This window comes from Brachyspira innocens ATCC 29796, assembly GCF_000384655.1.
Classification (GTDB): domain Bacteria; phylum Spirochaetota; class Brachyspiria; order Brachyspirales; family Brachyspiraceae; genus Brachyspira; species Brachyspira innocens.
Window position 1 is genome coordinate 1 of sequence record NZ_ARQI01000120.1, and the last position, 57,671, is coordinate 57,671.

At 27.3% G+C, this 57,671-nt stretch carries 55 protein-coding genes and 1 tRNA gene (1 of these 56 running past the window's edge); 37 read left to right on the forward strand and 19 right to left on the reverse strand.

The genetic code is table 11. The features are described from left to right. Nucleotides 1–300: 300 nt before the first annotated feature. The 3 genes from rbsK to F811_RS0110390 all read left to right on the forward strand — a co-directional run bounded on the left by rbsK (nt 301) and on the right by F811_RS0110390 (nt 3,474). Nucleotides 301–1,173: a ribokinase gene (gene rbsK, locus F811_RS0110380; RefSeq protein ID WP_020005179.1), complete on the forward strand. Its 873-nt coding sequence runs from the start codon at nt 301–303 to the stop codon at nt 1,171–1,173. A gap of 205 nt (nt 1,174–1,378) precedes the next feature. Continuing rightward, a complete protein-coding gene (locus F811_RS0110385) occupies nt 1,379–2,365 on the forward strand; it encodes a vWA domain-containing protein (RefSeq protein WP_020005180.1) in 987 nt (328 codons plus the stop codon). Between the two features lie 89 nt (nt 2,366–2,454). Beyond that, a complete protein-coding gene (locus F811_RS0110390; protein WP_020005181.1) occupies nt 2,455–3,474 on the forward strand; it encodes a DNA cytosine methyltransferase in 1,020 nt (339 codons plus the stop codon). On the opposite strand, the gene F811_RS0110395 is transcribed toward F811_RS0110390, so the two are convergent. Together F811_RS0110395 and F811_RS0110400 are read right to left on the reverse strand one after the other, a co-directional pair. After that, nucleotides 3,464–4,015, reverse strand: coding sequence for a Bsp6I family type II restriction endonuclease (locus F811_RS0110395; RefSeq protein WP_211216977.1), 552 nt, complete (start codon nt 4,013–4,015; stop codon nt 3,464–3,466). The genes F811_RS0110390 and F811_RS0110395 overlap by 11 nt on opposite strands. Before the next feature lie 4 nt (nt 4,016–4,019). After that, nucleotides 4,020–4,247 (reverse strand): helix-turn-helix domain-containing protein, encoded by a 228-nt coding sequence (locus F811_RS0110400; RefSeq protein WP_020005183.1) that lies wholly within the window; start codon nt 4,245–4,247, stop codon nt 4,020–4,022. A gap of 270 nt (nt 4,248–4,517) precedes the next feature. Here F811_RS0110400 and metK point away from each other — a divergent pair, with 270 nt between their 5' ends. Further along, nucleotides 4,518–5,702, forward strand: coding sequence for a methionine adenosyltransferase (gene metK, locus F811_RS0110405; protein ID WP_020005184.1), 1,185 nt, complete (start codon nt 4,518–4,520; stop codon nt 5,700–5,702). Between the two features lie 91 nt (nt 5,703–5,793). Here the strand turns inward: metK and F811_RS0110410 are convergent, their stop codons facing one another. Beyond that, nucleotides 5,794–7,050, reverse strand: a complete 1,257-nt coding sequence (locus F811_RS0110410; RefSeq protein ID WP_020005185.1) for a phospholipase D family protein — start codon at nt 7,048–7,050, stop codon at nt 5,794–5,796. 1,143 nt (nt 7,051–8,193) lie between these two features. On the opposite strand from F811_RS0110410, the gene F811_RS0110415 reads away from it, so the two are divergent. Together F811_RS0110415 and F811_RS0110420 are read left to right on the forward strand one after the other, a co-directional pair. Next, nucleotides 8,194–9,318: a chorismate mutase gene (locus tag F811_RS0110415; RefSeq protein WP_020005186.1), complete on the forward strand. Its 1,125-nt coding sequence runs from the start codon at nt 8,194–8,196 to the stop codon at nt 9,316–9,318. Beyond that, nucleotides 9,311–9,847 (forward strand): shikimate kinase, encoded by a 537-nt coding sequence (locus F811_RS0110420; RefSeq protein ID WP_020005187.1) that lies wholly within the window; start codon nt 9,311–9,313, stop codon nt 9,845–9,847. Before F811_RS0110415 ends, F811_RS0110420 begins: the two co-directional genes overlap by 8 nt. 65 nt (nt 9,848–9,912) lie before the next feature. Here F811_RS0110420 and F811_RS0110425 read toward each other — a convergent pair whose 3' ends face one another. After that, nucleotides 9,913–10,785, reverse strand: coding sequence for a glycine--tRNA ligase subunit alpha (locus tag F811_RS0110425; RefSeq protein ID WP_020005188.1), 873 nt, complete (start codon nt 10,783–10,785; stop codon nt 9,913–9,915). A gap of 101 nt (nt 10,786–10,886) precedes the next feature. After that, nucleotides 10,887–11,414, reverse strand: a complete 528-nt coding sequence (locus tag F811_RS0110430; RefSeq protein ID WP_020005189.1) for a hypothetical protein — start codon at nt 11,412–11,414, stop codon at nt 10,887–10,889. Nucleotides 11,415–11,593: 179 nt separating this feature from the next. On the opposite strand from F811_RS0110430, the gene lepB reads away from it, so the two are divergent. Genes lepB through queA form a run of 3 tightly spaced genes read left to right on the forward strand, consistent with a single transcriptional unit; the run spans nt 11,594 to nt 15,388 of the window. Continuing rightward, the gene (gene lepB / locus F811_RS0110435; RefSeq protein ID WP_020005190.1) at nt 11,594–12,643 is read left to right on the forward strand and encodes a signal peptidase I; all 1,050 of its coding nucleotides are present in this window, start codon (nt 11,594–11,596) and stop codon (nt 12,641–12,643) included. Nucleotides 12,644–12,652: 9 nt separating this feature from the next. Then, nucleotides 12,653–14,287, forward strand: coding sequence for a hypothetical protein (locus F811_RS0110440; protein ID WP_020005191.1), 1,635 nt, complete (start codon nt 12,653–12,655; stop codon nt 14,285–14,287). Between the two features lie 24 nt (nt 14,288–14,311). Continuing rightward, nucleotides 14,312–15,388 carry a tRNA preQ1(34) S-adenosylmethionine ribosyltransferase-isomerase QueA gene (gene queA / locus F811_RS0110445; protein ID WP_020005192.1) on the forward strand — a complete coding sequence of 359 codons (1,077 nt, stop codon included), beginning with the start codon at nt 14,312–14,314 and terminating at the stop codon, nt 15,386–15,388. Between the two features lie 253 nt (nt 15,389–15,641). Here queA and F811_RS0110450 read toward each other — a convergent pair whose 3' ends face one another. The 3 genes from F811_RS0110450 to F811_RS0110460 form a co-directional block, all read right to left on the reverse strand. Continuing rightward, a complete protein-coding gene (locus F811_RS0110450; RefSeq protein WP_020005193.1) occupies nt 15,642–16,598 on the reverse strand; it encodes a dipeptidase in 957 nt (318 codons plus the stop codon). Nucleotides 16,599–16,785: 187 nt separating this feature from the next. Then, entirely contained in the window at nt 16,786–17,337 is a 552-nt protein-coding gene (locus F811_RS0110455; protein ID WP_020005194.1) for an ECF transporter S component, read from the reverse strand. Between the two features lie 200 nt (nt 17,338–17,537). Further along, entirely contained in the window at nt 17,538–18,896 is a 1,359-nt protein-coding gene (locus tag F811_RS0110460) for an FAD-dependent oxidoreductase (RefSeq protein ID WP_020005195.1), read from the reverse strand. 440 nt (nt 18,897–19,336) lie between these two features. Between F811_RS0110460 and mtnK the strand changes: the two genes are divergently transcribed. Then, the gene (gene mtnK, locus F811_RS0110465) at nt 19,337–20,563 is read left to right on the forward strand and encodes an S-methyl-5-thioribose kinase (RefSeq protein ID WP_020005196.1); all 1,227 of its coding nucleotides are present in this window, start codon (nt 19,337–19,339) and stop codon (nt 20,561–20,563) included. Between the two features lie 38 nt (nt 20,564–20,601). Continuing rightward, nucleotides 20,602–21,675, forward strand: coding sequence for an S-methyl-5-thioribose-1-phosphate isomerase (locus F811_RS0110470; protein WP_020005197.1), 1,074 nt, complete (start codon nt 20,602–20,604; stop codon nt 21,673–21,675). 229 nt (nt 21,676–21,904) lie between these two features. Here F811_RS0110470 and F811_RS0110475 read toward each other — a convergent pair whose 3' ends face one another. Further along, on the reverse strand, nt 21,905–23,356 hold the full coding sequence (locus F811_RS0110475) for an HD-GYP domain-containing protein (RefSeq protein ID WP_020005198.1): 1,452 nt from the start codon (nt 23,354–23,356) through the stop codon (nt 21,905–21,907). A gap of 197 nt (nt 23,357–23,553) precedes the next feature. Here F811_RS0110475 and F811_RS0110480 point away from each other — a divergent pair. The 5 genes from F811_RS0110480 to pth (F811_RS15745) all read left to right on the forward strand — a co-directional run bounded on the left by F811_RS0110480 (nt 23,554) and on the right by pth (F811_RS15745) (nt 26,712). Continuing rightward, nucleotides 23,554–23,625, forward strand: a tRNA-Gln gene (locus tag F811_RS0110480). A 25-nt stretch (nt 23,626–23,650) separates the two neighbouring features. After that, nucleotides 23,651–24,604 (forward strand): ribose-phosphate diphosphokinase, encoded by a 954-nt coding sequence (locus F811_RS0110485; protein WP_020005199.1) that lies wholly within the window; start codon nt 23,651–23,653, stop codon nt 24,602–24,604. 20 nt (nt 24,605–24,624) lie between these two features. Further along, a complete protein-coding gene (locus F811_RS0110490; protein WP_020005200.1) occupies nt 24,625–25,203 on the forward strand; it encodes a 50S ribosomal protein L25 in 579 nt (192 codons plus the stop codon). Nucleotides 25,204–25,225: 22 nt separating this feature from the next. After that, the gene (gene pth / locus F811_RS0110495; protein ID WP_020005201.1) at nt 25,226–25,816 is read left to right on the forward strand and encodes an aminoacyl-tRNA hydrolase; all 591 of its coding nucleotides are present in this window, start codon (nt 25,226–25,228) and stop codon (nt 25,814–25,816) included. Next, entirely contained in the window at nt 25,813–26,712 is a 900-nt protein-coding gene (gene pth / locus F811_RS15745) for an aminoacyl-tRNA hydrolase (RefSeq protein WP_020005202.1), read from the forward strand. The genes pth (F811_RS0110495) and pth (F811_RS15745) overlap by 4 nt, the downstream gene beginning before the upstream one ends. Nucleotides 26,713–26,821: 109 nt before the next feature. Here pth (F811_RS15745) and F811_RS0110510 read toward each other — a convergent pair whose 3' ends face one another. Next, a complete protein-coding gene (locus F811_RS0110510; protein ID WP_020005203.1) occupies nt 26,822–27,253 on the reverse strand; it encodes a PepSY-like domain-containing protein in 432 nt (143 codons plus the stop codon). 324 nt (nt 27,254–27,577) lie between these two features. Between F811_RS0110510 and F811_RS0110515 the strand changes: the two genes are divergently transcribed. From F811_RS0110515 to F811_RS0110535, 5 genes are all read left to right on the forward strand, one after another. Next, the gene (locus F811_RS0110515; RefSeq protein WP_020005204.1) at nt 27,578–27,907 is read left to right on the forward strand and encodes a hypothetical protein; all 330 of its coding nucleotides are present in this window, start codon (nt 27,578–27,580) and stop codon (nt 27,905–27,907) included. Continuing rightward, a complete protein-coding gene (locus F811_RS0110520) occupies nt 27,904–28,887 on the forward strand; it encodes a DUF2157 domain-containing protein (RefSeq protein ID WP_020005205.1) in 984 nt (327 codons plus the stop codon). Before F811_RS0110515 ends, F811_RS0110520 begins: the two co-directional genes overlap by 4 nt. Before the next feature lie 90 nt (nt 28,888–28,977). Further along, nucleotides 28,978–29,934 carry a TAXI family TRAP transporter solute-binding subunit gene (locus F811_RS0110525; protein ID WP_020005206.1) on the forward strand — a complete coding sequence of 319 codons (957 nt, stop codon included), beginning with the start codon at nt 28,978–28,980 and terminating at the stop codon, nt 29,932–29,934. A gap of 188 nt (nt 29,935–30,122) precedes the next feature. Beyond that, complete coding sequence (locus F811_RS0110530; protein ID WP_245555857.1) at nt 30,123–30,515, forward strand: DUF1850 domain-containing protein; 393 nt, start codon at nt 30,123–30,125, stop codon at nt 30,513–30,515. An 8-nt stretch (nt 30,516–30,523) separates the two neighbouring features. Beyond that, a complete protein-coding gene (locus F811_RS0110535; protein ID WP_020005208.1) occupies nt 30,524–32,497 on the forward strand; it encodes a TRAP transporter permease in 1,974 nt (657 codons plus the stop codon). A gap of 97 nt (nt 32,498–32,594) precedes the next feature. Here the strand turns inward: F811_RS0110535 and F811_RS16085 are convergent, their stop codons facing one another. The 3 genes from F811_RS16085 to F811_RS16090 are packed head-to-tail and all read right to left on the reverse strand — an operon-like array spanning nt 32,595 to nt 34,088. Then, on the reverse strand, nt 32,595–33,245 hold the full coding sequence (locus F811_RS16085) for a hypothetical protein (RefSeq protein ID WP_020005209.1): 651 nt from the start codon (nt 33,243–33,245) through the stop codon (nt 32,595–32,597). A gap of 29 nt (nt 33,246–33,274) precedes the next feature. Further along, nucleotides 33,275–33,700 (reverse strand): PepSY-like domain-containing protein, encoded by a 426-nt coding sequence (locus F811_RS0110545; RefSeq protein WP_020005210.1) that lies wholly within the window; start codon nt 33,698–33,700, stop codon nt 33,275–33,277. A gap of 31 nt (nt 33,701–33,731) precedes the next feature. Continuing rightward, on the reverse strand, nt 33,732–34,088 hold the full coding sequence (locus tag F811_RS16090) for a PepSY-like domain-containing protein (protein WP_020005211.1): 357 nt from the start codon (nt 34,086–34,088) through the stop codon (nt 33,732–33,734). Nucleotides 34,089–34,256: 168 nt separating this feature from the next. On the opposite strand from F811_RS16090, the gene F811_RS0110555 reads away from it, so the two are divergent. The 5 genes from F811_RS0110555 (at nt 34,257) to ispG (ending at nt 39,369) form a co-directional block, all read left to right on the forward strand. Next, on the forward strand, nt 34,257–35,696 hold the full coding sequence (locus F811_RS0110555; protein ID WP_020005212.1) for a hypothetical protein: 1,440 nt from the start codon (nt 34,257–34,259) through the stop codon (nt 35,694–35,696). A gap of 106 nt (nt 35,697–35,802) precedes the next feature. Continuing rightward, nucleotides 35,803–36,732, forward strand: a complete 930-nt coding sequence (locus F811_RS0110560) for a sigma-70 family RNA polymerase sigma factor (protein ID WP_020005213.1) — start codon at nt 35,803–35,805, stop codon at nt 36,730–36,732. 99 nt (nt 36,733–36,831) lie between these two features. Next, on the forward strand, nt 36,832–37,701 hold the full coding sequence (locus tag F811_RS0110565) for a hypothetical protein (RefSeq protein WP_020005214.1): 870 nt from the start codon (nt 36,832–36,834) through the stop codon (nt 37,699–37,701). A gap of 184 nt (nt 37,702–37,885) precedes the next feature. Next, on the forward strand, nt 37,886–38,041 hold the full coding sequence (locus tag F811_RS16795; RefSeq protein ID WP_008724155.1) for a hypothetical protein: 156 nt from the start codon (nt 37,886–37,888) through the stop codon (nt 38,039–38,041). A 260-nt stretch (nt 38,042–38,301) separates the two neighbouring features. Then, nucleotides 38,302–39,369, forward strand: a complete 1,068-nt coding sequence (gene ispG, locus F811_RS0110575) for a flavodoxin-dependent (E)-4-hydroxy-3-methylbut-2-enyl-diphosphate synthase (protein WP_020005215.1) — start codon at nt 38,302–38,304, stop codon at nt 39,367–39,369. Between the two features lie 372 nt (nt 39,370–39,741). Here the strand turns inward: ispG and htpG are convergent, their stop codons facing one another. After that, a complete protein-coding gene (htpG, locus tag F811_RS0110580; RefSeq protein WP_020005216.1) occupies nt 39,742–41,658 on the reverse strand; it encodes a molecular chaperone HtpG in 1,917 nt (638 codons plus the stop codon). 243 nt (nt 41,659–41,901) lie between these two features. Here htpG and F811_RS0110585 point away from each other — a divergent pair, with 243 nt between their 5' ends. The 3 genes from F811_RS0110585 to F811_RS0110595 all read left to right on the forward strand — a co-directional run bounded on the left by F811_RS0110585 (nt 41,902) and on the right by F811_RS0110595 (nt 43,979). Further along, the gene (locus tag F811_RS0110585) at nt 41,902–42,825 is read left to right on the forward strand and encodes an AEC family transporter (protein WP_020005217.1); all 924 of its coding nucleotides are present in this window, start codon (nt 41,902–41,904) and stop codon (nt 42,823–42,825) included. Between the two features lie 112 nt (nt 42,826–42,937). Beyond that, a complete protein-coding gene (locus F811_RS0110590) occupies nt 42,938–43,504 on the forward strand; it encodes a DUF3793 family protein (protein WP_020005218.1) in 567 nt (188 codons plus the stop codon). A 43-nt stretch (nt 43,505–43,547) separates the two neighbouring features. Then, nucleotides 43,548–43,979: a flavodoxin gene (locus tag F811_RS0110595; RefSeq protein WP_020005219.1), complete on the forward strand. Its 432-nt coding sequence runs from the start codon at nt 43,548–43,550 to the stop codon at nt 43,977–43,979. 469 nt (nt 43,980–44,448) lie between these two features. Here the strand turns inward: F811_RS0110595 and aroB are convergent, their stop codons facing one another. Continuing rightward, nucleotides 44,449–45,510: a 3-dehydroquinate synthase gene (aroB, locus tag F811_RS0110600; RefSeq protein ID WP_020005220.1), complete on the reverse strand. Its 1,062-nt coding sequence runs from the start codon at nt 45,508–45,510 to the stop codon at nt 44,449–44,451. A 204-nt stretch (nt 45,511–45,714) separates the two neighbouring features. Between aroB and F811_RS0110605 the strand changes: the two genes are divergently transcribed. From F811_RS0110605 to F811_RS16800, 7 genes are all read left to right on the forward strand, one after another. Then, nucleotides 45,715–46,725, forward strand: a complete 1,011-nt coding sequence (locus tag F811_RS0110605) for a galactose ABC transporter substrate-binding protein (RefSeq protein ID WP_020005221.1) — start codon at nt 45,715–45,717, stop codon at nt 46,723–46,725. 277 nt (nt 46,726–47,002) lie between these two features. Then, nucleotides 47,003–48,031, forward strand: coding sequence for a galactose ABC transporter substrate-binding protein (locus tag F811_RS0110610; RefSeq protein ID WP_020005222.1), 1,029 nt, complete (start codon nt 47,003–47,005; stop codon nt 48,029–48,031). A gap of 61 nt (nt 48,032–48,092) precedes the next feature. Then, nucleotides 48,093–49,127: a galactose ABC transporter substrate-binding protein gene (locus tag F811_RS0110615; protein ID WP_020005223.1), complete on the forward strand. Its 1,035-nt coding sequence runs from the start codon at nt 48,093–48,095 to the stop codon at nt 49,125–49,127. A gap of 278 nt (nt 49,128–49,405) precedes the next feature. Beyond that, nucleotides 49,406–50,458 (forward strand): galactose ABC transporter substrate-binding protein, encoded by a 1,053-nt coding sequence (locus tag F811_RS0110620; RefSeq protein WP_020005224.1) that lies wholly within the window; start codon nt 49,406–49,408, stop codon nt 50,456–50,458. Between the two features lie 105 nt (nt 50,459–50,563). Beyond that, nucleotides 50,564–52,069: a galactose/methyl galactoside ABC transporter ATP-binding protein MglA gene (mglA, locus tag F811_RS0110625; protein WP_020005225.1), complete on the forward strand. Its 1,506-nt coding sequence runs from the start codon at nt 50,564–50,566 to the stop codon at nt 52,067–52,069. Nucleotides 52,070–52,087: 18 nt separating this feature from the next. Then, nucleotides 52,088–53,110 carry a galactose/methyl galactoside ABC transporter permease MglC gene (mglC, locus tag F811_RS0110630; protein WP_020005226.1) on the forward strand — a complete coding sequence of 341 codons (1,023 nt, stop codon included), beginning with the start codon at nt 52,088–52,090 and terminating at the stop codon, nt 53,108–53,110. An 11-nt stretch (nt 53,111–53,121) separates the two neighbouring features. Beyond that, complete coding sequence (locus F811_RS16800; RefSeq protein WP_020005227.1) at nt 53,122–53,280, forward strand: hypothetical protein; 159 nt, start codon at nt 53,122–53,124, stop codon at nt 53,278–53,280. A gap of 115 nt (nt 53,281–53,395) precedes the next feature. On the opposite strand, the gene F811_RS15760 is transcribed toward F811_RS16800, so the two are convergent. Beyond that, a complete protein-coding gene (locus F811_RS15760) occupies nt 53,396–53,809 on the reverse strand; it encodes an META domain-containing protein (protein WP_020005228.1) in 414 nt (137 codons plus the stop codon). Next, nucleotides 53,809–54,312, reverse strand: coding sequence for a hypothetical protein (locus tag F811_RS0110645; RefSeq protein ID WP_020005229.1), 504 nt, complete (start codon nt 54,310–54,312; stop codon nt 53,809–53,811). The genes F811_RS15760 and F811_RS0110645 overlap by 1 nt, the downstream gene beginning before the upstream one ends. A 135-nt stretch (nt 54,313–54,447) precedes the next feature. Here F811_RS0110645 and F811_RS0110650 point away from each other — a divergent pair, with 135 nt between their 5' ends. After that, nucleotides 54,448–56,451 carry an FUSC family protein gene (locus F811_RS0110650; protein WP_020005230.1) on the forward strand — a complete coding sequence of 668 codons (2,004 nt, stop codon included), beginning with the start codon at nt 54,448–54,450 and terminating at the stop codon, nt 56,449–56,451. A 3-nt stretch (nt 56,452–56,454) separates the two neighbouring features. Here F811_RS0110650 and F811_RS0110655 read toward each other — a convergent pair whose 3' ends face one another. Both F811_RS0110655 and F811_RS0110660 read right to left on the reverse strand, forming a co-directional pair. Next, complete coding sequence (locus tag F811_RS0110655; protein ID WP_020005231.1) at nt 56,455–57,618, reverse strand: DUF6348 family protein; 1,164 nt, start codon at nt 57,616–57,618, stop codon at nt 56,455–56,457. After that, a protein-coding gene (locus F811_RS0110660; protein ID WP_020005232.1) for a phosphoesterase crosses the window boundary here: on the reverse strand, nt 57,611–57,671 show its 3' end. Its footprint extends 458 nt past the window's final position; 61 of the gene's 519 nt are visible here — the last part of the coding sequence; the start codon falls outside the window, past its right edge; the stop codon is at nt 57,611–57,613. The genes F811_RS0110655 and F811_RS0110660 overlap by 8 nt, the downstream gene beginning before the upstream one ends.

Consider the following 57,671-nt stretch of genomic DNA (forward strand, 5'->3'; position numbering starts at 1 on the left):
TATCTTACATGTAACACAACTTTAGTATTATTTAGTACTAATTTTTTACACTTGCACTTTCGCGAAGCGTATCCGAGCTTGTCGAGGATATAAGGTTCTTTGACGAAGTCCGCCTGTGGCGTGCGGCGGGAAAAAGTTGACTAAAAAAATTGACAAACTTAAAAATTTTCAGTATATACAAAAATTATAAAAAATTAATTATTAAACAATTATAATATTTTTTATAATTTTAAAGTTTTTAAATAACATTGTATAATAAAATTATCATTTTAATTTTATAGAAAATTAAGGGGGTGAAATGTGAGTAAAAATATTTTGGTGATAGGAAGCATAAATAAAGATTTGGTTGTTAATACTGAACGTTTTCCTAATGAGGGAGAAACTATACTTGGAAATAGTTTTACTACAGGCAATGGAGGAAAAGGAGCTAATCAGGCATGTGCTATAGGAAAATTAGGCGGTAATGTAAGCATACTTGGAGCAGTTGGAAATGACAGCTTCGGAGAAGATTTATCAAATGCTCTATCTTCAAATAATGTTAATATAGATAATTTAATAATTAAAGATAATGTTTCTACAGGGATAGCCTTGATTACAGTTACTAAAAGTGGTGCAAATAATATAATTGTAGTACAGGGAGCTAATGCCTTAATAACAAAAGATGATATTAAAGAAGAGATTATATCTATGTATGATATAATAGTGATTCAGCTTGAGATACCTTTAGATACAGCAAAATATGCAGCAAAAATGGCTAAAAAGCTAGGAAAAACTGTTGTTTTAAATCCTTCCCCCGCAGTTAAACTTGACAGAGATTTTTTAAGCTGCATTGATATATTAATACCGAATGAGACTGAAATAAATATTATAGGAGGAATAGATTATATTTTTGAATGCGGAGTTAAAAATATTATATTAACTTTAGGAGCTTTAGGCTGTGATTTAATAACTAAAGAAGAGAGAAAACATTTTGATGCATATAATGTTCAGGTAATTGATACTACTGCGGCAGGCGATAGTTTTTTGGGCGGAGTTGTAAGAATGCTTGCCGATGATAAAACTATGGAAGAGGCTATAATTTTTGCTGTAAAGGTATCAAATATCACTGTTACTAGAAAAGGTGCTATAGATTCTATACCAAACTATGATGAAGTTATTAATAAAAAATGGTAATTAATTTTTTAAAGTAAAGTCATATTATTTATAAGAAATAGTATGACTTTTCTTTAATATTATAATTTTTACATGTATGTGATTATTAAGTTTTATTTTCTAAGTTTTGCTTAAAATATAATAGTAAATGGTTAACTTTACTTTTATTTGTATTTTAGTATAATAGTTTTCAAAATAATAAAATTATGATTAGGAAAATGTTTAAATGACTTTTGTATCGCCTAAATTTTTATTTTTACTTTTTATATTACCAATTATAATATTTTTATATATACAAACTAGAAAGAATCATTCATATTCAGTAAAGCACCCAAGAGTAAGCATGTCAAAGGTATTAAAATCAAGATACTACGTTAAAGATATACCATTTGCTCTTATTATTCTTGCTCTTCTTTTTTCTATTATAGGTCTTGCACGTCCTGCTAAAGTGGATCATTTATCAGACATTAACGGAGAGGGTATTTATATTTCACTTGTAGTTGATGTTTCACCTTCTATGATGGCTGAAGATATGATGCCTACAAGACTTGAGGCTTCTAAAAAAACTATGATAGATTTTATAAAAAAAAGAAACTTTGATAAAATTAGTTTGGTAGCGTTTGCATTGCGTGCTTCGGTTCTTTCTCCTTCTACATTTGATTATACTTTACTTGAAGAAGAGATTAAAAATATTAAAATAGATGAAGAAGGTTCCACTTCAATAGGGCTTGGAATAGCTACTGCTGTTGATATGCTTAGAAGTGTTAAAGGCGATAATGAAAAGATTATTATACTTCTTACAGATGGTGAAAATAATTCAGGGGAAATAGATCCTAAATTAGCTTCAGAAATAGCTTCAAACTTCAACATAAAAATATATACTATAGGTATAGGCGATGCTAATGGAAGTCATGCTTGGGTTACATATGATGATCCTAATTACGGAAAAAGGAGAATAAGAGCTGATTTTAGTCTTAATGAAGAGGCATTAATCGATATAGCTTCAACTACAGGCGGTAAATATTTTAATGCACAAAATGCTTCTGCTTTAGATAATGTTTATAATACAATAGACAGAATAGAAAAAAAGCCTATACTTGATGATGATTTAATTCAGTATGATGAACTTTATAAACCATTTATTATATTGGCTTTCATTTTATTATGTATTAGTATCATACTTTCTACTACCAGATTTTTAATAATACCATAATTAATAGATAGCACACATTATATATTAATTATAGTAAAGGAATATAAAATAAATATCGATAAATTTAATTGTATTTTTGGAGATAAAATATGAATTATAAATTTAAAGTTGCAAGTTTATTTGCTGGAATTGGTGGTATTTGTTACGGTTTTAAGCAAGTTGGTGCTGAAATTATTTGGGCTAATGAAATTGATAAATATGCTTGTGAAACGTATAGGCATAATTTTCAAGAAGTTAATTTAATAGAGGGAGACATTAAAAATATTGATGCTAAAGATATTCCTGATATAGATATTTTAAATGCTGGTTTTCCTTGTCAAGCTTTTTCTATTGCAGGCTACCAAAAAGGGTTTAATGATGAAAGGGGAAATTTATTTTTTGAAATTATTAGAATTTTAAAAGTAAAACGACCAAAAGCTATTTTGTTGGAAAATGTAAAAAATTTAGAAAATCATAATAATGGAAATACTTTTAAAGTTATTAAAACTAAATTAGAAGAAATTGGGTATCATATTCATTATAAAATTTTAAATACAATGGAATATGGTAATATTCCTCAAAATAGAGAACGTATATATATAGTTGGTTTTTTATCAGAAAATGCTTATAATAACTTTGAATATCCTAAAAAGATATTATTAAAAAAGAAGATTTCTGATATAGTAGATTTAAATGATAGAAAACCTAATAATTTTTATTATATGAATACAAGATATTATGAAGATTTATCAAAAGTTATGACTAAACAAGATACCATCTACCAATGGAGAAGAATATATTGTAGAGAAAATAAAAATAATGTTTGTCCTACTTTAACAGCTAATATGGGAACTGGGGGACATAATGTACCTTTAGTTTTAGATAATTTTGGAATAAGAAAACTTACACCTGAAGAATGTATTCTTTTTCAAGGTTTTCCTGAAACTTTTTCATTTCCAAATACCATTTCAAATAATAATAAATACAAACAAGCAGGTAATTCTGTATCTGTACCTATTATTAGAAGAATTGCCAAAAATATTATTGAAGCATTAGAGTTAAATAATAAAAATACAACCGCAAACATTAATAAAACATCAGAAAGCGGTCAGTATGTTTTTAAATTTTGATATTTTTAATAGGAGGTATTTGGAATTCTTCTATAATTTCGTGTATACTTAATCTTGGTCTTCTACCCTGATTTTGTTGGTCTCTGAATGTTTCATTTTTTGATTTATTTAGAATTTTATCGTATATTTTTTCACTAGGAATTTCATAAATACTAACTTCATCTTTACTAGAGAAGTCCATAAAAAATAATTTATCCCAAGTACTATTTGGACCAAATGAAGTTAGATCTGGTTTAATTTGACTTGATTTTACCTGCACTCCATCGCCTGTTTCTCTCATAACACAATCATAAGATCCAGCATTAACAACACCATTAGTTCTAACAGCATTACACCAACATGCAAACAATCCTTCTGATATTACATCTGGTATATTAATCATTCTTCCACCATGGGATTTTATATCTTTATTAAGTTCATCTACTTGACGTTTCATTAATAATAACTTTTTTTCATCTGTTTCATCAAATGCATCACCTACTACAACAATATTATTCTTTAATTTAACTTCTTCTTTTTTCATTTTATACCTCCTTAACATTAATTTATTGATTTTTATTTAAAAAATTCATAAATTCTTTTAACTCAATATTTAAAGCATTAGAAATTTTTATTATATTAATAAGTGTTATATTTTTTTCGCCACGTTCAATCATTCCTATATAAGTACGATGTAAACCAGATTTTTCTGCTAATTTTTCTTGAGAAAGATTTGATTTTTTTCTTAATTGAGTTAAATGTTTTCCAAATAAAATAAGTACTTCATTATTCATTTCTAAAGTATAATGAATTTAATATAATATTCTACATACTATAGTTAGCATTTTTATATAATTTATTTAATATTATAGTCTCTACTACCAGATTTTTAATAATACCATAGTTTTATATGTATAATAATATTAATTAATACTATATATAATAATAATTTTTAGATAAGTTAATAGTTATTTATACTAAATTGTAATAATTATCATATATTTCCTTGACTTTTATGTTAAGCAATGTAAAATAGATTGATTATTTTAAAAAGAGGTAAAACTATGGCAGAGATAAAAAATTATTATTTCTCTTCTGAATCGGTAACAGAAGGCCATCCTGATAAGATCTGCGATGCTGTAAGCGATGCAGTCTTAGACGAATGTTTAAAACAAGATCCTAATTCTAGAGTAGCTTGTGAAACTTTAGCAAAAACTGGAATGATTTTAATTGCTGGAGAAATCACTACAAAAGCTAGATTGGATTATCAAAAAATCGCCAGAGATACCGTAAGGCGAATAGGTTACACAAGCAGCGAAATGGGTTTTGACGCTGATACTTGTGCAGTAATGGAGGCTATTGCTGAGCAGTCTCCAGATATAGATATGGGTGTTAGTGCTGGTAAAGGATTATTTAATTCTGAATCATCAAATGTTTCTGAAGGTGCAGGCGATCAAGGTATAATGTTCGGTTATGCTATAAATGAAACTGAAACATTTATGCCTTTAACTATACATTTAGCTCATAGATTGGCTGAACGTTTGGCTAAAGTTAGAAAAGAAAAAATAGTTGACTATTTAAGACCAGACGGTAAAAGTCAGGTTACTGTTGAATATAAAGACGGTAAAGCTGCAAGAATAGAAGCTATCGTTATTTCTACTCAGCATGCAGCAGGTGTTGATCATAAGCAAATAGAAGCTGACATAAAAAAACATGTTATAAATGAAATATGTCCTGCTAATATGCTTGATGAAAACACTAAATACTACATTAACCCAACAGGTTTGTTTGTAGTAGGCGGTCCTATGGGAGACTGCGGATTAACAGGAAGAAAAATTATCGTAGACAGTTACGGCGGACATGGGGCACATGGCGGCGGAGCTTTTTCTGGTAAAGATCCTACAAAAGTAGACAGAAGTGCTTGCTATATGGCTAGATATGTTGCTAAAAATATAGTGGCTTCTGGTATAGCTGACAGAGCTTTAGTACAATTTGCTTATGCTATAGGAGTGCCTGAGCCTTTATCTGTATATGTTAATACTTTCGGTACTGCAAAAGTACATGATGAAGTATTGGCTAATATAGTTTCCAAAGAGCTTGACTTAACTCCAGCTGGTATAATCAAAAAACTAGATTTAAGAAGACCTATTTACGAAAAAACTACAGCTTACGGACACTTCGGCAGAGAGCTTCCAGAGTTTACTTGGGAGAAAACAGATATAAAAGATTTGTTTGCTAATGCTAAATAATTAATTAAAAAAATAAAATATAAAAAGTTTTAAACATTCAGGGCTTGTTAATAAAAAATATTAGCAAGCCTTATTTATTTGTAATCAAAAATTATTTTAAATTACCGAATCCTAAATATTCCATAGCTTCAAATACCCTGTCATTACATAAAGGAATATTTTCATTATCGCTCATAACACCATATAACTCTTTAACACAGCTTTCACCAAAAGCTTGTAATTTAAAATCTTTATTATATATACAGTTAGCCATTTTTATTTCATACGGTTCATTATTATATAATAAATAATAAATTGTTCTTATTATATTTTCTAAACTATTGTTTGTGTCCAAAAATTTTTCTTTCATAGAATTATCTGAAAAAAAACGTCTTCTATCTCTAAAAGCATTAATAAATAATAAAGCTTCATATAATTCATTATAAGATACTGTATTTATATTGTTTTCTTTTAAAGTATTTCGGCATCTGTTATAATTTTTAATATATTCATCTTCAATTTTATAATTATCATAATATTCTTTAATAAGATATTGTAATTTTAGTTCTATTTCATTATCATTAATTTTAATATAACTTTTTTCTTTTATTTTATTTTCTTTGATCCAGTTTAAAAACTGATCCATTTCTATTTTTAATGGTAAATCATTATATTTCCTATTAATTTGAAGTTTCATAAGAGATGATGTATACATTTCAGTTAATTTTTTATAACAATCCAAAAATATTTGATATTTTCTTTTAAAATCTGAAATATATGATAATTTTTTACTTTTTTTAGTATTATCAATAGTTGTAATATTATTAAATTTAAAATCACCTATTTCTTCTTTTAATATTTCATTAAATTTTTTTAATTTATTATCTAGATCATGATATTCTTCTTCTATTTTTGAATATTTTTCTATTATATTATCATTTAGTACTTCAGCACTTTCCCAATAATCATAAAAACAATTTATTAGATCATCAAAAATTATATTATCAGAATCTATTGAAACATTTATCTCTTGATTAGATAATATACCGCTTTTAGTTAAATTTGATGAACCTATAAATGCTTTTGTATTTCCAAATATATATAATTTAGGGTGAAAACTATCTGAAGTAAAAAATCTAATATGTACATTTTTTTTATTATATACATCTTTTAATCTTTCTATAGAAGTTGCTAATGATAATCTTACAATAAGTTTTATATTACAATTTTTTTCTACAGCTTTATTTATTATTTCTGTATCATTAAAAAATGCAGTTGCTATAAATATATCATCATTTTCTTTTATACTAGCAATCAATGCTGTTTTTAAAAAATCATGTTTATCATTAGAATTTGTAAATAAATTCATTTTCTTATCCTGTATTTAAAATTAATTAAATTATACTAAAAATTTTTAAGTTTGTCAATTTTTATGTTGTTCTTTTTCCCGCCGCAAAAGTTGCTTATATCCTCGACAAGCTCGGATACGCTTCGCGAAAGTGCGAGGATAGAATTAGTACTAAATCATACTAAAATTGTCTTACATGTAAAATAATTTATTAAATTAAAGCCCAAGTGCAGCCTTTTTGCTTCTTTGTGGCAACAAAAGAAGTGGGGTCTGGGGCAAAGCCCCAGATATAAAAACAAAAATATCAATTTATTTCTGACAAAATATAGTTGTTTAGGTATATACTATTATTTTTAATAATTAATACCTAGTTGGCAAATAAATTAAAAAATCATTAATATTATAAATTATTTCTTTTTCATTCTTTAATATATAAGCTATGAAGCTATAGTCAGGTTTAAGGTATTCTATATCAAAAATTATATCTTGATAATTTATACTACCATATTCTATTAATTGTAGTAATGTTTTTAATGCTTCAATTGTTTTTTTTATTATCTATTATTATGAATTTAGAATTATCGTTTATTAAAGTTCTACAAGTATATTCCAAATTCATATTTGATATTTTCTCTATACTTGAAAGTATATCTTTATTAGAATTTGGACATACAATAATATGAAGTAAATTATCAGTTTTTTTATTTAATTATATTAATATATACTAAAAATTTTTGAGTTTGTCAATGTTTTTATTGTCTTTTTCCCGCCGCACGCCACAGGCGGACTTCGTCAAAGTTGCAAAAAATTCACATACTATAGCTTAATATTTTAAGAATATATATCAAACATGGTATAACACCTAGCTTTATATAAAAAATGCAGTCTTTCACAAAGCGTATTCAAGCTTGTCGAAGATATAGGTTCTTTTGGTCATACCTACACTTACAGTGGACTTTGTCAAGTACTTCCTTCGTCGCAAAAGAACTGTTGCGTAAGCATGCAGAGCAGTGGACAAACCACCATAAACAATAAAATTAAAAGATTAGTAGTTGACAAACTTAAAAAATTTCAGTATATAAAATAAATTTCTTTACAATTTACGCCTATTTAGTATAATCTTATTACTACAATAAGAAATATTTTATATTTAAGGATATTATTATGTTATCTGAAGAATTACAGGAATTAAGAAAAGAAATTGACAGAATTGATAAGCAAATAGTAAATTTGATAGATGAAAGAATGAAAGTTAGTCTTAAAGTAGGAGAGACAAAAAAGAAATATAATGCCCCTATATTTGACCCGAAAAGAGAAAAAGAAGTTATAGCAAAAAAAATAGAACTGCTTGAAAATAAAGATTTATCATCATTAATAACAACTATGTATAATGATATAATGTACACATCAAAACAGCTTCAGAAACATTTAATTGATGAAGGTAGTGATAACAAAAAAGAAAATGGTAATAATAAAGAAAAAATAAAATATGATAAGAGAGTAGTTTATCAGGGCAGAGAAGGCGGAAACGGACATGAGGCTGCTTTGAAATTTTTTGGTGAAAATGCATGTCTCATAAAAAAGGCATATTTTAATGATGTACTTGAAAGCATAAGAAGCGGTGAGAGTTATTACGGTGTTTTACCTTTAGAAAATTCTTCTACTGGTATGGTTAATGAGGTTTTGGATATACTTGCCGATTATAACTGCAAAATTGTTGGAGAGATATATTTACCTATAGAATACGGTCTTATGGCTAAAAAGGGGATCAGTATAAAAGATATTAAAAAGGTTATATCTCATCATCAGGCTTTGAAACAATGTTCTAATTTTATAAAAGAAAATAGTTTTGAAGAGATAACAGCATCAAATACGGCAGAAGCTGCTTTTATAGTTTCTAATGGAGATGATAAAACCATTGCTTCTATTTCAAATAAAAATGCCTGTAAGATTTATGATTTAGATATGCTTGAAGAAAATATTGAAAATATAAAAGGAAACACTACACGCTTTATAATAGTAGCTAATTATGATAATGCTTTAAATAGCGGAAACAAAATGACTATGAGATTTTTGCTTCCTCATGAAAACGGCAGTTTGGCTAATTCTCTTGATAAATTAAAAAGTTTTAATTTAACTTCTATAGTAAGCCGTCCTCATAGTGACAGAAAATGGCAGTATTATTTTTATATTGATATGACAGGAGACTTTGATAAATATAAAGAAGAGTTTGAAGATTTTAAAAGAAGTGTAGAGAATTTGATAATATTGGGGCAGTATGATGAATAATAAAAATAATATAGACAATAAAGTAATATTTGTAATAGGACTCCCGGGCTCTGGAAAAAGTGCTCTATCAAAACTTCTAGCTGAAAAATTAAATTATACTCTTTATGATATGGATTCATTTATAGAAAAAAAAGAAGAGAAAACAATAACAGATATTTTTGCAGATAATGGAGAAGAATATTTCAGAAAAGTAGAAAGCGAAGTTTTAGAAGAACTTGCCCGCCTTAATAATGCTGTAATATCTACTGGAGGCGGTATAGTACTTGCAGAAAAAAATAGAAATATTATGAAAGAAAAAGGAATTACCATTTTTATAGATAGAAATCCAGAAATTATACTTCAAAATATAGATCCTAGAGAGCGTCCTTTACTTGCGAAAGATAAAAATAAATTATTAGAGCTTTCAAAACAGAGAGATAGTTTATATAGAGATAGTGCTGATATAATATTTACACATAACACTTGGGAAGATGACATCAATAAAACTTTTGAACAATTAAAATATGCTTTAAAAAGTTTTATTAATTAATATAATGTTATAGTTAAATAAAAAAGCCACTGATAAAATAATCAGATGGCTTTTTTAATTAAAAGTTACTTATTTTTTATTAGCGGATATCCCATTTTTTCTCTTGATTCTATATAAGCAGCAGAAACTTTTTTCATAAGCTCTCTAACTCTTGCAATATATCCAGCACGTTCAGTAACACTTATCGCATTTCTAGCATCAAGCATATTAAACACATGCGAACTTTTCATAACCATATCATAAGCAGGAAGTACACAGCCATTAGCTAAACATCTGTCGCATTCTTCTTCATATTCTTTAAAATGTCTGAAATACATGTCAGTATCAGCTACTTCAAAGTTATATTTAGAAAACTCTCTCTCTCCTTGCAAATGTACATCGCCGTATTTTATTCCATGACCCCATTCCAAATCATAAACATTATCAACATTTTGAAGATACATACATATTCTTTCAAGTCCGTAAGTAATTTCACCTGCTATAGGTTTTAAGTTTACACCTCCTACAGCTTGGAAATATGTAAACTGAGTAATTTCCATACCGTCAAGCCAAACTTCCCAGCCAAGTCCCCAAGCTCCGAGTGTAGGTGATTCCCAGTCATCATGAACAAAACGTATATCATGATCTTTAAAACTTATTCCTAATGCTTCTAAACTTTGTATATATAAATCCTGAAGATTTTCAGGAGATGGTTTCATTATAACTTGATATTGATAATAATGCTGAAGTCTGTTAGGGTTTTCTCCATATCTTCCGTCAGTTGGTCTTCTTGAAGGTTCTACATAGGCAACATTAAAAGGTTCGGGTCCTAATACTCTTAATGCAGTTGCTGGGTTAAAAGTACCTGCACCTACTTCTAAGTCATAACCTTGCTGTATTATGCAGCCGTTTTCGCTCCAGAATTTGTTTAAAGTCATAATTAAATCTGTGAAAGTCATAATAAATCTCTCTCTATTTTTAATATAAAAAATAATACAGTAATTATATAATAGTATTAATTAAAATGCTATAACTTTATTAAAAATATTTTGTATATAGCTTATTTTGATAAAAGTTCTTTCATCTCGTTATAAAGTCTTATAATATCATTTGCAGCACTTTCTTTTACTTTGAAATTTTTAAATCCGTCTGCAGTTTCTACGCGTATATCTGTAATTGTCTTCATTTCTGTTACTTTATTTTCTGCCTGTATGCTGTAGCTTCTATCAACATATGCTGTATCCATAAAATATATAGAAGTTCCGTATATTACTTCAGTATCTGTTTTAGGCATTAGAGATGTATAGTATAAATTTAAAAATGTACCGTCAGAAAATTTTAACACTACTTTACTTTTTTCTGTAATATTAAAAGAGCCGTCTGTAATATATTGAGCCTCTAGTATTATATTATCAGTACCGCTTATATTTTTTAATCTGAATTTTATAGTTGCAGACCAAAAAGTTATAGAAATATAATCAGTTTGATAGAATTTTTGCCCGTAAAAAGAGTCTTCTATAAGATTCACTTTAGCAGCACATGATGATAATGTTAGAATAAATATAAAAAGCAGTATTATTTTTTTCAATATTTTCTCCAAACAATTTTTATATATTATATAACCATATACTATTTTGTAAATAAAAATAATTTTTTACTATTTTTCTCTATAACTATTTTTATAATAATAGTTATTATACAATTGCTATTTTAACAGTTTTATTATATACTTTTACATCAATATTTATATTGCAAGGGGTTAAATTAATGGAGAATCCTATAAAAAATATTACAGAAACAATCATAGGCGAATGCCGTAATTTTAAACATACATTAAAAGAAATATTATACGCAATAATTATTGTACTTCTTATAAATACATTTTTAATACAGAATTATCAAATACCAACAGGCTCTATGATACCTATTATAATGCCCGGAGACAGACTCTTTGCAAACAGATTTGTTTATGGGGTTAAATTGCCTTTTACAGACGGGCTTTTAGGATACAGACTTCCAAAGATAAAATCACCTCAAAGAGGAGATTTAGTGGTATTCAGAGCTCCTCCTTCTGCTTCTTTTGGGTGCGAGTCTGCTATGCCTTATTATGAGCCTTCTCCATTGGTTCAATTTTTAAAACTTCCAGTTATGGTGTTTGCTCTCACACCTTTTACTTGGGACCCTAGATTTTTGCTTGCAGACTATATAGGAGAAAAACTTACTGGAGGTACGCATTTAGCACCTGCAAATTTATTTTTGGGGCTTAAAACTGTAGATTTGGATCCTAGAAAAGAATTTGTTAAGCGTGTTATAGCTACTGCTGGAGAAACTGTTGAAATTAGAAATAAAAAAATTATTATTAATGGAAATGAAATAGAAGATAAATGGGGATATTTTTTCTATGGAAATGACAGAGAATTTGTGCCTATTATAGATATTTACGGACCTATTTATGTGCCTAAAAAAGGTGATGTTATGATATTTAAAAAGATAGTTGATAAAACAGATTATTATAATGATTACAGTTCTTTTGAAGTTTATATAAATGATGAAATAGTAAGCGATGATATAAAATTATGGTATTGGATGAATATATATGTTCCTAATGCCAAAGACAGACCAGATGAATATATATATAATGTTCCAGAGGATTATTTCTTTGTAATGGGAGATAATAGGGATCAAAGCTGCGACAGCAGAATGTGGGGGCTTGTTCCATACAGACATATAAAAGGTCAGCCTATGATTGCTTGGATACAGTCTAAAAGACCTGATGACGTAGAACAAGGCTTCTTTAAATACTTTATAATTAAATAAGAATAGCATATGTATGATCAAATTTCTCAAGATACTTTAAAAGAATTATGCAAAATTTGGAAAGCAAAAAATGCAGAGGATTTAGAAATAAAATCTTCTAATGTTTTTATTGTCTCTTTTAAATTTTATGCTTTATCTAAAGAAGCTAAAAATATTATTCTTTATGTTTTGAAAAATGAAAGCAAAGAACTAAACTCTATAGATATAGCATATTCTCTTAAATATACTCAAAAACAAATACCTGCTTTCTTTAATTATATAGATGAAATAAAAAAATCCGGACTTTTATATTTAAAAATAAAAAGAAGAAGATTAAACTCTCATGATGATACCTTATACTTTCTTCCTAATGTTAAACCTATAATAGAAAGTATTATACTCAAAGAAAGTATTAAAATTACTAATTATATAGATTGTACATACACTGCTAATATATATAAAAAATATCTTCAGAAAATAATTAATATATATGAAAATGGAAATATTATCGATTATAATAAATCAAAAATGAATGATGATGAATTATTTGCTTTGTGCAAAGCTAATATTGTATCAGTTTATTTTTTTGGTGATGAGCTTCAAACTTATATAGGTATAAATAATAATAATGTTTTGTCCAATTTGGAAAAGAGCCTTAAAGATAATATTGATAGTTCTATATTTATATATAATCATTTTAATATATTAAATGATATTGATACATTTATATATGAATGCGATGTTCAGAAATTATGTATAGATGATATCAATATTAATTTTCTTACCAACAATATAGAGCCTTCTGTCATAATAAACATATGTTCAAAATTAGATTTGATAAAACTTGATAATAAAGGTTTTATATCATTGGAATATGATAATATAAAAAATTATTTGTCAAATTCTATAGATGATAGAAAAGAACTTATATTAAAAACTATTTATAAAAATTATCATGATTATTATAAAAAAATATTAGATATATTGGAAGAAGGAAGTATTTCAAAATCTACACTGTACGTTAAATTAAAAGAACATAATATTTCGCTTTCTATGGAAATGTATAACAATATAATTTATTCTATGTTTGTATTAGGTATTACTGAGGTTTCTTTTTATGAGAATGCTATTTTGGCTATTAGAAAACCTGTAATTGATGATAATAATAAAAAATGCTTTATAAATGGTAATTTTGAACTTACTTTAATTAATCATTATTTATTTTCTAACAACTTTATATATATGTGCAATTTATATTTTGAACTCGATAAGCAGGAGACTGTTTACACATACACAATGACAGAAGAAAGTGTTTTAAAAGGGAAAACTATAATCAGTGATGAAGTATCAGAATATTCTTTTGATAAGTTTTTAGCCGTATTAAAAAATATACTCATTGATAGTAATGTAGAGATGCCTAAACATGTAGAAACAAGCATAAAAAGATGGTATGACAGAGGAATAATCTCTTATGTGTATGATAATGTTACGCTTGTGATAATTAAAGATGCTAATAAACTTGAAGAGATTATCCATGAGGCAAAAAGAAAAGGTATTATTATAAAAAAAATAAGCGATGAATATGCTATTGTGAAATCATCTTCTACTACTAAAAAAAATCTTACCAAGTTTTTAAGACAGAGAAAGATAATAGTAACATTCTAAATAAAAAATAAGTGATTAAAAATTATGACAGACTATTTAAATAAAGAGACTTACAATTTTTATTTGCCAGAAAATTTAATAGCAACAGAGCCTAATTATGAAAGGGATCATTGCAGATTAATGACTTTAAATAAAAATACTGGAGAATTAGAACATAAAATATTTGCAGATATTATAAATTATTTAAATAAAGATGATGTATTAGTTTTAAATGACAGCAAAGTAATACCTGCAAGAATATACGCAAAAAAATCTACAGGCGGAAATGCTGAAATACTTCTTCTTAATAAAGTTAACAATGATGAAAGCACTTGGGAATGTTTGATAAAGGGTAAAAATATTAAAGAGTCTGATACACTATATTTAGATTATGCTCATTTAGACAATGTAGGAAATATTGAGGCATTTATAGAAAAAGATAATATATCTACTAAATTAATAAAGTTTTCAAAACCATTAACAAATGATATTTTAGATACTATAGGAAAAATCCCTCTTCCTCCATATATAATTCAAAGCAGAAAAAGAAAAGGTGAAGAAGAGTACAACATCAATGATAAAGAGTTTTATCAAAATGTATATGCCAAAAATGAAGGAAGTATCGCTTCTCCTACTTCTGGACTTCATTTTACTAATGAGCTTTTAGACAAAATAAAGTCTATTGGTGTTACAGTATGTTATGTTACTTTGCATGTTGGTTTTTCTACTTTTAATCCTCTAAAAGAAGATGATTTACGTAATCATGTTATGCATGAAGAGAAGTTTATTATTCCAAAAGAAAGTTATGATATTATAATCAATGCTAAAAAAGATGGTAGGAGAATAGTATCATGCGGCACTACAGTTTCAAGAGTATTAGAAAGTGAATATGATAATTATGATTTCAAAAGGCTTGAAGGCTCTACAAATATCTTTATTTATCCGCCTTATAAGTTTAAATGTGTTGACGCTCTTATAACCAATTTTCACACACCGCATTCAACTTTGCTTGCTATGGTTAGTGCTTTTGCTGGCTATGATAATATAATGAATGCTTATAAAACAGCCGTAGATAATAATTATAGATTTTTTTCATATGGCGATGCTATGTTTATATACTGAAAATTTTTAAGTTTGTCAAAAATATCTTTTTAAATTTAAAATATTTGCAGGGCTTTGCCATTACTGAGTAACGCTGTGTGATACTTACCAGTTATTTTATGATGTCTGTCCGAACTGTATTTGATGAAGTCGCGGCAAAAAAGTTGATAATTCTGTATAAACTGCATTAGTTTACAAAATAAAATTGTTTAGGATATACTAAATTATAAAGTTATTAAACTTAATTATAATACAAATGTATGTAATATAAGTTTTAATATTTTACAATCTCTTTTATTATTCTATTGAAATTTTTATATTCTATTTTTTCTATCTCTTCGTTATTAAATCCAGCTTCTTTTAATTTTATTATAATATCATATGATTTTGAAGCATTTTCTAATCCTTTTACAGAAGGCGGTGTAATTTCATCTTCAAAATATTCATTATAATCAAAACCAAGCCCTATATGATCTATTCCTATTTTGTCTGCTATGTATTTTATATGATCTAAAGCCCTTTCAATAGTTTGTTTATCTTTATTTTCGTCTATAAATCCCTTATAAGAATTAAGCCCCACAACACCTTTAGTATCTCTTATAGCTTTTAATTGTTCATCTGTAAGATTTCTTAAGCTTTTGCATAATACTCTTGAATTTGAATGCGAAGCTATAATCGGAGCTGAAGTTATATCTATTACATCAAAGAAGGATTTATCATTAAGATGTGATACATCAACTATCATTCCTTTGTCCTGCATTTTTCTTACAGCCTTTTTACCTAAATCGGTTAGTCCTTTGTTAGGATCTCCTCTTACACCTGATGCAAGTTTATTTTCTTCATTCCAAGTAAGAGAAGCATGTCTTGCCCCATATTCATAATATTCATCTATCAAATCAATATTATCATCTATAGATATAAGTCCTTCAAATCCTATAAAGATATATATTTTATTTTCTTTTTGTGCTTTTATAATATCATCATAGTTTTTTGCTATAAGTATTATATCTTTAATATATTCCAGTTCTTTTTTTATGCATTCTTGTATTTCTCTAACTCTTTCTAAAGCCCTATGATAGTTTTTAGGTTCTGTCCATATAACAAATATAGAGCCGCCTATTTTTCCTTTTACTAGATTATCATAATGGTATTTTTTTATTATATTATTTTCGCCTTTAAGAGTTTTTACAGCAACGTCAGTCCATATATCAGAATGGGCATCAAATATCATATTTATTTTCCTATTTTTATTATTTGAATTATCGTTATTTAATTTTATATATTTCTGAAATCATATTATTTTTTATCATTATATATAATAATACATGATAATACTTTATCAAATATATTGCAATAAGTCTTTCTATACAAATAAAATATAAAAAACAAAATTTATTTTCAATAACTTTTTATTAATTCTATTTATTAATTCTAAAAAAATAAATCTTTTTTATGGCTATTGTAACCAATAAACTTGATACTATTTTATCTATCAGAGTAGCTGATAATGTTCCTATAGTTGTTGATACTGCAAGACTTTTCCCGCTATTAATTAATGCTTTAATATAAGCATCTACTGTACCAGTACTTACTCCATTAGCAAGCACTATAGAAATAGGAGAAGATATTACTCCAGAAACTATTCCTATAACAATACCGCTTATAAAAGATACTGAAATTTTTGTAAAATCATACTTTTTAGCTATTAATCCAGCCATTAATCCTATTAGAACATTTACAATTGCAAAATGCAGATTTATATAATCTATAGTTATGGATGTAATTATATTTGTAATTATACCGACAAAAGCACCGTATATAGGACCTAATATTACAGCTGTTAATATTGTGCCTATAGAATCCATAAAAAGAAAAGGAATTTTTAATAATAATACTAAAAATGTCAAAGCAAAATTGGCTGCTATTCCAATAAACATTATTAATATATTGTATTTTAATCTGCTTACCATCTTATTCAAATCCCGTCATAAAATTATATTTTTTTATTCTAAAATACTATATAAGATATTGTCTGCTATAATAACCTAAAACAAATTTATTTTCAATATGATAAATGGTATTATTTTATTTATGATATTTTTTATAAAAAACCCTAGTAAATTTTAAACTTACTAGGGCTATATTATTAATATAAAATATTGTTTTTTAATTATTTAGCAGTATAAGCAACCATAGTCATCCAAGATAATGGTTTGTTATAGTGAGGCAAGAAGAAGAAGTCAGATAATGCAAACTGATCAACAGTCATACCATTTTGTATAGCAAGAGAGAATGCATGAATAGCTTCAGCATGATTATGATTAGAAGCAATTTGAGCACCTACCATACGTCTAGTATCTTCTTCGTATATAACTTTTACTAATACATCTTCATAAGAAGGCATAAATTCAGGTCTTTCAGCATCTTTGAAGAAATTAGATTTAACTTTTAAACCTTTTTTCTTAGCAGTTTCTTCAGACCAACCAGTAGAAGCCATGTTATATCCGAATACGCATATAGCATTAGAACCTTGAGTACCACAGTATTCAACATGTTTTCCTAAAGCATTGTTAGCAGCAACAATACCCATTCTTACAGCATTAGTAGCTAAAGCGATGTATTCTTCTTTTCCAGAAGCTCTTGAATATACAGTAGCACAGTCTCCTATAGCAAATACATTAGGATCTTTTGTAGTTTTCATAGTAGTGTCTACTTTTATAGCACCATTAGGTAAAGTTTCTAAATAATCTTTATAAAGCTCACTATTAGGTCTGAAACCAACAGACATAACTACCATATCTACATCATAAGAACCTTTGTCAGTAATAACTTTTTTAACTCTGTCATCACCTTCAAATTTTTTAACAGTTTCACCTAAATGCATTTCTATGCCAGCTTCTTTGATTCTTTTTTCAGCTTCATCAGTAATTTCTTTGTCAAAATAGTTGGCCATAACTCTAGGCATAGCTTCCATTAATATAACTTCTTTACCATGATTTTTGAAAGCTTCTATAAGTTCAACACCTATATAACCAGCACCAACTACCATAACTTTTTTTACTTCAGGTTTAGCTATTTCATCAATAATTTCTTGTCCTTGCTGGAATAATTTAGAGAAGAAAATACCTTTTTTAAGTCCGTATTCAGTACCTTCCTGCATTAAACCTTCTATAGGAGGAGTTACAGGCCAAGAACCTGTAGCAAGAATAAGTTTGTCATAATTATCATCAAACTCTTTACCTGTTTTTAATTCTTTAACATGTAATTTTTTATTAGCCCAGTCTATTTTTGTTACATCATGTCCCATATAAACATCTATGCCTTCAGCTTTTAAACTTTCAGGGCTAGCGTAGAATAAACCTTTAGGATCTTTTACAACACCGCCAACCCAAAGTGCGATACCGCAAGCTAAGAAAGATATATTATCATTTCTGTCATAAGTTACAACTTGACAATTAGGATCTGTAGCTTTTAATGTTTTTGCTGCCCATGTACCAGCATGATTACAGCCAATTACAATAACTTTCATAATAATTTAACCCCTTATATAAAATATTTTTATTATAAATTTAGGCATTATTATAGTACAAAATAAATACTTAGTCAAGGTATATTATGTTTATAATGAAGTTTTTTAATATTTTTTATACTAATTTTATATAATAATCTCACTAATTATTACATTTTTTCTCAATATTATTGTAAATTTTAGTATAAATATATATTTATAATTACTTAATCATAGTAGTTTTTTATATTATAACTATTTATGTAAATATATTTTATAAAGTATTTACTGTATTTTGTAATAAAATTAATCGTTTTTTGTTACGGAATATAACTAATATTTCTAAATATCAAAAATAAAAAAATACTATGTATATAATATATTTGTAGGATATCATTATTGATATTTATACTTTTTATGCTATATTTATAATTATCAATTTTATTTATGGATTTTATTTTATGGTTAGATTTAACGAATATTTTCTTATGGAAGAAAAAGATGTACTGCTTTATGTTAAAAATAAATTAAAATATTTCAAGCAGGATGATAATATAAGCTGCAAAGAAATAGGAGACGGAAATATAAATTATGTTTATAGAATAAGTAATGGAAAAGATTCTATAATATTAAAACAAGCAGGAGTTCATACTAGGAGTAATTCTTCTGGAAGGATACTTGATATGAATAGAAATGCCAGAGAGGCTCAGGTTTTATCATATTATGGAGATATACTTCCAGATTTAGCACCTAAGATAATATGTATAGATAAAGTGATGAATTTGTTTGTTATGGAAGATTTGAAGAATTATACAATTCTTAGAGATGCATTAATTAAAGGACAGATATATCATCATTTGCAGGAGCAGTTAACTGATTTTATTGTTGAAAGCACTTTGTCTACTGCTGATTTTTTTACCGATGCATTTTCAAAAAAGGATAATGTAGCCAAATATATAAATAAAGAACTTTGCAAAATAAGCGAAGAGCTTGTTTTTAGAGAACCTTTTTTTAATCTGCTTAATGAAAATTCTTTTTCAGAATCACTAAATAAATTTGTTGAAGAGAAGTTATATAAAAATAAAACTTTACAGCTTGAGGCTGCTAAATTAAAATATGAGTTTATGAATAATGCTCAGGCTTTGATACATGGAGATTTGCATACGGGTTCTATATTCGTTAATGATGATTATGTAAAGGTTATGGACTGTGAATTTGCTTTTTACGGACCTATAGGGTATGACTTGGGTACTATAATAGCTAATTTTATATTTGCTTATGTTTATCATTTTAATGTTACTAATGATAAGAATTACACTTCATTTCTTTTTGTTGTTATAGATGATATTATAAGACTTTTCAAAAACAAATTTATTACCAAATTTATACATGAGACTAATGATATTTCTGTAAAAAATAATGAGGATTTTATAGAGTTTTATTTGCTTGAAGTATTAAAAACTACTTTTGGTATATGCGGTCTTGAAATATTAAGAAGAACTACAGGCTGTGCTAAGGTAAAAGAAATAGAATCTGTAAATGATAAAGAAACTAGAAGAAATATAGAATATATACTTTTGAATATAGGTATTGAATGTATTACGTATAGAGATAAATTAGCTGAAGAAGAGAAATTTATGAAATTTATAGATAATATAATTCAAAAGATTGATTTTGATAATATTTGAAAAATTTAAATAAATTATTTTATTTTGGAGAAACTTTTATGTCTGATGAACTTAATAAACCTAGTAGAATAGATAAAGAACTTGCTTTTATGCTTCAGTTTGAAAATATTGCTTGGTATGATGACGGATGTGTAAAGATATTGGACAGAAGAGTTTATCCTAATAAAGTACATTTTGTTGAATGTAAAACTCATAAAGAAGTATCAAAAGCTATAGCCGATATGGTAACTCAGAGTGCTGGTCCATACCTTGCTGTAGCTATGGGTATGGCATTAGCAGGTTACGAGTCAAAACATTTAGAAGGTAATGACAGAATAGATTTTTTAACTCATGCCTGCAATACTTTGGCTAATTCCAGACCTACAACAAGTGCTAGAATGATGTCTATAACAAAATCATGTTTAGAAGCTGGCAGTGAGGCTATAAAATCAGGCAAAGACCCAATAGAGGCTATGTTTAATAGGGGAATAGAGCTTTCTACAAAAAGATATTCCAAAATAAAAAAAATAGCAGAAAATCTTGTATCAATGTTTCCAGATAAAGGCACTATACTTACTCAATGCTTTGGAGAATCTGTTGTGGGATTTATGATACAGGAGTTTCAGAAAAAGAATAAGGATATAAAGGTTGTATGTGCTGAGACAAGACCATATTTTCAGGGTGCTAGACTTACAGCAACAGTTGCATATGATCAGGGTGCCGATGTAACAGTTATAACTGATAATATGGTAGCATACACTATGCAGGAGAAAAAGATTGATGTATTTACTTCGGCTGCTGACTTAATATGTTTAAATGGTGCAGTAGTAAATAAAATAGGCACTTTTCAGATAGCGATAGTGGCTAAATATTTGGGTATTCCCTATTTTGTAACAGGAGCTCCAGATAAAGGCTATCATGGATTTGAGGATATACATTTTGAGTTCAGAGACGAAAAACTTGTAACTGAGGCTATGGGGATAAAAACTTCTAAAGAGGGCGTTAAGGGATTTTATCCTGCTTTTGACTATACTCCTCCGCATTTGGTAAGTGCTGTCGTAACAGATTTGGGTATTTACAGTCCTTATGATGTGTTTAAATATTATGTAGGCAATGATGAAGGTGAGTATTAACTTTTAGTTTTTTATAGTTTCTGCTTTAACATTCAAATATATAAATTAAACAAATTCATCTTGATAAAATACAGTTATTTAACTATATCTAATTAATTATATGAGATTACAATATTGATATCATCTAAAGTATATTGAGCATCTATAAAACTAGGTATATGCATATTATAAAATCATATTATCAATAGTTATTAAAATAATTTTAAAACAAGTATTCTGAGTTTATATATTAATCAAACGGATTTGAAACATCCTCTTTCATTATATCAGATAAGAAATTTATAAATAACTCAAATATAATTGGATCTATTTGAGTTTCATCTTTTATATAATTATTAAACATAAGTTCTACAGCTTCTTTGGATGTTAGTCCGTTTCTTTCATAATTTTTCTGAGGTGTTACTATTGTGTCATATAAATCTACTATTTCCAAAACTTTAGATGGGAAAAATGCTAATGCTTCAAGAGTTTCTATATCAGATGAATTATTTGATATAAGCCATGAAGGATTTATAGATTTATTTTCTTTAATATTTTTTTGTATTAAAGTTTTTAAAATACTGTATCCGTAACCGTAGTATTCATGATGAGTTCCTACAATCAATGCTATATCATCATTATAATTTCTGAAAAATTTCAGGAATTGAAAACCTTTAATAGCATGCGATGTTGATTGTAATTTATATTCTTTGGATCTATTTATATTTAAATAATCTAATTGTTTAATTTTTACAACATCATGCCAGAATGCTCCTGCTGCGAATGTAGCTAAGTTTTGAATAGCTATTTTTTTAAGTCCGTTTTTAAAAATATCTTCAAATTTTATATCTTCTCTTTCTATGTTATAATGTTTAAAAACCTTTTCATAATATTTTTTGAATTTTTTATTGAAATTTGTTATGGTTTTTAATGAAAATTTATTTTTTATTTGTTTATTGTAGTATAATAAAAACTCTATAAATATTATAAATACTCTGTTCCCATGTCCTATGATGTTTCTGCAGTTAAAAGTATCGCATTCATAAAATAGTTTAATATTTGGATATATTTTGTCTATTAGTTTTACTACTGATAGTATTATACTATTAGCTATAAACTGTGTATCATATGATTCTACATTGTCAAAATATATTTGATTTATACTGTCTTTTGCTGCATTTACTAAATGTATTAAATTTACTCTTTCTATAAATGCAAGTTCTGTCATAATATCTAATATATATTCAACAGATTCTTTATATAATTTTTCATTATAGTATTGATTTAATATATCTAAAGAATTTTTTAATGATATAGTTCTCTCTTTAGGTGTTTTTTTAAGTATTAGTTCTAATATATCATATTCAAGTCTTTTAGTTTTTTCATTATCTGGAAGGCAGTCTTTATAAACTTTAAGAAATTGATCTATATTTTTAATTTGTTTATAGTTTTTTTGGTTTTGCGGTTCAACTACCAAATCTAGTATATATTTAGCTGATTTAGTGATATAGAATTTATTAAAAACATCAATATTAACATAATTTTTATTAAATAATAAATCAATTTTATAATTCGGCACAGAAAAATACATATTATCTTCATTTGTGCATATTATTTCCGTGGCATGAAATTTGATAATATCTTTATTATCTTCTATAAAATCTAAATCTACTAAAACATATTTATCTAAGTTAATATTCATAAAAATTATAACTCTTTTAACTATTATGATAGCTATGATAAACTATTTTGTTTTTTTATCAACTTTTTTGTATATGATTTTCTATTTTATTTTAGAATTATAAAAAAAAAAATATTGTTAAAAAGGTATTGACAAATTTTTGTAATGTAGTAAAATGATGACACTCATAGATTTAATATATTAAATTTATTTGATACTGGGGTGTCGTCAAGCGGTAAGACAATTGGTTTTGGTCCAATTATTCGAGGGTTCGAATCCTTCCACCCCAACTTTTCTACTTTTAATGGTATTTAAATGGGTATAGAAGACGAAATATTGATATTAAGCGGCACAGCAAATCCTCAATTATCAGAAGATGTTGTAAGAAATCTCGGTCTTAAATTAGGTAATATGGAAATACGTAAATTTGCTGACGGAGAGACATTTGTACAAATAGAGGAAACTGTTAGAAATAAAGATACTTATGTGATACAGCCTACAGGCCGTCCATCAAGCAGTGAAAACTGGATGGAACTCTATTGTATTATAGATGCTTTAAAAAGAGCTAGTGCTAAACGTATTACGGCTGTTATACCTTATTATGGTTATTCTAGGCAGGACAGAAAGAATGAGCCTAGAGTACCTATAACTGCTAAATTGGTTGCTAATTTGTTGTCAGAAGCTGGAGCTCATAGAGTTTTAGCTCTTGATTTGCATGCAGCACAAATACAGGGTTTTTTTGATATACCAGTTGACCATATGCTTTCAAAAAATGTGTTCTTGGATAAAATAAAAAAAGACCTTGATATGTCTAATTCTATTATAGTTTCTCCTGATATAGGGGGAGTTGGCAGAGCTAGAGCTATAGCTAAACAGCTTAATCTTGATATCGCTATAATAGATAAAAGAAGAGACAGAGCTAATGAATGCGAAGTTATGAACATTATAGGTGATGTCAATGGTAAAGATGCCATTATTATAGATGATATAATAGATACAGGCGGTACTCTCATAAAAAGTATGCAGGCACTAAAAAAAGCTGGTATGAGAAAGATATATGTGTTTATAACTCATGCCGTATGTTCTGGTGATGTTTATGAGAGAATTAATTCAAGTGATATAGAAAAATTATATATCACAGATAGTTTGAAAGTTATGAAAGACAGATTAGGAAGCAAAATAGAAGTTCTTTCAGTAGCCCCTGTAATTGCTGATGCTATTAGACATATACATATGGAACTTTCTATAAGTGTTCTATTTGATAAGTAAAATATAATAAGGAAAGAAATATGAGCGAGAATTATACTATTAAAGCTTTACAAAGAGATACAAAATTTAAAAGTGTTGGACGCAAATTGAGAAATGAAGGTTATGCATTAGCTACTCTTTATGGAAGAGAAAATCAATATTCTATCGCTGTAGAATTAAAAGAGTTTGTTAAAGTTTTCTCTTTGGCAGGGCAGCATGATATAATTACTTTAGATATAGAAAATGATAAGGCTAGAGAAGTATTGGTAAAAGATTATCAAATAGACGGCATAAAAAGAAGTATCAGACATATAGATTTCTATGAAATAGACAGAAACAAAAAAATCAAAACTTATGTTCCTATTCATATAGAAGGTGTACGTTTAGGCGGCGGTACTCTTGAACAAGTTGAATACGGTTTGCCTATTAGAGCTTTGCCTGGATCTATACCTAGAGAATTAATCGTTGATGTAAGCGAATTAAAAGTAGGCGATAGTTTACATATTAGCGACATAAAATTCCCAGAAGGCGTTGATCCTGTTGGTGATGGTTCTAAAGCTGTTGTTACAGTTGTTACTACTCAAGATGATGAAGCTGCTAATAAAGGTGCTGAAGCATAATTACATCTAGGATTGCTATTTGATGATGAAATTAGTAATGGGACTTGGTAACCCAGGCGAACAATATAAAAATCATAGACATAATGTCGGCTATATGATTTTAGATAGAGTTGCTAAAAAACTTAATGTCGAATTAGATATTAAGAAAAAGAAAACTGTTTTCGGCAGAGGAAAACATGGTAAAATGGAGTATTTACTCCTAAAACCTCTTACTTTTATGAATCTTTCTGGAGAGGCAGCTCTTTATATGGCTAGCTTTATGAAAATTACTGTTGAAAATATTATAGTAATTTATGATGATACTAGTGTTCCAATAGGGGAGTTTAGAGTTATACCTTCAAAAACCGATGATTCACAAGAAGATACTGAAGAATATACAATAGACCACAATGGCATAAAAAGTATAAGAGAATCTTTAAAAAGCTACAATTTCACTAAAATTGGAGTTGGAATAGGAGCTTGTCCTGAAAATGAGGAAAAAGCTGATTTCCTTTTAGCACCTTTCTCCAAAGATGAAAGAAAAAAAATTAGAGATATATCTGATAATGTTGTAGATGCCACTTGTATAGCATTGTTTGATTCTCCTCAGGCTGCAAAAAAGAAATATTCATGACTACTAAATTGATTATAGGGCTTGGAAATCCGGGCGATGAGTATAAAAATAATAGACATAATGTTGGTTTTATTCTTATTGATAAAATAGCAGAAAATTTATCTCTTAATTTTTATACCAATAAAAAGAAATCTTTATATACAAGAGGCAAATCTAAAGATATAGAATATATACTTCTTAAACCTCAGACATTTATGAATCTTTCTGGAGAATCAGCTCTTTATATATCCAAATTTTTTAATGTAAAACTTGATGATATAATAGTAATATATGATGATATGGATATACCATTCGGAACTTTTAAAATAAAAAAAGGCGGAAGTTCGGGCGGGCATAATGGAATAAAGAGTTTAATTGCTCAGCTTCATAGTGATGATTTTACTAGAATTAGAATAGGTATAGGAAGACCTAGTGCTGGTAAAAAAGTTAATGATTATGTACTTTCAAATTTTAGTAAAAAAGAAATGGAAGAATTAAATACCGTTATTGCTGATAATGTTATAGAGGCAGTAAAAACGGCATTATTTGAATCTCCTATAATAGCTCAAAATAAGTATAATAAAAAGATTAATAGTAAAGATAATTCTAATAAATCTAAGGTTAATAAAAACATGATAAAAATAGTGTCAAAAAATCCTGTAAAAGAAGAAAATAAAAAAGAATTTATTGAAACAGCAAAAGAACTTATAGAAAAAAGCAGAAAAGAAGAAGGCTGTATATCATATAGTTTATATGAAAGTTTAGACGGTAAATACTTATCTTTTATAGAAGAATGGAGAGATGAAAAAGCTATAGAAAATCATAATAATTCTGAACATTTCAAATCAATAGTTCCTAAACTTGCTCAATTAACTGAAAACGGTAAAGATGTTGTTTTGTATAAAGAGCTAAAATAATTAATTATTATATATAAAAATATTAATTTTTATTTATTGTTATTTTATAATGTAACAAAAAAGAGAGAGATTTAAAAAACCCTCCCTTTAATTAAAGATATATATACTATTAGTCGTCAAATTTTTGTCCCATTAACTGTCCTTCAGAAGTTATAAATAGTTCCATAAAATTATTTAATTTCACTTTGTAATTGCCCCATTCTTTTTCTATTTCTATTATTACAGCATTAGGATAAGTATTTTTTATAGTGTTTGCTGCAGTTTGAGGTAAAGCACTGAAAGGAATAGTATTGTATTTTCCATCTATGCTATCCCATTCACCATTATACAAAAAGTCTATTTTAGAACCGTTTGATAATTTTACTTCAAATTTTCCGTCATCTCTTTCTGCTTTCCATATCTGAGCATCAGGATAAATTTGATGTATAAAGTTTTTAGCATTCTCTGGAAGTGAAGAAGCTGGAACTATCCAATCAGCAAAGGCACTTGAAGTAGAAATAATAGTCAAAGTTATTAATAAAGCAAATAATTTTTTAGTCATAGTAAAATCTCCTTTTAATTTGTTTTCATATGTTCTTGTAAATTATCTTTACAATTATAAGTATATCCTAAAAGCAGATTTTGTCAATATATTTTACTATAATTTTACATAAAATTTACTTAAATTGTATAAATTTCATAATATCATAATACATTTAATACTTATTATATTTTTATCAGCTAAAAACATATAAAAAAGTAAATATTTTTTTACTTTATTTAAATTAATTTAGTAAAATATTTAAATTATAAACACTAATTCTATTGCAATTATTTAATTATAATATTAAAGTATTAAAAGAAAATCTATATAATTGGATAATTTATGAATAATAAAAATATAAAATTAATAACTGATAAATTAGATGAGCTTATTAACTATTTAGAAAATAATAACTTGGAAGAATTTTTTCAAAATAAAAATGAGTTTTGCTCTATGATAATAAATGAAAACAGTGAAGATTTTAATGATACTATAAAAGAAGATATAAAAATAATTGTTCCAGAAAATTTAATAGAAAGTTTTAAAAACTTTATAAAATATTTAAAAGTATTAAGATCAATGAAATCTGATGGAAATGACTATACACAATATACTTTAGATAATATAAGATATATAAGAAAAGAAATATTTAAAGATTTAAATATATTATGAGCAGTAAAAAAAGATTTATATTAAGAGAATTAAAAAAATGGAATAAAGATAATATCATAACAGATGAGCAGTTTAAAATATTATCAAATAAATATAAAGATGATTATATAGACTTTCAGCCTATAATAAGAGCCATAATGATAACAGGTATTATAATGGTTTCTATAGGTTTTATATCTTTTATAAGTTTTTATATATTTTCTATTTACTTTATAGCATTTTTATTTGCTATTCTTTTTTTATCTGGATTTACAGCAGATGAGATTCTTAAAAGAAAAGAAATATATATGCCTAAAACTTCTTCTGCAATAATAGCAGTATCTTCAATATTTTTATCAGCATTTATTTTTACAGTGTCATATATAATAACTCATAATAAAGATAATTTTATTCTTTTATCTCTTGTAAGCATAATAATATTTTTTATAATAGCATATATAAAGAAAAATTATGCAGTACTTTCAATGGCAATAATAGGATTAATAACTTGGTACGGACTTGAAGGTTTTGATATATCATCAATCGATTTAATGCTTAATAATTATATAAGGTTTATAACAACAAGCATATTTATATTTTTAATAGGCATAACAGATATAAATAAAAAACTTGGAAATAAATATTTAAAATTTTCATCTATTTATTATACAATAGGATTATTATATTTAAATATTATACTTGCTGTAATGTCGGTATTCGCTACATCAAGCGAGCCTATAATATTTCAATCTTCATCAGGAGAATTATTAATATACAGCATTTTATTTTTAATTTCAGATATTATAACTCTTATAATAGGATACAGGTTAAAAATATATTCTATAGTAAAATTTTCAATATTTTTTATCATACTTAATATGTATATAAGATACTTTGAATATTTTTATCTGGAGATGAACACTTGGATATTTTTTATAGTATTAGGGACATCCACTATACTAATAGGTGTAATAATAGAGCGTATTATAAAATATAGATAAAACAATTATATTATTAATAGTAATATTGACTTTTAAGCATATCAAGTGTATTATTCAATAAATAATGTATATATATAAAGGAGTTTTCTTATGAGAAAGATAATAGTGTCTATTATTGCGGTTTCTCTCTTAATTATTAGCTGTCAGAAAAGCAATAATTATAATTATGTTTTTGCTACAGGCGGAACTAGCGGAACTTATTATTCTTTCGGCGGAAGTATAGCAAGTATATGGAATGCCAATATAGAAGGAATGAATGTTACTGCTCAGTCTACAGGAGCTTCTGCTGAAAATTTAAGACTTCTTAACAGACATGAAGCTGATTTAGCATTTGTACAAAATGATGTTATGGACTATGCTTATAATGGTACAGACATATTCGCAGGAGAGGTATTAACTAATTTTTCTGCTATGCTTACACTATACCCAGAGATAGTACAAATAGCTGCTACAAAATCAAGCGGTATAAAAACAATAGCTGATATGAAAGGCAAAAGAGTATCTGTTGGTGATGCAGGAAGCGGCGTTGAGTTTAATGCTAAACAAATATTAGAAGCATACGGATTAACATTTGATGATATAAATAAATCAAATCTTTCATTTAAAGAATCAAGCGACGGACTTCAAAACGGTACATTAGATGCTTGTTTTATAGTGGCAGGTATACCTAATGCAGCATTACAGGAATTATCTTTATCAAGCGATATAGTATTAGTTTCTTTGGATCAGATTCAGTTAGATGAAATGCTTAGAAAATATAAATATTATACAGAAATAACAATACCTGCAAATACTTATAATAAAGTTGATACTGATACTAAAGCCATAGCAGTAAAAGCCACTATTGCTGTTAATAACAATATACCTGAAGATGTTGTTTATAATTTAATGAAAACATTGTTTGATAAAAAATCTGATTTATCTGTAGCTCATGCTAAAGGCGAAGAATTAAATATTGATAATGCATATCAAGGTATATCAATACCATTTCACCCTGGTGCTTTAAAATATTACAAAGAACTAGGATATGATGTAGGAAATAACTAATATCAATTTTTATATTCAAAATAATATATTCATCATCTTTTATTTAAGATGGTGAATATATTAAAATTTTTATTATGTTAAAAAAAATTATTTTATCTATAACAATTATCGTAATACTTATTATTTTATTATTTATACCGCTATTTCCAAGGCTGGTATTAAATAGTGTTAAAAATAATAAAATTAATATGATACTAAAAATTGATAATAAAAAATTTATTATTTCATATACTCATTCTGTAAATAGAGGCAGAGTAAGAGATTTTTATTTTATAGATAGAGACGGAAATATCGTATTAGATAAAACTAGATTTGTTTCATATGGTGCTGGTATTGCCGAGCCTGAAAAAAATGAAAATATTGTTATCACTGATGATTATATAGAAATAAATAATATGAATAGAATTATTAAAAATTTCTATTTATTTATAGGTGTTGTTGCCAATCATACTATGATGATAGATGATAAAGTTATAGAATTGGACAAATTTTTTGCACCTCAAACCAATATAAAGATAGAATATAAGAAATTATCTATATTCGATTATATAGTATCGTTTATATACCAAATAAATCAATAGGAGGAAGTATGAAACATAAAAATGAAATTCATATGATAACAGCTGAAGAAATAGATGATTATATGAGTAAATATGACAGCGAATCAAGATACAGAAGATACAATGATTGGAAAAAATATTTAATCATAGCAATATCAGTAATATTCTGTTTGTTTCAATTATATTCAATACTTTCTGGAAGAATTACAGCACAGGTTGTAAGAGCTACACACTTGGCATTCGTCATGCTTTTAGCCTATTTACTTTTTCCAATGAAAAAAGATATGCCCAAAGATAAACTTCCTTGGTATGATGTAATACTTGCTATTATAGGTGCTGCTTCTTGGAGTTATATTACAGTCAATTTTGATTCTTTGGTAAGACGTGCAGGTATATATACATCAACAGATATAATTATAGGTATAATAGGTATACTTCTTGTATTTGAAGCCTGCAGAAGAATAGTAGGTCTTCCTATACTTATAATATCAATAGTTTTTATTATATATGCATTATTTGGAGCTTATGCACCTGGTTTTTTAAATCACAGAGGATACTCTCTTCAAAGATTAGTTTCGCATTTATTTTATAACACAGAAGGTATAATGGGTACACCTATAGGGGCATCAGCCACATTTATTTTCTTATTTATATTTTTCGGAGCATTGCTTGATAAAACTGGAATAGGACAGTTTTTTATAGATATATGTAATGCTATAGCTGGAGGTTTTGACGGAGGACCTGCAAAAGTAGCTGTACTTACAAGTGCTATGTTTGGTACTGTTTCTGGAAGTTCTGTTTCTAATACCGTAGGTACTGGAAGTTTTACAATACCTATGATGAAATCTTTAGGATATAGACCTGAATTTGCAGGTGCTGTTGAGGCTTCTGCTTCCACTGGAGGACAGTTAATGCCTCCTATAATGGGTGCTGCTTCTTTTCTTATGGCTGAAAGTTTGGGCATACCTTATATGCAGGTTGCTAAAGCGGCTATTATTCCAGCTATTTTATATTTTACTGGTATATTTATAATGGTGCATTTAGAGGCCAAAAAAACAGGACTTAAAGGTTTATCAAAAGATTCTCTTCCTAAAATAGGAGAGCTTTTGATGAAAAAGGGATATTTAGTTATTCCTCTACTTACTATAATATATTTCTTTGTACTTGGTAAAACTGCTATATATGCAGGACTAATGGGTATTATTGCTGCGGCTATAGTTGCTGTAGTTAACTCTATAGTAGACATCATAATGAAAAGAAAAGTAAGTTTCGGGTTTAATGATTTGATAGATGTTTTTGTTAATGCTGCTAGAAATATTATAAGTGTTGCTATTGCTTGTGCTATGGCTGGTATTATAATAGGAGTTATTACTTTAACAGGTTTAGGATTAAAAATAGGTGCTGGCTTAATATCAATATCTGGGGGAATACCTATACTTTTATTATTTTTAACTATGATAAGTTCTATTATACTTGGTATGGGAGTTCCTACTACTGCTAACTATCTTATTACTTCTACAATAGCTGCAAGTGCTATAATAGGTTTAGGGTATGAACCTTTAGCTGCTCATATGTTTGTATTTTATTTTGGTATTATAGCCGATGTTACTCCTCCTGTTGCTTTAGCTGCTATGGCTGGTGCGGCTATTGCTAAATCAGATCCGCTTAAAACTGGAATAGAGGCTACAAAACTTTCAATAGGGGCATTTATTATTCCTTATATGTTTATATTTAATCCAGATATACTAATGATTAATACTACTATAGCTGATATTATACCTATACTTATAACTTCGCTTATAGGTATGTTCGGAGTATCTGCAGGATTAGAAGGTTATGTATTTAGAAAATGCAAACCTTATGAAAGAATATTATTTATTATAGCAGGTCTTCTTTCTATATATCCTGAAGTTTATAGTGATATTATAGGAATAGGAATTATAGCTATACTAGTCATTATACAAATCATTACAAAAAGAAAAAATCAGGCTGCAACTGCTTAAGAATCATAAAATATTAGGGGGTGTAAAAAGCCCCTTTTTATTATATAAACTATATTAAATATACTTCAAAAATTATTTTCAAAAGAAAGAAGCATACCTATAGGCTATTTGTATCCCTAAAATCTAAATTGCCGTACGCTTCGCCTTTTGTAATTTCTGGTACATCAACATTTTTAAGATTAAATCCCCAATCATAGCCTAGATAAAGTCCTATAGCTATAGCCATATCCTCTCTGAAAAATATATTATAATCAGCTATGAACTTCAAATATGTTCTAGGAGTGCTTTTTCCATCTGAAGTATAATCTTTTCCCTTGTATTGTATTGTAAGACCTGGTCCTAAAGATAATTTTACTCCTATGTCCAAACCTAAAGAGAAATTCCTTATATAAACTTTAGGCATACCGCCAAAACTAAGTGAATGAGCTTCATAAATATAATTTATATTTATGTTGTTTTTATGAATAGTTGTTTTATTATATGAATATCCGAAAGTTCCTAAAAAACTCATGCTAACTAAATCAGTTATTCCTAAATAATATCCAAGTCCTATACCAACCCCGCTTTGAAAATTTACTTCATTGCCTGTAATATCATATTTAGGAATACTTCCATGCGGTATCATTATTCCCATTCCTATAGGTACATTAATATTAAAATCAAGCCCATGTCTTATTATTAGAGGATAAATATTTTGAGGTATAGCTAATATTATCAATAATATAATTATATAATGTTTTTTTATCATATTTTTTTCCGTTTTATATTTTTATATTTTTAATCATCAAATTTCTGACCTAGAAGCTGTCCGTTATTTGCATCTATATAAAGCTCCATCATATTATTGAGTTTTACTTCGTATATATTCCATTTCTTTTTGATTTTAGTTATTACGGTATTGGGATAAGTTTTAGTCACAGTATTTGCTACAGACTTAGGAAGTATATTTGAAGGTAAGGCTGTATAGTTACCTTCTATCTCTTTTAAATCCCCATTTCTAAAAAACTCTATTTCTACTCCATTATCCAAAGCTATTTCATAAGTTTTTCTATCCATTTCAGCATAAATAATGGCAGTATTTTGAAAATATGTTTTTATAAACTGAAGTATACTGCTTGGTAGCTGATTTGGTGCAATATACATTCCATCAGCATAGGATAAAATAGATACTGTTAAAAATAATAATATTATTTTCTTATTCATGTTTCCTCTTGTTTTTATTTTTTAATTGATATCATGTGTTTTCTGTCAGATTAGCATTCCTGCAAAATTTATAATTATCTAAACTAATAACATACATATTACATTTTTTTATTATTTTTATAATAGCCTCATTCGGATTTACTCTACTAATAACTTTTTTATCTATAAAATTTGTAGGTATTTTTAAAGAATTTCTATCTATTTCATTCCATATACCGTTATTAAAAACTACTTTATATATTAGTTTTTGAATATCTGCTATATCATTATAATTAAAATAATCTTTAATAAAATTTACAGATTTATCAGGAAATACATTACTATAGGAAAGCACAATTTTACATAAGAGTACAAATAATAATATTATTATGATAAATCTTTTAAACATGCTGTATTATTGTAATTTTTTTATACATATAATGATTACATATATAATATAACAAAATTTTCTATAAATATCAATAAAAATAATAATTAAAAAATTAAAATAATCTAGTAATTAATAAAAAATGATATAAAATATATAAATAGCTAATTTCTTTTTTGGATAATTATTATGATAATAGATTTAAAAAAATATATGTCTGTAACATTATCTCATATAAAGACATGCATTAAGAGTATAGCTGATAAACAATTTGATATTATACTAATTAATGAAGACGGTATATTGAGTTTTATTCCATATGATAAAGCAGAAGAGGTTTTTAAATCTTTAGAGAATAACGGTTATATTGATAAATGCACTATTTATATAAATAAGCAATTCGGTGATATTATCGGAACACAGGAAAGTATAGATGTGAATAAGCAGCATGCAGATATACATGATATTAATATATTTTACAAATTATATAAGAATTGTATATTTGAATCTGATAAGGAATATTATAATTCTCATTTTAATGAATTAATATCTATAAGACATGTTGAAAGAATAGAATATTTAAAAAACTCGTTTAACAAATTAAAAATGTTTATCTCCCAAAGTAAATTAGATTTAGAGCTTGCCAAATTAATAGGAAATATTTTAACAGATATAGGTATTATAGAGCGTTTAAATCTTATATATCATTTGAACTATATAAAACAAAATAGTATATCCAATTTGAAAGATTATCAGAATGTTAAGAAAGATGATCTTATATTTGCAGATATTATAGGTACCATAGTCAATCTGCTTGAAAAAGAGTACGAAACTTTTGGCATATTTGATAATTTATCTTCTTTTAGTGATGATAATGTTATATCACACAGCAACAGAGTTTTTGTTATGATGGTTGAGTTTCTGCATTACTATAATGAAGAGATATCAAGAGGAATAGCTTCAAAACTTAGGGTTGATTATAGAAGAAAATATTATTCTTTTTTTAATGATATAGGAAGGAAATTTAATCTGCTTACTAAAGCTGACAGAATAGAAGATATATCAAGAGTAGGATTTAGAAAGATAGAGCAGAATGAAATAAAATATTATGCAAGAGCAGCATTTTGGCATGATATAGCACTTGTTGATGTTTTGCCTAATATTCCTATTGTTGAGAATAATGAAGGAGATAATCATTCTATACTTGGCTTTAATCTTTTAAAATACTGCATGGCACAAAATGAATATACATACACTACAGTAGGGCTTCATCATGAATATTACGGATTTGGATATGGAATATTTATGAATATGTATAATAAGCAGTTTGCAAATAAAAATTTTAATAATATAGAACATATATTAACTTATGATCCTAGCGATATTAATAGTTTATTAGCTTTATCATATTTTCCAGCTAAAGTATTAGAAATAGTTGATTCTTATGATAGTTTGCATATTAAATTTTCTAAAAATAAAGAGATAGGAAATATAGCAAATGAAGTTATTTCTTTTATGTATGAGAATTTTTTGGAAGATAATATAAAAATAGATCCCATAATTTTTCATATATTTATAAAATATTTGGAAAATGTTAGGAATGCTTCTATATATGACTGTCCTTTATAATTATTAAAAATTAATTATACTGCTTGACAATTTGTGAAAATCTTATATCCTTATAGAAAGATTTTCGTTTTTATTGTTATAAAATGTTTGTATTTTAGGAAAGTAATTGCTTAAAAAAGATGTTAATCAAGAGTACAAAGGACCTGTCAGCGTATATTTAAAGCAGATAGGTGAAATAAGAAGACTCACTAAAGAAGAAGAATTAGATTTATGGCAGCGTCTTGAAGTTTGCCGAGATAAAAAGGCTTTGCTTTTAGAAAAAGAAGATGAAGAATCAAAAAAAGAGCTTGAGGCTTTAGAAAAAGAAATTGATTCTATACAGCATAAACTTGTAAAATCAAATTTAAGGCTGGTAATAAGCATAGCAAAAAGATACTACAACAGCGGTGTGCCTTTTATAGATATTATAGATGAAGGTAATATTGGTCTTATAGAGGCAGTAAAAAGATTTGAATATAAAAAAGGGTTTAAATTTTCTACTTATGGGGTTTGGTGGATAAAGCAAAGCATAGTAAAAGAAATATCAAGCAAAAGGCATATTATACGCTTTCCTATGCATATAGCAAGGTTAATAAAAAAAAGCATACAAACTTCAAAGGTTTTAACTCAGCAGCTAGGACGTGAACCTACTACCGATGAAATAGCCAAAGAAATGAAAATAGACAGAAAAACTCTTTCTTATATAATGATATTTACTCAGGATACAGCTAGTGTCGATTCATTTTTTAAAAACTCTGATAATAATGATATGACATCAGTAATAGAAGATAAAAATTTCCCTTCGCCTCATCAAAAGGCATTTATGGACAGTCTTAGAGATACATTAACTGAAGCTTTAAAATGTTTAGATGAAAAAGAGAGAACAGTTATCATTTCAAGATTTGGTTTGTATGGAAAAGAAGCAAAAACTTTAGAAGATACTGGTAAAGAATTAAATATTACACGTGAGAGAGTAAGACAGATTCAGATAAAAGCGATTAAGAAACTTGCAGGTCTTAATTTATCTAAAGAATTAAAAAGTTTTTTGTGGGATTAGCTTTATTTATCAAATAATACAATAAATTCTTTTTTTTATTAAACAATTTCTAATTTTACCGAAAAATTAATATATAAATAAAATCATGGATGGAATTTTATGTCTAACGAAATGAAAGCAAAATTAAAACCAATTATCATTATAGTAATAGTTCTTGTGATTCTAGCTGCAGGATTTTTTATTGTCAAAAGTATTTTGAGCAGTAAAAATATACCTATATTTGATTTTACTCAAAATGAAACAAATGATATGCCTGAAGATACAATTACTACAGATGATATATTCGGTGAAGATATAACACCTGAAGAAAAAGATTTTTTAGCAACTAATAATACAATAACACCTGATAATACTAATAATGTTCAGACAAATAATGATTCTTCTATAAATCTTTCTGGAAATGGTTTATACGAAGTAAATACTAATAATATACCAGATATAGCTCCTTCTTCAAAACCAAATAATAATAGAGGCAGTTCTGCGTATACTTATAATACAGAAAACTCAGTATTGGTAACTACTTCTAATACTCTTAGACCTAATAATAACAATATGATGAGTATGCAATCATCTACTAATAATGATGTAAGAATAAGTTCATTTATCATAAACTATAATGACAGATTTGTAGCAAGCAGAAGCAATCCTCTTTTAATAACTTTGGCTGTAAAAACACCTCCAGAAGCAAGATATGCCAAAATAAGAGTGTATGCTAGAAAAATAGATAACAATTACAATATATTAAGCAGAGATTTAGTATTCTATTTGCCTAAAATATATGTACTTGACGGTCAGGCTCAGACACAGTTCTATTTTGCTGGAAGAATGTCATCTGGAAACCGTTATCTTCCTAAAGGCAGATATTTACTATATGCTGAAGCTGAAATTACCGATGCTAATGGAATGTCTGTTGGAAAAACTGGCAGATATCCGCTTCCTAAATGGAATTATGTTGTAACTTTACAGTAGTTTTGATTTTTCATTGATTATTAAAGCTCTGGTATCTTAAGAGGTATCAGGGCTTTTTATGTATTTTGTATTATTATATGAAAATAATTTGAATAAAAAATGTAAATATATGTTTATTTATTTTTGATAATATAGTATAATCTCTATCAGGAACAAAGCTATATTTAAAAAGGAGTTTACAAATATGGTTACAGCTATCACAACGACTGACACAACTAATACTTATGTTACGTCAATAGGCGGGGTAAATATCACTGTTAGAAATAATTTTTCTGACAACACAGCAACAGTAGAGGTAGAACCAAAGATTACTGGCGGTGCTTTAAACGTACAAGGGTAATATTTTTCCCTTATCGCATGTAATTATCGGTTCTTATTTTTTTTACTTTAATGAAAAAAGTAGTTATTGTTCATTAAAAAGTAATGGGGCTATTGGTGGGATAATAGTCCCATTTTATTTTTTATAGTTAAATCTTATATTAAATAATTTTCAAGTTTAAAAATAATTTTTATATCTCAATTCTATATAACCATTGCAAAAAATATTTTAAAATGATAGTATAATTAATATAGTTATAATAATTTAAGGAAATTAATATTATGGATATAAAAAATATTAACGATATAAGAAAAAAAGTAAAGACTGTAAAAATAGGAAATATTTTAATAGGTTCTGATAATCCTATAAGCGTTCAGTCTATGACAAATACAGATACAAGAGATATAAAATCTACAGTAGAGCAAATAAAATCACTTGAAAATGCAGGTGTTGATATAGTAAGGCTTGCAGTACTTGATATGGATGCAGCAAAAGCCATAAAAGAGATAAAAAAACAAACTAAAGTACCATTAATAGCAGATATACATTTTGATCATAATTTGGCATTAGAGAGTATGAAAAGCGGTATTGATGCTTTGAGGTTAAACCCAGGTAATATAAAAAACAAGGAAAAGGTAAAAGAGGTTATAAAAGAGGCTAAAGATAGAAACCTTACTATACGTGTAGGAGTTAATGGCGGAAGTTTAGACAGAAGCATATACAAAGAAGTAACAGCTGAAAATATGGTAAAAAGTGCCACTGAGCATATAAAATTAATGGAAGATTTGGATTTTACAAATATTAAAGTATCTTTAAAATCTTCTGATATAAAAACTACAATAGAAGCAAATATGTTATTTAGAGAAAATTTTAATTATCCAATACATCTTGGAGTGACTGAGGCTGGTACATTAAGAAGCTCGCTTATAAAAAGTACAAGTGCTTTATCATTTTTAATAATGCAGGGAATAGGAGATACTATAAGATATTCTATAACTGGAGATCCTTTAGAAGAGGTAATGGCTGGAAAGATGCTTCTTAAATTTTTGGGACTTAGAAAAGAGCCTTCTATAGAAATAATATCATGTCCTACTTGCGGAAGATGTCAGGTTAATGTTGAAGAGGTTGCTAGTTTTATAGAAAAGCATGTACAAAATATAAAGAAAAATATCACTATAGCTATTATGGGCTGTGTTGTTAATGGACCTGGTGAAGCTAGGCATGCTGATTTTGGTGTAGCTGGAACGGCAGATGGTAATTTTATTTTCTTTGAAAAAAATAATGAGCCTATAAAAGTTTCAAGGGATAATATTATAGATTTTCTTACAAAAAAAATAGAAGAGTTTTAAGTTTTGATAAAAGATTTTTAAAATAAGTATAATATGAGATTTAATAAATTTGGTTTTGAAGCAAGTTTATCAAATATCAATAACTCAAAATTGACAAACTATACTTGTTAGGTATATACTAAAAATTTTTAAGTTTGTAGATTTTTTATCCTTTGGATATGCTTCGCGAAAGAATGCATATCTATATATTAAAATGATAATTTATACAACATGTAAGACATTATTTTTATATATAACCTTATCAAGAACTTTTAAAACAAATCTAATTTAGAATTAAAAAAGGCTTAAGTATTAATACTCAAGCCCTTTATTAAAATTTTTAATAAACTAATTATTTTAATCAGTTATCAATTTTAATTATTTAAACATTTTTTATAATTTAAGCATTAATTTACTCATTCTGCTAGCAAATAATTTTGGGTCTTCAAGAGGAAGTCCTTCAAGTATACATGCTTCATCATATAAAAGCTCGCTGTATTCTTTAAAAAGATCTGAAACTTTATTTTCATTATACTCTTTTTCTATAGCTTTGAATACATCATGAGAAGTATTAATTTCTAATACTCTTTCTGGCTTCATACCAAACATATTATTTCCAGTTTCAGCCAAAACTTTAGCCATATTAAAGCTGATAGAATCCTCTTTATTTGACAGACAAACAACACTCTCTTTAAGTCTGTTAGTCTCTCTTACTTCAGCAACTTTATCAGTACCTAATACATCTTTTATAGCATTAAGAACTTCTTTGCTTGCACTGTCTTTATTTTCATCTTTGTTTTCAGAATTATCAGCCTGAAGTATAGAGTGAAGTTTAGTACCGTCAAACTCTCTCATCATACTAACCATAAACTCATCTACTCTGTCAGTAAAGTATAATACTTCATAGCCTTTTTCTTTCATTCCTTCCATATGAGGAAGTTTTTCTATAGCTGATTTATCTTTAGCAGCAGCATAGTATATAAACTCCTGACCTTCTTTCATTCTTGATTTATATTCTGCTAATGTTGTATATTCTCCTTCTGCTGTACTAGAAGATTCAAATAACAAAAGATTTGCAAGTTTATCTTTTTTGCTGAAATCAGAATATATGCCTATTTTTATAGATTCGCCGAACTCTTTAAAAAACTTTTCGTATTTTTTTCTGTCATTTTTAAGCATATTTTCCAAAGTATCAAGAACTTTCTTTTCAACATTAGAAGCTATTCTTTTTAATTGAGTGCTATGCTGTAAAATTTCTCTTGAAATATTAAGTGAGAAATCTGGAGAATCAACTAATCCTCTTACAAATTTTAAATACTCTGGAAGTAAGTCTTTACATTTGCTCATTATAAATACATTTCTTGAATAAAGTTCAAGTCCTCTTTCAAAATCAGGGTGAAGGAAATTGAAAGGAGCCTTTGAAGGTATAAATAAAAGTGCAGTATACTCTATAGTACCTTCTGCCTTAGTATGTATAACCTCGAAAGGATCAGTATAATCATGAAAATGCTCTTTATAAAACTCATTATACTCTTCAGGCTTAACATCGCTTTTTGATTTCTGCCATATACTTATCATAGAGTTGATAGTTTTCTCTTCATACTGCTGAACTTCTTTTTCGTCCTTTTTAGGTATAGGCATATCCATAACTATAGGATAATGAACATAATTAGAATATTTGTGTATTAAACGCTCTAATGTATATTTATTGCAGTAATCATCATCAATAAAACCTTCTTCTTCTAATTTTTCATCTTTTCCTTTTAGTTTTAATATAATTTTTGTTCCTCTGTCTTGTTTATCAATATCTTCTACAGAGTAAGACCCGTCTCCATTACTTTCCCAGCGTACGCCTTTATCACTGTCAGCATGCTTTGTCTCTATTACAATATTATCAGCAACCATAAAAGCAGAATAAAAACCAACCCCAAACTGACCTATCAAATCAATACCGCTTTCTTTTGATGCTTCTTTATCTTTCTGTATTCTTTCCAAAAATGCTTTAGTACCGCTTCTAGCAATAGAGCCTATATTATTAATAACATCCTCTCTAGTCATACCGATACCATTGTCCTGAATGGTTAGAGTTCTGTTTTGTTCATCTGTATCTATTTTTATTCTTAAATTATCTATGTCTGGGTATTTATCGCCGTTTGTTATAGATTCAAATCTTGCTTTATCTAATGCATCGCTTGCATTTGAGATAAGCTCTCTTAAAAATATTTCTTTATGAGTGTATATAGAATGCACCATTAAATTTAATATTTGTTTAGTTTCGGCTTCAAAATTTAGTATTTGTTTTTCTGCCATAATATAAACTCCTTCATTTATAAAAAATTCTTTATAGGTTAAAGATTAAATATAAAAGTATTAAAGTGAATATATAAAGTCTAAATATATAAAAGTTAAAAATAAAAAAAGTAAAAAGTTTGTGAATATTTTATAATTATAATAAAAATTTTAAAAAAAGCAAATATTTTATTACAATAAATTTTGATTATTTATATAATATTTTATATACTATATATCATAATAAGATATTTGGGTAAAAAAATGTATACTATTTTAGAATTGATACTTCCTATATTTGTTTTGATAGCATTCGGTAAAATATTAAAACATTTCAATATAATCACTAATGAAGGAATAAAAACTATAAAAAATTTGGCAGTTAATTTATTTCTTCCATTTACTTTTTTTAATATTATTATTCATGGTACATTTAATAAGGATTCTATAGTATTAATAATAGCTGGTTTTATCATTATATTTGCTGCATATTTGTTAGGCTTCTTGTACAAACCATTATTTACAAACGATATAAGAGAATATGTGCCTTATACAAATACATGTATTGAAAGCGGAATGTTTGCTTTAGCTGTACTTAATATGATTATAGGAAAAGATAATCTCTTTCAAATAATACAAATGGATATGGTAAATAATATATTTGTTTTTACGGTGGTTACAACTGGATTGACTTTAATATCTGGAAATAAACAAAGTACCAAACAAATAATAAAATCTATATTCACAAGTCCAATAATAATAAGCCTCATATTAGGTATAATAGGTGCTTTATTTAATTTAGGAGAAAAAATTGATAATTCAAATTTGTCATCTACATACAATAGAATAATATCTTTTTTAACAGAGCCTTTATCCCCTATGATATTAATATGTATAGGTGCTGAACTTGAATTTGAAATAGATATATTCAAAAAAGCAATTAAATTATTCTTTGTAAGATTTGCTACTATGGCGGTATTAATATCATTAACTTTATTTGTTATGTCAAAAATCATCACTGTAAATTCAATTCTTATAAAGTCTATGATTATATATTTTCTATCTCCATCGCCTTTCATACTATTAATGTATACGAATGATGAAAAAATTAATAAATTTATATCTGGTTTCTTGTCGCTTCAAATTATAATGTCATTGATATTCTGTGTAATTATTAGTTTTGTATAATTCTTAAAAATTAAAAAATAATAAAATTTTTTAAAAAATGTTAGAATATACTAACAAAACTATTGACAATTTTTAACCTATATGTTAGAATACTCTAACAATAGGAGATTGAATGTTTGATAAATTAATTATTGACCATTGTGCACCTGCTTTATCAGGTATAAAAATTGCTAATATATTTACTTGTGAATATAAGTATAAAGGAGAAGTTAATAAAAAAGTTTCTTTATACAACAATATTCTAAACAAAAGAGGTATAAACGTAGCTGTAATAAAATACTATGATAATAAGGCTGTAGTTTATGTTTATAACAAAAAAGCATTAGAAAATTATTTATCAGATGATAATATTTTTAAGTTTTTGAAAAATTACGGATATAAGTCAAAAAATATACATGAAAGCATAGAGACTTTGAAAAGAAGAATGCAGTATTCTAAAACATTTCCTCATGAAATAGGTATATTTTTAGGCTATCCGCTTATAGATATAAACGGCTTTATAAATAACTATGGTAAAAATAGTTTATATACTGGATATTGGAAAGTGTATCATAATAAAAAGGAAGCTATAAAAATTTTTGATAATTATAATAGATGCAGAACTTTTTATATAAATACATTTTTAAGAGGGAAGGGCATTTTGGAGATAATGGACGATTACAAACTTCATTTTTTATAATAAAAACAAAAGATTATTATTTATTACATAAGGAGGTAATAATATGAGTGATAAAATAGCAATAATATATTGGAGCGGCACAGGTAATACTGAGTTAATGGCTCAAAATGTAAAAAAAGGCATAGAAAATGCAGGAGGAGAAGCTGATATTTTTAGTGTATCAAGTTTCGATGCTGCAAATATAAACAACTATTCAAAAATAGCTTTAGGCTGTCCTGCTATGGGTTCTGAAGTTTTGGAAGAATCAGAATTTCAGCCTTTTTATGATTCTATAAGAGGAAGTTTATCAGGCAAAAAAGCTGCTTTATTCGGCTCTTATGATTGGGGCGATGGAGAATGGATGAGAAATTGGCAGGATGATGTAAGTTCTGCAGGTGCTTCTTTAGTTAAAGACGGACTTATTGCAAATCTTACTCCAGATGACAATGCTGTAAGTGAATGTGTAAGTTTGGGCGAAGCATTGGTTAAAGCATAAATAAATAAATAAAAATAAATCATAAAACATAGAGGCATTAGCTTATAAAAAGTTAATGCCTCTTGTTATTTATTAATCAAAATTATAATATCTATAGGATATTTTATTAACAGAATTTATCATAATATTAATAATATCAGTATATACTGAAAATTTTTAAGTTTGTCAATTTTTTATTCAACTTTTTCCCGCCGCACACCGCAGGCGGACTTCGTCAAAGTTGCAAAAAGTGCAAATCTAAAAATAATACTAAATAGTACTAATTATATTTTACATGTAGAATAAATTATTAAATTTAGCCTGAAATATGGCCTTTCACGACTGCGGGCTGTGCCTGCTTCTTTGTGACAGCGTCCAAAAGAAGTGGGGTTTGGCACGACTATGAAGCCACAACTATAACTAAAAAAATACTAAATAAAAAAACTATAAGTATTAAGAAATTGAGTTTTGAAACAAGTCTAAAGTAAATTTATTCATTTAAAATATCCTCAATACTCACTTTTTCAACACAAGGTTTTCCGATAGATTCTAAAAATACAAAATTGATTTTATCATCGCTTCTTTTTTTATCAAGTTTAATAGCCTCTTTCAAATCTATATTATCAGGTATAGTTATAGGCAAAGAAAATGCTTTCAATATATTTTTAGCTCTTTCTAATATATTTTTATCTTTTGTTATACCTTTTTTAATACCGTACTCTATAGCAAAAATCATTCCTATAGCAACAGCCTCACCATGAAGCAACACGCCATAACCTGCAGCATTCTCTACACTATGTCCTATAGTATGCCCGAAGTTTAAAAACATTCTCTCTTTCTGCTCTTTATAATCTATTTCTACAATATGAGCCTTTAATTCACAGTTTCTTTTAAGAATATAGTCCATATCCAATTCAGCATTATTGTAACAGTGATCCTCTATAAGTTTTAAAAGTTTTTCATCAAATAAAAATGCATGCTTTATCACTTCAGCCATTCCTTCATTAAACTCTCTTTTAGGAAGACTTAATAAAGTATTGCTGTCTATTATAACGAGTTTAGGGCTATGAAAAGCACCTACTAGATTTTTTCCTTCTTTTATATTAATGCCAGTTTTACCTCCAACAGAAGAATCCACACATGCAAGCAAAGTAGTAGGAATCTGCACAAAATCAATACCTCTCATCCAAGAAGCAGCGGCATATCCAGCCATATCTCCTACTACACCGCCTCCTAATGCTATTATTATATCTTTACGGCTTAATTCATTTTTAGCAAGCGAAGAGAAAATATCAATTATGCTTTCTATATTTTTATTTGACTCTCCATGAGTAAGAACGCATACTGAAGTTATAATATCTTCTTTTTCCAAACTTTCTTTTACTATATTAGTATAGAGTTTATTTACTATATCATCTGTAACTATTAAAGCCCTATTCCCTCTAAGTATATTTTTTACCAATTTTCCTGTTTCTTTTATTAATCCCTTTTGAACCAAAATATCATAATTAATATTTACATCATTTTTTATTTTTACTTCTGCTTTATTCATATTTCTTAATCCTATTATTAGTTATTATTAATGATAACTTTTTTATTATAAATTATTTTAAAAAATAAAAAAGTTATTATATTAAAGTCATGGTATTAATTTTTATAAAATATAATTGTATATTTGAATATTATATTACTTGACAATAAAAACTATTAAACTATAATTTAAAAATGATATTAAATGTATTAGGAGCATATAAAAATGAAGAAATTTTTTATTTTATTATTGGTATTATTATCTTCTTCTCTTATTTTATATACACAGAAAAAAAATAATTCTATAGGTGTAGCACTTTATAGATATGATGATAATTATATGAAATATTTAAAACAATATATAGAAAAAAATATTACATCTTCCTTGCTTATAGTTGACTCTTATAACAGTCAATCAACTCAGAATGCCCAAATAGAAATGCTTCTAAAAAAGAATGTTAACTTACTTGCTGTTAATTTAGTAGATAAAAGTCAGGCACAAAAAGTAATAGATAAAGTGAGCATAAAAAATACGCCTATAGTATTTTTTAATAGAGAACCAAATCCAGAAGTTATGAATACATATGATAAAGTATGGTATATTGGAGGTACTAGCGAGGAGGCTGGAATGGCTCAAGGCAGAGTTATAGCAGAAAGCTGGAAAAACAGGCTTAATTGGGATAAAAACCAAGACGGAAAAATACAAGCTGTCATAATAAAAGGAGACCTTAACGACTCTGATACAATAAACAGAACAGAATACATGAAAAAATATATATCATCAAACAATATAAAAATGGATATATTAGCTGAAGTTTCTGCTATGGGAAAAAAAGATAATGCAGCAAAAGTAATGGAAAATCTAATAGCCAAATACGGTGAAAAGATAGAATATATTATATGCAATAATGATTATATGGCTTTAGGGGCATTAGAAACATTAAGGAAGTTAGGACTTAACAAAAACAGCAGAATGCTTAACTATATACCAATAATAGGAATAGACGGTATACCAGAATGTTTAGAGGAGATAAAAAATTATGGTATATTTGCTACAGTGCTTCAAAATCCAGCAATTCAGGCTGAAGTATTATCTTCTATATCAAGCAATATAATAAACGGCAAATCACCTTTAGACGGAACACATTTTAATTTTTATAATAATAAATATGTTGTAATACCCTATATACCAGTAACATTATCCAATATAGACAGGGCTATAAAAATATACGAATAAATAGTTATAATCTAACTTTGAAGTTATTTATGAATATGCAGTATTTCCATATACAAAACTAGTTAGGTGTACAGTATTATAAAATAAATTAGTTTTAATAATCACAAAGCATTTAAATATTATTCAAAACATTAAATTTAGTTTAAAAATAGCTCTGATATTAAGTTTATCAATAAAAAATTATAATAATAAATTATAATTTTTTACATATTTTTATTTGACTTATAAGTTTTTTTTTCATAAACTAAAATAATAACTAATAAAATAGGAGCTTTTTATGAATAAAGCAATTTTTTCTTTTTTGATTATATCATTATTTTTATTAATAAGCTGTTCAAATAATACAAAGACGGCCGATGATGAAATAGAACTAGGAATTACAATATACAGATATGATGACAGCTTTATTTCATTTATGAGAAGAAATATTGAGACTATGCTTAATGGAAAGGCAAAATTTATAATGAATGATTCGGAAAACGATCAGGTAAAACAAAATGATCAGGTAGATGCTGCAATTCAAAGAAATGTAAATGCTTTGGCTATTAATTTGGTTGATCCTGCATCAGCAAGTTTTATGATTAATAAAATCAGACCTGCTGGAATACCTGTAATATTTTTTAATAAAGAACCAAGTAAAGAAGATATGTTAAGCTATGATAAGGCATGGTATGTAGGTACTTTAAGTGAAGAATCAGGTAATATGCAGGGAGATATAGTAGTAAAAGCATGGAAAGAAAATACTTCTTGGGATAAAAACGGTGACGGAAAAATACAATATGTTCTTTTAAAAGGAGAAGCAGGACACCCTGATGCTGAAGCTAGAACAGAAAGAATCAAAGCTGTATTAACAGATAATGGCATAGAAATAGAACAATTAGATGAGCAGACTGCTAATTGGGATATACTTCAGGCTCAGACAGCTGCAGATTCTTGGATAGAGAAGTACGGTAATGATATAGAGTTTATATTTTCTAATAATGATGCTATGGCTTTAGGAGCATTAAAATCTATTCAAAAAGAAGGATATAATATAGGCGATAATAATAAATTTATACCTATAGTAGGAGTAGATGCTATACCAGAAATTATAGAAGAAATAAAAAAAGGTACAGTAGTTGGTACAGTTTTACAAAGCCCTAAAGATCAGGCTCAGGCAATAGTAGACATGCTTCTCAATGCTGCCAAAGGACAAGATGTACTTGCAGGAACTGAGTATAAACTAGACGATGTAAAAGCTGTAAGAGTACCATACAGAGCTATTACATTAGAAAATATCAATGAGGCGGCAGAAGCATATAAATAACAAATTTATAAATTATGTTTTAAATGTTTGAAAACAGTAAAATAAAATTTCAGGAGCATACATGGGCAGAAAAATTCTATTATTGCTAATAATTTTAACAAGTTTTATTATATCTTCATGTTCTGAAAATAAAAATAATAATAGTTTCATAGGAATTACTGTCTATAGAACAGATGATCCTTTTGCCAACAGCTTAAAAAGTAATATAGAAAAATTTATATCTGGAAGAGCAAAATATATAGTAAATGACTCTCAAAATAATCAAACTACGCAAAATAGTCAGGTAGATAACTATATTTCAAAAGGATCTAAAGTTCTAGTAATAAATTTAGTAGATACTCAGGCAGCACAGGATATAGTGGATAAAGCTAAAAAAAGCGATATTCCTATAATATTGTTTAATAAGGCACCAGACCTTTCAGTGATGAATAGTTATGATAAAGTATGGTATGTAGGCACTTTAAGCGAAGAAGCCGTTAATCTTCAGGGAAAAATTATTACTGATAGTTGGAAATCAAATCCTTCTTGGGATAAAAATGGGGATGGTAAGATTCAATGTGTAATACTTGAAGGAGAACCAGGTCATGCTGATACAAAAATTAGAACGGAAAATCTTATATCATTTATTGAAAATAGCGGTATAGAATTGGAAATATTGGATAAAAAAACGGCTATGTGGAACAGAGACAGGGCTAAAACTATTGTAGATTCTTGGATGTCTAATCACAATAATGAAGATTCTGATACCAAAATAGAGTACATATTTTCAAATAATGATGAAATGGCATTAGGAGCTTTAAAATCTGTACAGGGATTCGGATATAATAAAGGCGAATCAGATAAATTTATCCCTATAGTAGGAATAGACGCCATTGATGAAACTATTAAAGAAATTGAGAAAGGAAATATAGTTGGTACAGTTCTCAATGATAGTGTGAGTCAGGCTAAAGCAGTTTCTGATTTAGCACTTAACCTATTTAAAGGTGAAACTTCAAATCCTATATTAGGTACAGCTTGGACATTAGATAATACAAAATCTGTAAGAGTACATTATAAACCAATAACTATTGAATTACCAGATACTGTAAATAAATGATATATTTAAGTAAGAAAGAAAGACAGCTGATAGTAATATTGGCTGTCTTTTTTCAATTCTGTATTAATTTCAAATTAATTAAGTTATATTTGTAATATAAATGTAATATTATTTTACAAAAACAATAAAAACTAATCATAATATTATAAGTAAATGTTATTACGCAATTAATGCGTATTGTCAAAATGTAAAAAATTTGTTTTGACTTGATTTAAGAAAATAAATTTATATACTAATTAAATATAGAGAATATTAATTAATTTAAGGAGTTTTCTAAAATGAAAAAATCACTTATCGTTATAGGAGCATTAATAATGTCTTCTATTTTTGTACTATCATGCGGCGGCAATTCTTCTTCATCTGCAGCAGCTTCTACTGACGGTCCGACTATCGGAGTAACAATTTATCGTTATGATGACAACTTTATGTCTTTCTACAGAAGAAATATTGAAAGCAGAATCGCTGGAAAAGCTAATTTAATAATCAATGACTCACAAAATAACCAAGCTCAGCAAAATGACCAAGTTGATGTTATGATTCAAAAGGATGCAAAAGCATTAGCTATTAACTTGGTAGACCCTCAGGCAGCTCAAACTATCATAGATAAAGCTAAAGCTAAAAATATACCAGTTATTTTCTTTAACAAACAGCCTAGTGCTCAGGTTATGGCTAGCTATGATAAAACTTGGTATGTAGGTACTACTCCAGAAGAATCAGGCGATATGCAAGGAAAAATCGTTGTAGATACTTGGAAAGCTAATCCTGCTTGGGACAGAAACGGAGACGGAGTTATACAGTATGTATTATTAAAAGGCGAACCAGGCCACCCAGATGCTGAAGCTAGAACTAGCCATGTTACTATGTACATTACTAATAATGGTCTTAAAGTAGAAAGATTGGAACCAGAACAAACTGCTATGTGGGATACAGCAAAAGCTAAAGATATAGTAGATGCTTGGATGCAAAAACATGGCGATAAAATTGAATATATTTTCTGTAACAACGATGCTATGGCTTTAGGTGCTTTACAATCAGTACAAGCTTTAGGATACAACAAAGAAGGCGATACTACTAAATATATACCTATAGTTGGTGTTGATGCTATTCCAGAAATGATTAATGAAATCAAAAAAGGAACTGTAGCAGGTTCAGTACTTAATGACCCTGTAGGACAATCTCAGGCTTTAGTTGATGTTACTTTGAATGCAGCAGCTGGAAAAGATCCATTAGATGGTACTACTTGGACTTTGGACGAAGTAAAAGCTATTCGCGTTCCTTATGTTCCTATAACTAAAAATAATGTAAATGTTGCTGAAGAAGCATATAAATAATAAATAGTTTTCACTATAACTTACAGGGATATTATTTTAATCTTAATATCCCTGTATTATTATAATAGTAGAAGTAAAATTTCAATTCTTAAAGGTTTTTAATATATGGATAATAAAAAGATTGTTCTTGAAATGAAAGGTATTTCAAAGTCTTTTCCTGGTGTTAAAGCGTTAGATGATGTTAAGCTTACGGTAAGAGAAGGAGAGGTAGTAGCTCTTATGGGCGAAAATGGAGCTGGTAAATCTACTTTAATGAAATGTCTCTTTGGTATATACCGCAAAGACAGCGGAGAAATATTTTTAGACGGTAAAGAAGTTAATTTTACATCACCTAAACAGGCTTTAAATAATGGTGTAGCTATGGTTCACCAAGAGCTTAACCAAGTTAGACAGAGAAATATACAGGATAATATATGGCTTGGTAAATATCCGACTAAGATGGGAGTTATTATTGATGAGAAAAAGATGTATGATGATACTAAAGCAATTTTTGATGATTTAGAAATACCTCTAGATCCTAGAACAAAAGTATCTACATTATCTGTATCAGAAATGCAAATGGTTGAAATAGCCAAAGCTGTTTCTTACAACTCAAAAATATTGGTACTAGATGAACCTACAAGTTCCCTCACAGAAAAAGAAGTAGCAAAATTATTTAAAATCATCAAAAAACTTCAAAGCAGAGGTGTAGGTATGATTTATATATCTCACAAAATGGAAGAAATACTTCAGATATCTGATGAAGTTACTATAATGAGAGACGGTAAATATGTTGCTACTACTCCAGCCAAAGAATTAACCACTGATATGATTATTAAGCAGATGGTAGGAAGAGATTTAACTAATCGTTTCCCTGAAAAAACAAATACTCCTAGTGAAAATATTTTAGAAATAAAAGACTTCACAGCATTTTATCAGCCTTCGCTTAAAGATGTTAATTTCAATGTAAGAAAAGGAGAAGTATTTGGTATAGCAGGGCTTGTTGGTGCTAAAAGAACTGAAGTATTAGAAAGTATATTCGGTATGCGTACTTTATCTTCTGGACATGTTATAAAAATGGGAGAGGAAGTTAATAACTCCTCCACTAGAAAAGCTATAAAAAATGGTTTTGCTCTAGTTACTGAAGAGAGAAGACAGACTGGTATATTTAGTATGCTTTCTATTAATTTTAATTCTACTATAGCAAATATAGACCATTATAAAAATAAATTTGGTTTTTTAGAAAATAAAAAAATGCATGAAGATACTAAATGGGTAATAGACAGTATGCAGGTAAAAACTCCTTCTGAAAAAACTGCTATACAATCTTTATCAGGAGGTAATCAGCAGAAAGTTATTTTAGGTAGATGGCTTTTAAGCAAACCTGATATTCTTATGCTTGATGAACCTACAAGAGGTATTGATGTCGGTGCTAAGTATGATATATACAGACTTATTATAGATTTAGCAACTGTAGGAAAAGCTGTAATAGTTGTTAGTTCTGAAATGCCGGAATTACTTGGCATAACAGACAGAATAATGGTTATGAGTAATGGCAGAGTGGCAGGTATTGTTGAAACTAAAAACACTAATCAGGAAGAAATTATGGCATTGTCTGCTAAATATTTATAATTTTTAAAAGGAAAAATCATGGACACAAATAAAATAAACATTAAAACTATTAAATCATTTGTATTAAACAATGCTATATTTGCAGCATTACTTATAATAATTATAGGTATTATCATTAAAGAACCTAGTTTCTTCAGGCTCAGTAACTTCTTAAACATATTTGCTCAGGCCTCTACACGTATGATAATAGCTGTAGGAGTAGGAACACTTCTTGTAACACAAGGTAATGACTTAGGAGCAGGAAGAGCTGTAGGACTTGCTGCTGTTGTAAGTGCTTCTCTATTACAATCACCTACTAATCCTACTAGAATGTATCCAGACCTACCTATGCTTCCAGTTATACTTCCTATACTTTTAGTTATGGTTATACTTATGGTATTTGGATTTTTAAATGGTTTTATCATTTCTAAACTTTATGTAACTCCATTTATTGCTACTTTAGGTATGCAGCTTATACTTTACGGTGTAACTAGTACTTATTTTGACAGACCTCCATACGGTGCTCAGCCTATAGGAGGACTTGATCCTAGATTTACTAATCTTGCTCAAGGCGGTATAAAATTAGGAAGTTTTACTATATCATACCTAATCATATTTGCGGTCATTATAACGGCTATTATGTGGGTTGTTTGGAATAAAACTAAATTGGGTAAAAACATATTTGCTGTAGGAGGCAACCCTGAAGCTGCTGCTGTAAGCGGTGTTAATATTCCTCTTACTCTTATGATAGTTTATACTATGTCTGGTGCTTTATATGGTATAGCTGGTTCTTTAGAGGTTGCACGTGTTGGTTCTGCTACTAATAATTTGGGTAATGGTTATGAACTTGATGCTATTGCTGCCTGTGTTGTAGGAGGAGTTTCTTTCTCTGGAGGTATTGGTTCTATTTTAGGTATAGTTTCTGGAGTATTGATATTCCAAGTTATTAACTACGGTATGACATTCGTTGGTATTTCTCCATACTTACAGTACATAATTAAAGGTGCTATAATCATCGCTGCTGTTGCTGTTGATACGCAAAAATATTTGAAAAAAGTATGACGGATTTTATTATGGAATATGATAATAATAATGATCCTTTTAGGAGAGAATTTAATAAAAGAGAAACTAGAAAACGCACTTTAAAATCTTGGATATTCTTGGGATTTATAGTGATGATATTTCTCGCAGCTGAGTTTATAAGATATATTATGACTTTAATATATCATTAAAAAATAATAAAAGGGGCTTAATATAAAAGTTAAGTCCCTTTATTTTTTATAAAAATTTATTGTTTAAATTTTAGCTATTTTATGTATTGATAAAATACTAGGAAAATAATAAAAATTACTTTATCTCTTCATATATAAGAGGCTCATCTATAAATCTTGTATATATTATGAGTCTATCCCCATCTATTTTTAATGAATATGCTGTCTGAAGTATAGATAAATAATCGCCTTCTATTCTTCTTTTTTCTGCTGTATCAGTTTTTCTAGTGGTCTTTATCATATCTAAAGATATTAAATCGCCATCTATTTTACAGTTAGCATAATAATCATTTATAGCAGACTTACCATACACTCTTCCATTATCTATACTAATGGTTATATTAGCATATGTATACATGCTAATTAATTTATATACCTTAATTTTTTTTACTTCATAAGGCTCTTCTGCTATAGAAACAGAATTATGAGAACATGATATTAATAGTAAAGCTATTAACAAAACTATATAATATAAAAATCTTTTAGGCACTAAAATAAAGTAAGTTCTCCCTCTTTGCTTCCGCCGCCTGTAAGATCCTCAAATGTATCCATACCGCCTGCATTATTATCCATGCCACCATTAGCATTTCCTTTTATCATATCTTCAAATACAGGAGAACTAATTAATCTAGTATACGCCTGATTAGAGTTCTTCTCAAACTGTATATTAGGATTTGATTTAATGGCATGAGTTAAAAGAAGTTTAGCAAAACCATTTCTTCTGTAAGGATAATTCATATATATATATTTCAATACACCCTCTTTATTTATATAGTAATAACCATTAATTCTTCCATCTATGGTTAAAAGTCCTATATTTGTATTATTAGTATGAATTATTTTATTAAAATAAGCATCAGTATAAACTTCTTCTTTGTTGTCTTTTATTTTTATATTATGTATAAAATTCTGAAGTTCATTTCTGTATATACTGTTGTATTCGATAACAACAACTGAAGGATATTCTTCATGTTCTATAATTAGAGGTGGCATAATTAACTCCAAGCACTAAAAATATATTATTTTTACTATCGGCAATAATTAAGAAATTAATAATTTTTTATTGACTATTTTTCTATTTATAATATAGTCTTTCATATAATATAATAAAAAATTAAAATAAATTCAATGTTTTTTACAAATAAAAACTTTTATCAAAAACAAAAAGAAATATTCATAGCATTTCTAAAAAGAGCTTTAGACTTTGTACCAAGCGTATTAGTTGGTATATTTATACTTGTAATATCAACTAACCTATACGGCAGAGAAAACTCTACTATAGGAATAGTTGCTATTTTTATATGTGCATTTATGAGAAATAGTTTTACAGTATGGTCTTTCCCTGCTGTAGCTTTTAGAGTACTTCTTTTAGGACTTCTTGCCACTATAGCAGAACAAAATATTATACTAGTTATATCTCTTAATTTTATAGTACCTTTTTTAATAGTATTTCTGCTTTCAGATGACTTTGTACCTAGAAACTATTTTATATACGGCTTTGCTTATGTAATCTTTCAGGCATACAATATACCAATATCAAATATACATTTAAGAATGGAAGCTATATTAACTTCACTTCTTATAGTATTTATATTTTTGCTTATTAATAAATTTATTACAAGACATAAAGTTTCCAACAGCCTAGCATACAGAAGTATTAAATCAATAAACAAAAAATTAATGCTATTATACAATAAAACCTGCTCTTTGAATAGAAAAGATGAAATATTTTCTATAGTCAATGAATATACTTCTGCTATATATGTGGATTCATTAAAAAGACATGGTATTATGAATAACAGAAATATCAATCACTTTGAAATGGTTTTATTTCTTGAAGACACAAATCAGCTTATACAAAGAGAATATCAGAATATTGATAAACTTACTGATGATGACTGTGAATATTTTAAATATTTATATAATATACTTGAAAAAACAGCTAATTTATTAAGGCATGATATATCAAAACATGATAAAGAATATAATAGTATAATGAATGATATTCAATACTTTAATGACAATTATTATTTAAGTGATGAAAAAAGTAATTATGAATGGATATATGCCATAAAAAAACTAAAAGATATATTATCAAATATGTTTCAAAACAATAAAGATGACTTAGAAATAGAAAAACTTCTTAATTTAAAATTTATAAGATTAAAAAAAGAATTTAATATTAATAAATCACATTTCAGATTCTCTTTAAAAATGGGTATAGTAATGTGTATATCATTTACTATTAGATATTTTCTTCCAGATGAAATAGCAGTAAGAGGTTATTGGCTTCCTATATTATCATACATCATGATATATCCATTTTATGAAGAACAGCAGATTAATCTTAAAATAAATATATTAGGTAATTTTATAGGGGTATTCATATTTGCTGCAGTTTTTAAATATGTACCATATGAAATGATTATTCCTTCTATAGGAGTATGCTTTGTATTATCATTTGCTTCAATAAACGGATTTTTAAAAAAGATTTACGGTACAATATCGGCGTTAATATCATCTTTTCCATATATGCCTAAATTGATGTCGGCATCATCAAGAGCTGGATTTATAATCATAGCAGTACTAATAGTATGGATATTTGATAATTTTATTATCAAAACTGAAAGTCATAAAGGAATGGTAGATAAAATAAGCGAACTTATAGAAATGGATACTATAATACTTAATCAGATTAAAAAAGCTATAAACAATGAAGAAACTTCTCAGTATTTGTATGAGTGCCTTCTTAAAGCATATATGATTAAAAACAATATTATTATGCATGAAAAAAATCAAACTAGATACAAAGGAACTCCTATAACTGATTCGCTTATAGAAAGCAACAGAAAATTTATAGTAGAAGCAGAACAAATAATATTTTTAATAAAAAAATACAACAGACCTGAAGATAAACAGAATATGCTGATATTTATAGAATATATTGCAGGAATATTAGAAAACAGTGCCAAACTATTTAAAAATGAAATAATAGAGTTTAACAGCAGCGAAAATAAAAAGAAAGAAATTATAAAAAATAATTCCTACATTTTCTATAGACTTGAAAACTGCTTTGAGTCTATAAATGAAATTAATAATTCTATAAAAAACAATATTGATAATATATTTTAATTTTTATATAAACTGATATATCTCTGTAAAATTAAAAGTACAAGTTACAAATATATCTTTCATCTCTATGTTAGGTTTATTTTGAATGGTTTCGTATATTGTATTGTATGAACTGCTTATATGAACCAAATCATTAAATGTATCTTTATTAAAAATATTATTAGAAAATCCGTCTATCAAAGCATCTTCTATATACTTATAGCTTGTAAACTGAGTTTTTAATATTTTGTAAGATTTTTTTCCTATATTGACATGAGCGATATCATTAAAAACAACTTCTTTAAAAGCATATTGAGTGCATATCTCTGGTACAAAGTTAATAATCTCTTCTCTTATATTATTATCAGCTATAATATTATTTATACTATCAATAAACTTTTCATAATCACCTTCAAACTTTTCAAACTCAAGAACATACTCTATAACAAAATACTCAATTTCTTCTCTGCTGTAAGGGTATTTAACATATGTAGTATCAGACTGAAGTATGAAAAAAAACTGCTTTATAGAAAAAAACTCTCCGTCATTATCCCATTTAATAATCTCATTTTGCACGCAGTTTTCTAATACTTTATTATTGATGTTATTAATTGAGCATTCTGCCATAATTTCTCCGTCTGGCATTTTTGCTCCATAAGTCTTTATAAAACTCACTCTATTATTAGAAAGAATAAATGGCACCTCTTTTTTTATAGCATTCCATAAAAAACTGGAATATCCGTTATCTTCATCAAAACCTACATATTCATGATAACAGTCTTCTTTATTTTCTATATTTCCAAGACCTATCATAGGACTTTCGCATACTGTAAAAATCTTTTTATTATCAAGTATATAAGTCTCTATCTCATGATGATAAACTCCAGACAAAAAGTCTAGTATACCCTGTAAAGCACAGTATACAAAATTATCTGAAGAAAGTACTATAGCTCTATATTCATCAGAGGCTATACTCGAAGAAGATTCAAAAAATACATCATCAAAAAGCGGTGCTTTAACATAAAAATATATAGTGCATAATATACTGTTTTTCTTTTCTATCTGAACTATTTCAGGCTCAATAGTAATATCATAACTTAATAATCTAATAGAATCCTTTTCTATTAAATTTTTTTCTGTTATAGTTTTATGAAGTCTGTGTAACAGCATATCTTTATAACTATTCATACATCACCATTTTTAATATTTCATCTATGGATATTGGGCTATAATTGTGAATA

Bases quoted from the DNA above. Each gene is read 5' to 3' on its own strand.
- F811_RS0110385 (WP_020005180.1), top strand. From the start codon at position 1,379: ATGACTTTTGTATCGCCTAAATTTTTATTTTTACTTTTTATATTACCA.
- F811_RS0110390 (WP_020005181.1), top strand. From the start codon at position 2,455: ATGAATTATAAATTTAAAGTTGCAAGTTTATTTGCTGGAATTGGTGGT.
- F811_RS0110395 (WP_211216977.1), bottom strand. From the start codon at position 4,015: ATGTTAAGGAGGTATAAAATGAAAAAAGAAGAAGTTAAATTAAAGAAT.
- F811_RS0110400 (WP_020005183.1), bottom strand. From the start codon at position 4,247: ATGAATAATGAAGTACTTATTTTATTTGGAAAACATTTAACTCAATTA.
- metK (WP_020005184.1), top strand. From the start codon at position 4,518: ATGGCAGAGATAAAAAATTATTATTTCTCTTCTGAATCGGTAACAGAA.
- F811_RS0110410 (WP_020005185.1), bottom strand. From the start codon at position 7,050: ATGAATTTATTTACAAATTCTAATGATAAACATGATTTTTTAAAAACA.
- F811_RS0110415 (WP_020005186.1), top strand. From the start codon at position 8,194: ATGTTATCTGAAGAATTACAGGAATTAAGAAAAGAAATTGACAGAATT.
- F811_RS0110420 (WP_020005187.1), top strand. From the start codon at position 9,311: ATGAATAATAAAAATAATATAGACAATAAAGTAATATTTGTAATAGGA.
- F811_RS0110425 (WP_020005188.1), bottom strand. From the start codon at position 10,785: ATGACTTTCACAGATTTAATTATGACTTTAAACAAATTCTGGAGCGAA.
- lepB (WP_020005190.1), top strand. From the start codon at position 11,594: ATGGAGAATCCTATAAAAAATATTACAGAAACAATCATAGGCGAATGC.
- F811_RS0110440 (WP_020005191.1), top strand. From the start codon at position 12,653: ATGTATGATCAAATTTCTCAAGATACTTTAAAAGAATTATGCAAAATT.
- queA (WP_020005192.1), top strand. From the start codon at position 14,312: ATGACAGACTATTTAAATAAAGAGACTTACAATTTTTATTTGCCAGAA.
- F811_RS0110450 (WP_020005193.1), bottom strand. From the start codon at position 16,598: ATGATATTTGATGCCCATTCTGATATATGGACTGACGTTGCTGTAAAA.
- F811_RS0110455 (WP_020005194.1), bottom strand. From the start codon at position 17,337: ATGGTAAGCAGATTAAAATACAATATATTAATAATGTTTATTGGAATA.
- F811_RS0110460 (WP_020005195.1), bottom strand. From the start codon at position 18,896: ATGAAAGTTATTGTAATTGGCTGTAATCATGCTGGTACATGGGCAGCA.
- mtnK (WP_020005196.1), top strand. From the start codon at position 19,337: ATGGTTAGATTTAACGAATATTTTCTTATGGAAGAAAAAGATGTACTG.
- F811_RS0110470 (WP_020005197.1), top strand. From the start codon at position 20,602: ATGTCTGATGAACTTAATAAACCTAGTAGAATAGATAAAGAACTTGCT.
- F811_RS0110475 (WP_020005198.1), bottom strand. From the start codon at position 23,356: ATGAATATTAACTTAGATAAATATGTTTTAGTAGATTTAGATTTTATA.
- F811_RS0110485 (WP_020005199.1), top strand. From the start codon at position 23,651: ATGGGTATAGAAGACGAAATATTGATATTAAGCGGCACAGCAAATCCT.
- F811_RS0110490 (WP_020005200.1), top strand. From the start codon at position 24,625: ATGAGCGAGAATTATACTATTAAAGCTTTACAAAGAGATACAAAATTT.
- pth (WP_020005201.1), top strand. From the start codon at position 25,226: ATGATGAAATTAGTAATGGGACTTGGTAACCCAGGCGAACAATATAAA.
- pth (WP_020005202.1), top strand. From the start codon at position 25,813: ATGACTACTAAATTGATTATAGGGCTTGGAAATCCGGGCGATGAGTAT.
- F811_RS0110510 (WP_020005203.1), bottom strand. From the start codon at position 27,253: ATGACTAAAAAATTATTTGCTTTATTAATAACTTTGACTATTATTTCT.
- F811_RS0110515 (WP_020005204.1), top strand. From the start codon at position 27,578: ATGAATAATAAAAATATAAAATTAATAACTGATAAATTAGATGAGCTT.
- F811_RS0110520 (WP_020005205.1), top strand. From the start codon at position 27,904: ATGAGCAGTAAAAAAAGATTTATATTAAGAGAATTAAAAAAATGGAAT.
- F811_RS0110525 (WP_020005206.1), top strand. From the start codon at position 28,978: ATGAGAAAGATAATAGTGTCTATTATTGCGGTTTCTCTCTTAATTATT.
- F811_RS0110530 (WP_245555857.1), top strand. From the start codon at position 30,123: ATGATACTAAAAATTGATAATAAAAAATTTATTATTTCATATACTCAT.
- F811_RS0110535 (WP_020005208.1), top strand. From the start codon at position 30,524: ATGAAACATAAAAATGAAATTCATATGATAACAGCTGAAGAAATAGAT.
- F811_RS16085 (WP_020005209.1), bottom strand. From the start codon at position 33,245: ATGATAAAAAAACATTATATAATTATATTATTGATAATATTAGCTATA.
- F811_RS0110545 (WP_020005210.1), bottom strand. From the start codon at position 33,700: ATGAATAAGAAAATAATATTATTATTTTTAACAGTATCTATTTTATCC.
- F811_RS16090 (WP_020005211.1), bottom strand. From the start codon at position 34,088: ATGTTTAAAAGATTTATCATAATAATATTATTATTTGTACTCTTATGT.
- F811_RS0110555 (WP_020005212.1), top strand. From the start codon at position 34,257: ATGATAATAGATTTAAAAAAATATATGTCTGTAACATTATCTCATATA.
- F811_RS0110565 (WP_020005214.1), top strand. From the start codon at position 36,832: ATGTCTAACGAAATGAAAGCAAAATTAAAACCAATTATCATTATAGTA.
- F811_RS16795 (WP_008724155.1), top strand. From the start codon at position 37,886: ATGGTTACAGCTATCACAACGACTGACACAACTAATACTTATGTTACG.
- ispG (WP_020005215.1), top strand. From the start codon at position 38,302: ATGGATATAAAAAATATTAACGATATAAGAAAAAAAGTAAAGACTGTA.
- htpG (WP_020005216.1), bottom strand. From the start codon at position 41,658: ATGGCAGAAAAACAAATACTAAATTTTGAAGCCGAAACTAAACAAATA.
- F811_RS0110585 (WP_020005217.1), top strand. From the start codon at position 41,902: ATGTATACTATTTTAGAATTGATACTTCCTATATTTGTTTTGATAGCA.
- F811_RS0110590 (WP_020005218.1), top strand. From the start codon at position 42,938: ATGTTTGATAAATTAATTATTGACCATTGTGCACCTGCTTTATCAGGT.
- F811_RS0110595 (WP_020005219.1), top strand. From the start codon at position 43,548: ATGAGTGATAAAATAGCAATAATATATTGGAGCGGCACAGGTAATACT.
- aroB (WP_020005220.1), bottom strand. From the start codon at position 45,510: ATGAATAAAGCAGAAGTAAAAATAAAAAATGATGTAAATATTAATTAT.
- F811_RS0110605 (WP_020005221.1), top strand. From the start codon at position 45,715: ATGAAGAAATTTTTTATTTTATTATTGGTATTATTATCTTCTTCTCTT.
- F811_RS0110610 (WP_020005222.1), top strand. From the start codon at position 47,003: ATGAATAAAGCAATTTTTTCTTTTTTGATTATATCATTATTTTTATTA.
- F811_RS0110615 (WP_020005223.1), top strand. From the start codon at position 48,093: ATGGGCAGAAAAATTCTATTATTGCTAATAATTTTAACAAGTTTTATT.
- F811_RS0110620 (WP_020005224.1), top strand. From the start codon at position 49,406: ATGAAAAAATCACTTATCGTTATAGGAGCATTAATAATGTCTTCTATT.
- mglA (WP_020005225.1), top strand. From the start codon at position 50,564: ATGGATAATAAAAAGATTGTTCTTGAAATGAAAGGTATTTCAAAGTCT.
- mglC (WP_020005226.1), top strand. From the start codon at position 52,088: ATGGACACAAATAAAATAAACATTAAAACTATTAAATCATTTGTATTA.
- F811_RS16800 (WP_020005227.1), top strand. From the start codon at position 53,122: ATGGAATATGATAATAATAATGATCCTTTTAGGAGAGAATTTAATAAA.
- F811_RS0110645 (WP_020005229.1), bottom strand. From the start codon at position 54,312: ATGCCACCTCTAATTATAGAACATGAAGAATATCCTTCAGTTGTTGTT.
- F811_RS0110650 (WP_020005230.1), top strand. From the start codon at position 54,448: ATGTTTTTTACAAATAAAAACTTTTATCAAAAACAAAAAGAAATATTC.
- F811_RS0110655 (WP_020005231.1), bottom strand. From the start codon at position 57,618: ATGAATAGTTATAAAGATATGCTGTTACACAGACTTCATAAAACTATA.